Annotated in this window: 57 protein-coding genes, 1 other RNA gene, 2 pseudogenes and 1 riboswitch; of the genes and pseudogenes, 36 read left to right on the top strand and 24 right to left on the bottom strand. The window is 38.2% G+C overall.

The window, feature by feature from the left end:
* The first annotated feature begins 34 nt into the window (after window positions 1-34).
* A complete protein-coding gene (locus J582_RS15230) occupies window positions 35-538 on the top strand; it encodes a hypothetical protein (protein WP_002049607.1) in 504 nt (167 codons plus the stop codon).
* A gap of 54 nt (window positions 539-592) precedes the next feature.
* On the opposite strand, the gene accC is transcribed toward J582_RS15230, so the two are convergent.
* The 4 genes from accC to J582_RS15210 all read right to left on the bottom strand — a co-directional run bounded on the left by accC (window position 593) and on the right by J582_RS15210 (window position 4,436).
* Window positions 593-1,963, bottom strand: a complete 1,371-nt coding sequence (accC, locus tag J582_RS15225) for an acetyl-CoA carboxylase biotin carboxylase subunit (RefSeq protein ID WP_002049609.1) — start codon at window positions 1,961-1,963, stop codon at window positions 593-595.
* Window positions 1,964-1,979: 16 nt separating this feature from the next.
* On the bottom strand, window positions 1,980-2,399 hold the full coding sequence (accB, locus tag J582_RS15220) for an acetyl-CoA carboxylase biotin carboxyl carrier protein (RefSeq protein ID WP_000354611.1): 420 nt from the start codon (window positions 2,397-2,399) through the stop codon (window positions 1,980-1,982).
* Between the two features lie 17 nt (window positions 2,400-2,416).
* Window positions 2,417-2,872, bottom strand: a complete 456-nt coding sequence (aroQ, locus tag J582_RS15215) for a type II 3-dehydroquinate dehydratase (protein WP_000099412.1) — start codon at window positions 2,870-2,872, stop codon at window positions 2,417-2,419.
* A gap of 235 nt (window positions 2,873-3,107) precedes the next feature.
* Window positions 3,108-4,436, bottom strand: coding sequence for a Y-family DNA polymerase (locus J582_RS15210; protein WP_031982847.1), 1,329 nt, complete (start codon window positions 4,434-4,436; stop codon window positions 3,108-3,110).
* 216 nt (window positions 4,437-4,652) lie between these two features.
* Here J582_RS15210 and J582_RS26035 point away from each other — a divergent pair.
* Window positions 4,653-4,753 (top strand): annotated as a pseudogene (locus J582_RS26035) (hypothetical protein).
* A 14-nt stretch (window positions 4,754-4,767) separates the two neighbouring features.
* Here the strand turns inward: J582_RS26035 and J582_RS15205 are convergent.
* On the bottom strand, window positions 4,768-5,778 hold the full coding sequence (locus J582_RS15205) for an ABC transporter substrate-binding protein (protein ID WP_031982846.1): 1,011 nt from the start codon (window positions 5,776-5,778) through the stop codon (window positions 4,768-4,770).
* The gene (locus J582_RS15200; protein ID WP_001125253.1) at window positions 5,779-6,369 is read right to left on the bottom strand and encodes an ANTAR domain-containing response regulator; all 591 of its coding nucleotides are present in this window, start codon (window positions 6,367-6,369) and stop codon (window positions 5,779-5,781) included.
* A 384-nt stretch (window positions 6,370-6,753) separates the two neighbouring features.
* On the opposite strand from J582_RS15200, the gene J582_RS0104760 reads away from it, so the two are divergent.
* The 12 genes from J582_RS0104760 (at window position 6,754) to J582_RS15145 (ending at window position 22,027) form a co-directional block, all read left to right on the top strand.
* Window positions 6,754-7,095, top strand: coding sequence for a hypothetical protein (locus J582_RS0104760; RefSeq protein WP_031982843.1), 342 nt, complete (start codon window positions 6,754-6,756; stop codon window positions 7,093-7,095).
* Between the two features lie 11 nt (window positions 7,096-7,106).
* Window positions 7,107-9,653 carry a nitrite reductase large subunit NirB gene (nirB, locus tag J582_RS15195; RefSeq protein ID WP_032048186.1) on the top strand — a complete coding sequence of 849 codons (2,547 nt, stop codon included), beginning with the start codon at window positions 7,107-7,109 and terminating at the stop codon, window positions 9,651-9,653.
* Between the two features lie 12 nt (window positions 9,654-9,665).
* A complete protein-coding gene (gene nirD, locus J582_RS15190; protein ID WP_031982838.1) occupies window positions 9,666-11,288 on the top strand; it encodes a nitrite reductase small subunit NirD in 1,623 nt (540 codons plus the stop codon).
* Between the two features lie 18 nt (window positions 11,289-11,306).
* Window positions 11,307-14,087, top strand: coding sequence for a nitrate reductase (locus J582_RS15185; RefSeq protein WP_031982837.1), 2,781 nt, complete (start codon window positions 11,307-11,309; stop codon window positions 14,085-14,087).
* Window positions 14,084-14,713 carry a molybdenum cofactor guanylyltransferase gene (gene mobA, locus J582_RS15180; protein WP_001032654.1) on the top strand — a complete coding sequence of 210 codons (630 nt, stop codon included), beginning with the start codon at window positions 14,084-14,086 and terminating at the stop codon, window positions 14,711-14,713. Before J582_RS15185 ends, mobA begins: the two co-directional genes overlap by 4 nt.
* 150 nt (window positions 14,714-14,863) lie before the next feature.
* Window positions 14,864-17,137 carry a molybdopterin-dependent oxidoreductase gene (locus tag J582_RS15175; RefSeq protein WP_031982835.1) on the top strand — a complete coding sequence of 758 codons (2,274 nt, stop codon included), beginning with the start codon at window positions 14,864-14,866 and terminating at the stop codon, window positions 17,135-17,137.
* 229 nt (window positions 17,138-17,366) lie between these two features.
* Window positions 17,367-18,407, top strand: coding sequence for a GTP 3',8-cyclase MoaA (moaA, locus tag J582_RS15170; RefSeq protein ID WP_081405542.1), 1,041 nt, complete (start codon window positions 17,367-17,369; stop codon window positions 18,405-18,407).
* The gene (locus J582_RS15165) at window positions 18,408-18,662 is read left to right on the top strand and encodes a MoaD/ThiS family protein (RefSeq protein WP_002049630.1); all 255 of its coding nucleotides are present in this window, start codon (window positions 18,408-18,410) and stop codon (window positions 18,660-18,662) included. It abuts the gene before it with no gap.
* A 3-nt stretch (window positions 18,663-18,665) separates the two neighbouring features.
* Entirely contained in the window at window positions 18,666-19,154 is a 489-nt protein-coding gene (locus J582_RS15160; protein ID WP_031982831.1) for a molybdenum cofactor biosynthesis protein MoaE, read from the top strand.
* Between the two features lie 23 nt (window positions 19,155-19,177).
* A complete protein-coding gene (moaCB, locus tag J582_RS15155) occupies window positions 19,178-20,101 on the top strand; it encodes a bifunctional molybdenum cofactor biosynthesis protein MoaC/MoaB (RefSeq protein ID WP_004708369.1) in 924 nt (307 codons plus the stop codon).
* The gene (locus J582_RS15150) at window positions 20,101-21,336 is read left to right on the top strand and encodes a molybdopterin molybdotransferase MoeA (protein WP_032048184.1); all 1,236 of its coding nucleotides are present in this window, start codon (window positions 20,101-20,103) and stop codon (window positions 21,334-21,336) included. Before moaCB ends, J582_RS15150 begins: the two co-directional genes overlap by 1 nt.
* Window positions 21,337-21,544: 208 nt before the next feature.
* Complete coding sequence (locus J582_RS15145; RefSeq protein ID WP_002049640.1) at window positions 21,545-22,027, top strand: winged helix-turn-helix transcriptional regulator; 483 nt, start codon at window positions 21,545-21,547, stop codon at window positions 22,025-22,027.
* On the opposite strand, the gene J582_RS15140 is transcribed toward J582_RS15145, so the two are convergent.
* Window positions 22,024-23,427 (bottom strand): PLP-dependent aminotransferase family protein, encoded by a 1,404-nt coding sequence (locus J582_RS15140; RefSeq protein WP_031982828.1) that lies wholly within the window; start codon window positions 23,425-23,427, stop codon window positions 22,024-22,026. The genes J582_RS15145 and J582_RS15140 overlap by 4 nt on opposite strands.
* 121 nt (window positions 23,428-23,548) lie before the next feature.
* On the opposite strand from J582_RS15140, the gene J582_RS15135 reads away from it, so the two are divergent.
* Window positions 23,549-24,412 carry a DMT family transporter gene (locus J582_RS15135; protein WP_031982826.1) on the top strand — a complete coding sequence of 288 codons (864 nt, stop codon included), beginning with the start codon at window positions 23,549-23,551 and terminating at the stop codon, window positions 24,410-24,412.
* A gap of 4 nt (window positions 24,413-24,416) precedes the next feature.
* On the opposite strand, the gene J582_RS15130 is transcribed toward J582_RS15135, so the two are convergent.
* Genes J582_RS15130 through tusD form a run of 4 tightly spaced genes read right to left on the bottom strand, consistent with a single transcriptional unit; the run spans window position 24,417 to window position 25,813 of the window.
* On the bottom strand, window positions 24,417-24,728 hold the full coding sequence (locus J582_RS15130) for a TusE/DsrC/DsvC family sulfur relay protein (RefSeq protein WP_031982823.1): 312 nt from the start codon (window positions 24,726-24,728) through the stop codon (window positions 24,417-24,419).
* Between the two features lie 19 nt (window positions 24,729-24,747).
* The gene (locus tag J582_RS15125; RefSeq protein ID WP_031982821.1) at window positions 24,748-25,032 is read right to left on the bottom strand and encodes a hypothetical protein; all 285 of its coding nucleotides are present in this window, start codon (window positions 25,030-25,032) and stop codon (window positions 24,748-24,750) included.
* Window positions 25,033-25,049: 17 nt separating this feature from the next.
* On the bottom strand, window positions 25,050-25,400 hold the full coding sequence (locus J582_RS15120; RefSeq protein ID WP_032048183.1) for a hypothetical protein: 351 nt from the start codon (window positions 25,398-25,400) through the stop codon (window positions 25,050-25,052).
* 44 nt (window positions 25,401-25,444) lie between these two features.
* A complete protein-coding gene (gene tusD, locus J582_RS15115; protein ID WP_031982817.1) occupies window positions 25,445-25,813 on the bottom strand; it encodes a sulfurtransferase complex subunit TusD in 369 nt (122 codons plus the stop codon).
* A 65-nt stretch (window positions 25,814-25,878) separates the two neighbouring features.
* Here tusD and galE point away from each other — a divergent pair, with 65 nt between their 5' ends.
* Window positions 25,879-26,886: a UDP-glucose 4-epimerase GalE gene (gene galE, locus J582_RS15110; RefSeq protein ID WP_031982816.1), complete on the top strand. Its 1,008-nt coding sequence runs from the start codon at window positions 25,879-25,881 to the stop codon at window positions 26,884-26,886.
* Window positions 26,887-27,000: 114 nt separating this feature from the next.
* On the top strand, window positions 27,001-28,395 hold the full coding sequence (gene fumC / locus J582_RS15105; protein ID WP_032048182.1) for a class II fumarate hydratase: 1,395 nt from the start codon (window positions 27,001-27,003) through the stop codon (window positions 28,393-28,395).
* Between the two features lie 117 nt (window positions 28,396-28,512).
* On the opposite strand, the gene J582_RS15100 is transcribed toward fumC, so the two are convergent.
* Both J582_RS15100 and J582_RS0104755 read right to left on the bottom strand, forming a co-directional pair.
* Window positions 28,513-28,809 carry a hypothetical protein gene (locus J582_RS15100; protein WP_031982811.1) on the bottom strand — a complete coding sequence of 99 codons (297 nt, stop codon included), beginning with the start codon at window positions 28,807-28,809 and terminating at the stop codon, window positions 28,513-28,515.
* Between the two features lie 182 nt (window positions 28,810-28,991).
* Window positions 28,992-29,453: a hypothetical protein gene (locus J582_RS0104755; protein ID WP_031982809.1), complete on the bottom strand. Its 462-nt coding sequence runs from the start codon at window positions 29,451-29,453 to the stop codon at window positions 28,992-28,994.
* 311 nt (window positions 29,454-29,764) lie between these two features.
* Here J582_RS0104755 and J582_RS15095 point away from each other — a divergent pair, with 311 nt between their 5' ends.
* Entirely contained in the window at window positions 29,765-30,256 is a 492-nt protein-coding gene (locus J582_RS15095) for a hypothetical protein (protein ID WP_031982807.1), read from the top strand.
* A 146-nt stretch (window positions 30,257-30,402) separates the two neighbouring features.
* A riboswitch (glycine riboswitch) is annotated at window positions 30,403-30,490 on the top strand.
* A gap of 177 nt (window positions 30,491-30,667) precedes the next feature.
* A complete protein-coding gene (locus J582_RS15090) occupies window positions 30,668-31,912 on the top strand; it encodes a D-amino acid dehydrogenase (protein WP_031982806.1) in 1,245 nt (414 codons plus the stop codon).
* 46 nt (window positions 31,913-31,958) lie between these two features.
* Here the strand turns inward: J582_RS15090 and J582_RS15085 are convergent, their stop codons facing one another.
* Window positions 31,959-32,603 carry a hypothetical protein gene (locus J582_RS15085; RefSeq protein ID WP_031982805.1) on the bottom strand — a complete coding sequence of 215 codons (645 nt, stop codon included), beginning with the start codon at window positions 32,601-32,603 and terminating at the stop codon, window positions 31,959-31,961.
* Between the two features lie 103 nt (window positions 32,604-32,706).
* Between J582_RS15085 and ispF the strand changes: the two genes are divergently transcribed.
* Window positions 32,707-33,189 carry a 2-C-methyl-D-erythritol 2,4-cyclodiphosphate synthase gene (gene ispF, locus J582_RS15080; RefSeq protein WP_002049661.1) on the top strand — a complete coding sequence of 161 codons (483 nt, stop codon included), beginning with the start codon at window positions 32,707-32,709 and terminating at the stop codon, window positions 33,187-33,189.
* On the opposite strand, the gene J582_RS15075 is transcribed toward ispF, so the two are convergent.
* The 5 genes from J582_RS15075 to glnL all read right to left on the bottom strand — a co-directional run bounded on the left by J582_RS15075 (window position 33,186) and on the right by glnL (window position 38,456).
* A complete protein-coding gene (locus J582_RS15075; RefSeq protein ID WP_031982803.1) occupies window positions 33,186-33,710 on the bottom strand; it encodes a protein tyrosine phosphatase family protein in 525 nt (174 codons plus the stop codon). The two genes, ispF and J582_RS15075, sit on opposite strands and share 4 nt — an antisense overlap.
* A 192-nt stretch (window positions 33,711-33,902) precedes the next feature.
* Complete coding sequence (gene argF, locus J582_RS15070) at window positions 33,903-34,823, bottom strand: ornithine carbamoyltransferase (RefSeq protein ID WP_032048181.1); 921 nt, start codon at window positions 34,821-34,823, stop codon at window positions 33,903-33,905.
* A 113-nt stretch (window positions 34,824-34,936) separates the two neighbouring features.
* Window positions 34,937-35,590 (bottom strand): multidrug efflux transcriptional repressor AdeN, encoded by a 654-nt coding sequence (gene adeN, locus J582_RS15065; RefSeq protein WP_022575603.1) that lies wholly within the window; start codon window positions 35,588-35,590, stop codon window positions 34,937-34,939.
* A 276-nt stretch (window positions 35,591-35,866) separates the two neighbouring features.
* Window positions 35,867-37,360, bottom strand: coding sequence for a nitrogen regulation protein NR(I) (glnG, locus tag J582_RS15060; RefSeq protein ID WP_004708399.1), 1,494 nt, complete (start codon window positions 37,358-37,360; stop codon window positions 35,867-35,869).
* Window positions 37,347-38,456 (bottom strand): nitrogen regulation protein NR(II), encoded by a 1,110-nt coding sequence (gene glnL / locus J582_RS15055; RefSeq protein ID WP_002049598.1) that lies wholly within the window; start codon window positions 38,454-38,456, stop codon window positions 37,347-37,349. Before glnL ends, glnG begins: the two co-directional genes overlap by 14 nt.
* A gap of 341 nt (window positions 38,457-38,797) precedes the next feature.
* Here glnL and rimO point away from each other — a divergent pair, with 341 nt between their 5' ends.
* The 12 genes from rimO (at window position 38,798) to lpxA (ending at window position 51,162) form a co-directional block, all read left to right on the top strand.
* Window positions 38,798-40,141, top strand: a complete 1,344-nt coding sequence (gene rimO / locus J582_RS15050) for a 30S ribosomal protein S12 methylthiotransferase RimO (RefSeq protein ID WP_000856678.1) — start codon at window positions 38,798-38,800, stop codon at window positions 40,139-40,141.
* A gap of 51 nt (window positions 40,142-40,192) precedes the next feature.
* Window positions 40,193-40,921 (top strand): UMP kinase, encoded by a 729-nt coding sequence (gene pyrH, locus J582_RS15045; RefSeq protein WP_000852257.1) that lies wholly within the window; start codon window positions 40,193-40,195, stop codon window positions 40,919-40,921.
* 85 nt (window positions 40,922-41,006) lie between these two features.
* A complete protein-coding gene (frr, locus tag J582_RS15040) occupies window positions 41,007-41,561 on the top strand; it encodes a ribosome recycling factor (RefSeq protein ID WP_002049637.1) in 555 nt (184 codons plus the stop codon).
* Window positions 41,562-41,565: 4 nt separating this feature from the next.
* On the top strand, window positions 41,566-42,318 hold the full coding sequence (gene uppS / locus J582_RS15035) for a polyprenyl diphosphate synthase (RefSeq protein WP_004708401.1): 753 nt from the start codon (window positions 41,566-41,568) through the stop codon (window positions 42,316-42,318).
* Window positions 42,318-43,142, top strand: coding sequence for a phosphatidate cytidylyltransferase (locus tag J582_RS15030; RefSeq protein WP_002049666.1), 825 nt, complete (start codon window positions 42,318-42,320; stop codon window positions 43,140-43,142). Before uppS ends, J582_RS15030 begins: the two co-directional genes overlap by 1 nt.
* Entirely contained in the window at window positions 43,143-44,339 is a 1,197-nt protein-coding gene (ispC, locus tag J582_RS15025; protein ID WP_004708403.1) for a 1-deoxy-D-xylulose-5-phosphate reductoisomerase, read from the top strand.
* 1 nt (window position 44,340) lies between these two features.
* Window positions 44,341-45,696, top strand: a complete 1,356-nt coding sequence (rseP, locus tag J582_RS15020) for an RIP metalloprotease RseP (protein ID WP_031982800.1) — start codon at window positions 44,341-44,343, stop codon at window positions 45,694-45,696.
* Window positions 45,697-45,733: 37 nt separating this feature from the next.
* Entirely contained in the window at window positions 45,734-48,265 is a 2,532-nt protein-coding gene (gene bamA, locus J582_RS15015) for an outer membrane protein assembly factor BamA (RefSeq protein WP_004886883.1), read from the top strand.
* Between the two features lie 41 nt (window positions 48,266-48,306).
* Complete coding sequence (locus J582_RS15010; RefSeq protein ID WP_016804937.1) at window positions 48,307-48,810, top strand: OmpH family outer membrane protein; 504 nt, start codon at window positions 48,307-48,309, stop codon at window positions 48,808-48,810.
* A gap of 4 nt (window positions 48,811-48,814) precedes the next feature.
* Window positions 48,815-49,885 carry a UDP-3-O-(3-hydroxymyristoyl)glucosamine N-acyltransferase gene (gene lpxD / locus J582_RS15005; RefSeq protein ID WP_004708409.1) on the top strand — a complete coding sequence of 357 codons (1,071 nt, stop codon included), beginning with the start codon at window positions 48,815-48,817 and terminating at the stop codon, window positions 49,883-49,885.
* A 6-nt stretch (window positions 49,886-49,891) separates the two neighbouring features.
* Window positions 49,892-50,377 (top strand): 3-hydroxyacyl-ACP dehydratase FabZ, encoded by a 486-nt coding sequence (fabZ, locus tag J582_RS15000; RefSeq protein ID WP_002049600.1) that lies wholly within the window; start codon window positions 49,892-49,894, stop codon window positions 50,375-50,377.
* Entirely contained in the window at window positions 50,374-51,162 is a 789-nt protein-coding gene (gene lpxA, locus J582_RS14995; protein ID WP_002049604.1) for an acyl-ACP--UDP-N-acetylglucosamine O-acyltransferase, read from the top strand. The genes fabZ and lpxA overlap by 4 nt, the downstream gene beginning before the upstream one ends.
* A gap of 55 nt (window positions 51,163-51,217) precedes the next feature.
* Here lpxA and J582_RS14990 read toward each other — a convergent pair whose 3' ends face one another.
* Window positions 51,218-52,108 carry a YbgF trimerization domain-containing protein gene (locus tag J582_RS14990; RefSeq protein ID WP_032048180.1) on the bottom strand — a complete coding sequence of 297 codons (891 nt, stop codon included), beginning with the start codon at window positions 52,106-52,108 and terminating at the stop codon, window positions 51,218-51,220.
* A gap of 316 nt (window positions 52,109-52,424) precedes the next feature.
* Here J582_RS14990 and ffs point away from each other — a divergent pair.
* An RNA gene (ffs, locus tag J582_RS25700) (signal recognition particle sRNA small type) lies at window positions 52,425-52,521 on the top strand.
* A 14-nt stretch (window positions 52,522-52,535) separates the two neighbouring features.
* On the opposite strand, the gene J582_RS14985 is transcribed toward ffs, so the two are convergent.
* The 4 genes from J582_RS14985 to J582_RS14970 form a co-directional block, all read right to left on the bottom strand.
* On the bottom strand, window positions 52,536-53,018 hold the full coding sequence (locus J582_RS14985) for a regulatory protein RecX (RefSeq protein ID WP_031982797.1): 483 nt from the start codon (window positions 53,016-53,018) through the stop codon (window positions 52,536-52,538).
* Window positions 53,019-53,072: 54 nt separating this feature from the next.
* Entirely contained in the window at window positions 53,073-54,125 is a 1,053-nt protein-coding gene (recA, locus tag J582_RS14980; RefSeq protein WP_002049645.1) for a recombinase RecA, read from the bottom strand.
* 145 nt (window positions 54,126-54,270) lie between these two features.
* Entirely contained in the window at window positions 54,271-54,711 is a 441-nt protein-coding gene (locus tag J582_RS14975; RefSeq protein WP_002049587.1) for an RNA-binding S4 domain-containing protein, read from the bottom strand.
* A complete protein-coding gene (locus J582_RS14970; protein ID WP_031982796.1) occupies window positions 54,695-55,381 on the bottom strand; it encodes an HAD-IA family hydrolase in 687 nt (228 codons plus the stop codon). The genes J582_RS14975 and J582_RS14970 overlap by 17 nt, the downstream gene beginning before the upstream one ends.
* Window positions 55,382-55,743: 362 nt before the next feature.
* Here J582_RS14970 and J582_RS14965 point away from each other — a divergent pair, with 362 nt between their 5' ends.
* The 3 genes and pseudogenes from J582_RS14965 to J582_RS14955 all read left to right on the top strand — a co-directional run.
* Window positions 55,744-55,980: a hypothetical protein gene (locus J582_RS14965; RefSeq protein ID WP_017394092.1), complete on the top strand. Its 237-nt coding sequence runs from the start codon at window positions 55,744-55,746 to the stop codon at window positions 55,978-55,980.
* 114 nt (window positions 55,981-56,094) lie between these two features.
* Entirely contained in the window at window positions 56,095-56,388 is a 294-nt protein-coding gene (locus tag J582_RS14960) for a hypothetical protein (protein ID WP_004708422.1), read from the top strand.
* Between the two features lie 190 nt (window positions 56,389-56,578).
* Window positions 56,579-57,074 (top strand): annotated as a pseudogene (locus J582_RS14955) (IS256-like element ISAba26 family transposase); the annotation flags it as partial.

The following is a 57,074-nucleotide window of genomic DNA, read 5'->3' as shown; positions in this document are numbered from 1 at the left end:
ATGTTTTTCTAAAAAAATGTGCTAACTTAAACCCATGCGTTTAATGATTAATAAATCTATGAAAAATATTTATATTATGGGATTATTATTGGCTTGTTCTGGTTTTGCTATGGCTGAGACAGTGACTCAACAGCCAACGGAACAGCCCGTACGCACTGCTAGTAATCCTAACGCTATACGTATTGTTACGCGTCCTGAAATTATGGGATTGTGGGGAATGGAGATTCCAAATAATAAAAAATGTGTAGAGTACTATAATTTCCGTAGTAGTAATGATGTGGTGATTAAAAGCGGTGAAGAATGGTCATATGGTATTTATGAATATCAACCATCTGATGACCCTAAAGAGCAGTTATCAGCTCTAGTGATGCAGATTAAGTTTGATAATAATAAAGTTGATTGTTCTGGTCAGCAGCAAGATCAGACTGGTGATGTTTCCCAGTATTTTGTGCAATGGAAAAATGACCATACTATCAATTTCTGCTCAACTGCTAAAGGCGAGCAATGCTTTGCAACACTACGTCGCATGTTGCCATAAATTTGAATTAATAAAAAAAGCCTCTTATGTAAGAGGCTTTTTTTATTATACATATTATGCAGTTTCAGCTTTCTTTTCTTCTTCCACTTTTTTCAACAAGTGTTTTTCAAGGTAATGGATGTCCATTGCTTGTTCGCAGAAGTTTTTATCTTGCAAGATAAGATCTTTATGTAAAGGAATATTGGTTTTAATTCCTGTAAGAATCATTTCGTCTAACGCTTGACGCATACGGGCAAGCGAAGTTTCACGATTTTTACCATGAGAGATCAATTTTGCAATCATTGAATCATAATAAGGTGGAATGCTATATCCAGGATAGATATGAGAATCTAAACGAATACCTGCACCGCCTGGCGCATAAAAACTTTCAATTTTACCTGGTGAAGGTAAGAAAGTGGTTGGATCTTCAGCATTGATACGACATTCAATGGCATGGCCACGAACTTCAATATCTTCTTGTTGAAGCTCTAAGCCTAAACCAGCTGCAATACGTAATTGCTGTTCAATAATGTCAACACCAGTCACCATTTCAGTTACAGGGTGCTCAACCTGAACACGAGTGTTCATTTCAATAAAGAAGAACTCACCGTCTTCGAACAAGAATTCAAATGTACCAGCACCACGATATTGCATTAACTGACATGCATTAACACAAGCTTGTAAAATATCAGCGCGTGCTTGTTCTGGTAGATTTGGAGCAGGAGCTTCTTCTAACACCTTTTGGTGACGACGTTGTAATGAGCAGTCGCGATCATATAAATGAATCGCATGGCCGTTACCATCACCTAAAACTTGAACTTCGACATGGCGAGGTTTTTGTAAGAAGCGTTCCATGTACACTGTATCATCGCCGAACCACATTTCTGCATCACGTTGAGCTGCTTGAACTGACTCAAGTAATGTATCTACGCGTTCAACAATACGCATACCACGACCACCACCACCAGCTGCCGCTTTAACAATAAGCGGGAAACCGATTTCTTTCGCTTCAGCTAAAGCATTGTGGATAGTTACTGCATGGTCACAACCCGGTACTGTCGGTACACCAGCTTTTTTCATTGCAACAATTGCAGAAACCTTGTTACCCATTAAACGAATATGTTCTGGGCGAGGGCCAATGAATGTGAAACCTGAGCTTTCTACAATTTCAGCAAACTCGGCATTTTCTGAAAGAAAGCCATAGCCTGGGTGAATTGCATCAGCACCAGTAATTTCTGCAGCAGTAATAATTGCCGGGATATTTAAATAGCTGTCACTACTTGCACCCGGACCAATACATACTGCTTCATCAACGAAACGTAAATGCATCAAATCTTTATCAGCATCTGAATAGATACCGACAGTTTTGATTCCTAATGTTTTGCAAGCCCGGGTAATTCGTAAAGCGATTTCACCACGGTTTGCAATTAAAACTTTTTGCAACATAGTTGTCCCCGAGGTATTACGCGCGATAACGGAATAAAGGTTGACCGAATTGGATCACTTCACCATTTTTCACTAAAATTTCTTCAATCACGCCGCTTTGAGTTGCTTCAATCGGGTTCATGATTTTCATTGCTTCGATAATACCCAAAGTCTCACCAGCAGATACTGTTTGACCTACTTTAACAAATGGTGCTTCGCCTGGGCTTGGAGCAGCATAGAACACACCAACCATAGGAGAAGTTTCAACTGCTCCACGTGGTGTTTTTGCAACAGGTGCTTCAGCAACAGGAGCTGCCGGAAGTGCTACACCAGCCGCAGCAACGACAGGATTGCGACGAGTTAAAGCGATCGATTGATCACCTTCTTTAACTTCAATCGCTTGCAAGTCAGACTCAATCATTAAATCGATGAGTTTCTTAATTTTGCGGATATCCATGGGCGACTATTCCTGAACTAGTTTGGGTTAGATGGTTGAATTTTTTCAATAGCGTAATCGAGAGCAAAGCTGTAACCTTTTGCGCCTAGACCACAAATCACGCCAATTGCTTTGTCTGATAAATAAGAATGATGTCTGAAAGCTTCACGTGCGTGAACATTTGATAAATGTACTTCTATAAAGGGGATAGCAACGCCCAGTAAGGCATCGCGTAAAGCAACTGAAGTATGAGTGAGGGCAGCAGGGTTAATAATAATCAGTTTTACGCCTTCTGTTTGTGCCTGATGAATACGGTCAACAATGGCACCTTCCCAGTTGCTTTGAAAAGTATCTAGTGTAATAGAGGCTTGTTCAGCTTGAGCAATAAGTTGTTGATTGATATTGTCTAGGGTAAGATGACCATATACTTCTGGTTCGCGTTTTCCCAGCAAATTCAAATTCGGTCCATGAATTACCAAAATGGTCGAACTCATTCAGATTGCTCCAGCTCTAAAGTTGCAAATAATCTTTGCAAGATGTCTGCAAAGTTTGCTTATTATGGCATATGTTTCTACAAGTTTTTTATAATTTCTTTTAATTGTCGCAGAAAGGGTACACCAAATTCGGCTTATATATTGTAAATTTTGCGACGAATTAGCAATGTTAAAAAATGACAAAATTTCAAGTAATTTAACGGAGCTTATTTTAAACCGAATTGACAAAAACAGTTCATGTATTTTGTGTAACGAGGTCGTGAGCATCTTCAATCGTTAACATTTCATTCCAGCGAGTTAGGTAATTTTTTGAGCGATGGCATTGTTTCATTTGCCAAGATGGGTTACGTGAGTGATAGCCGACTTGTAAGTAATGACTACCAAAACGCTTACGGACTGTACCTAAAGTTTCCATCAATTGTTGTCTTTGATGAATAAGTTCTAAAGGCTGCCATAAATCATCAATATGTTGCTGACGTGCATGTAGACCACAAAATAACACGCCAATTTTTATGTAGCTTTTATTTTCTTTATATAAAACATCGATTTGCTGCATTGCAGCTTTTGTTAGTATACATAAATCATCTGTTGCATAGTGAAGACCGATAGCCTGAGAAATGGCTTTTTTATAAGGTGGCTTATCGATTTTTTCATAAAGCATGACCTGAATGCAGGAACAAAGTTGTTCTTGTTTCATTAAACGGCGATGTGCTCGATTAAGATGAAAAATAAGTGCTTGTTTAATAATCTCAATGCTGGATAAAGCTTGAGCAAAACTTCGTGATGCTAAAATCCGTTTAGTCGGAATAGCGGGATCGTCAAGTTGAATACAGGATTGGCCTTTTAGCTCACGAATGGTACGTGCCATGACCACAGAAAATGCTTTTGCCATATGGTGTTCATTGGCAAAAGTTAAGTCTAGGCAGGAGTACACTTCATAACTTTGTAGTTGTTTGACCAATTGATAGCCAATTCCCCACACTTCTTTGACTGATGTGTGCTGCATGAGATCTTCTATAATTAATGGATCTAAGGTGATAAAATTACAAATTCCCCTAAAACTTTTAATTTTCTTAGCATAGTGATTGGCAAGTTTTGCTTGTGTCTTTGAATATCCAATACCAATACAACAAGGTAAGCCTAACCATTTTAGGAGAGTGTTTCTCACCTCACTGCAGTAATCTGATATATCAATAGACTGAAGGTAAGGGGTGAGATGAATAAAGCATTCATCTATAGAGTAAGCTTCTAAGTCATCTGGAGAGAAAAAGTCACCGAGGACAGCAAAAAAGCGACGAGACATCTCGGCATATAAAGTGTAGTTGCTTGAATAAACTTGAACACCAGCTTTTAAAGCATCTTTTTCAATTTGAAACCAAGGTACTCCCATCTTGATACCTAAGAGTTTTGCTTCTTCGCTACGTGAAACAACACAGCCATCGTTGTTAGATAAAACAACTACAGGTTTATCATTGAGTTTAGGGTTGAAAAGTCGCTCACAGCTGACATAACAATTGTTAATATCAACCAGTGCATAAACTTCGCGGTGTGAGATTTCTCTCATCATTTCTTTGCCCCCCAATTTATTAATCCCAAATACATATTTTGAATTTGTAACATAATCAAGTTAACAAAATTACAGACTAATATCTAGGGGAGTTCAGGTTGTTCGTCGAAATTATAAAAAGGATGCAAGACTGCTGAATTGTCAGTTATTGATATGGAAATGAAAATGATAAGTTTTAGTTGGTTATGATCGGAAGCATAAGAACTATATTTAATGGATGAGTTGAGTCCTTTAAATATAGTAATGCGTATAACGCATTTGTCTTATGGGTCTTTCAAGCTGTCTTTGTTAATAAAGACAGCTTTTTTTTATAATGAGCTTAAGTTTTTTAGAGTTTGGCTTGATTGTAGCAATCGAGATGAATGCATTGCGCACTCAGTTCTATGATTTGATCAGGGGCTAATTGAAGCTTTTCCCATTTTTGCATTTGTTCAAATAACCAATAAAAGTCTTCAGGTTGCGGGGCAGCATTTTCTTTAACCAAGTGCTTTACAATATTTTGAATCATATGGTATTTATCAACATGCACTTCTTCAGAACAGTGAAATCGGACAATCCCGAACTCGACCAATAACTTTAAGACAGGTGTAAAATCTTTTAAATTACTCAATTCTTTTTGAGCTTTCATAATTGCCGCCGTAAGTGCAACTAAGGTTTGAGGGTGTTGTTCGGCCCATTCTTGTGTTACTGCGAGAACTTTATCTGCCACATTGGGAATAATGTCCTGACTTGAGCAAACCATTTTACTTAAGCCTAAAAGTTCTCCTTGTGTATTCCACGGCTCTCCCACACAAAAACCATCAATCACATGGTTATCTAAAGCTTCGACCATATACGGTGGGGGAAGTGCTTTGAGTTTGAGCGTTTGAGCTATTTTAGAATCTGCCAACGCAAGCCATTCTCTTAAACAATAATGATGGATTGAATGTTTAAATACATGGGCTAAGGATAGAGCATTATCTTCTTTAATGTAGCTCGTCACTTTTTGGGCGGTAGTTTGTGCATTATCGTTTTCTTGAATAGCCAGTTGATGGGTTAATTTTTGGCTTAAGCTAATAAAGGCACGGTTTTTACTTAAAATAAGAGGGGTTTGCAGTGCAATACCAATTTGGTCTGCACCCACAGCTGCAGCGGGTAGCATAGCAGATAAACAATGTGCAGCATCTAATAAACCAAAAGCTAAACGGTCGCGTAGACTTGCCCATGATGCTTCTTTGACTAGGGTAACATCTAAATCGACTTCTTCGAAGAAACCTTGCTGCTTTGCCCACAGTAAAGCGATGCAATCAAGTAAAGGAATATAGCCGAGTTGCAATTGAGTCTTTTCTAATTTGCTCATTTATTCATCCTTTAGTTGATCATTTAGTAATTTTTGAGCGTCAAGTAAACGCCGTGCCATTTCTCCAATCGTTATACGGTGACTCATGGCATTTTTTCTGAGTAATTGAAAAGCCGTATCTTCAGGTAAGCCATGCAGTTGCATGAGTAGCACTTTGGCCTTTTCAACATCTTTACGATCTGCCAGTTTGGTTTGAGCTTCTTTTAAGTCACCTTCGAGCTTTTTATGTTTTTTATATTGCTCAATTGAAATCTCTAAAATGGTATGTAAGCGGGCAGGGTCTATGCCGTCTACAATATAAGCCGTTACACCTGCATCTATCGCTTGTTTGATGGTGTCTTTATCTGAATTTTTAGTGAATAGAACAGTTGGTAGGTCATAGCTACTCACACAACTTTCAATAATGTCACGATGAGGATGATCCATGTCGAGCAAGATGACATCGGCTTGTAAATCTTCAAGACGAAAAATATTTAAGTGGTCCAAAGTAAGGCAGGCCACCACTTCAAAGTCATTTTCAAGCAGACTGTTTTTTATATAGTCGGCCCGTGCATGATCATCATCGATAAGAGCTATTTTGAGTTTTGGCATAAGTTCAGAAAATCAGGCTAAGAAAATGCGCCAATTCGACGCGTTTTTTGTTATTAAGTTTTAAGCAAGATTAGTGCCATCCAAATTTAAACAAAAAATCAGGCATGAGTGGTCCTTTACTATGTTAAAGCATTGTTTTGATCGATATTGGTGCAAAAATACGATTCATTTTGTGGCAAAACTTATTTTTGTTTAAACCATATAGAGGAGCAGCAATAGTGCAGGAAAAATTAAATCTTCTTTATGGATGAAAAGGTATTTTAGTTTAAATAATTGAAAATAATAATAAAAAATTATTAATATTAATCTTAAAAAGAATTGGCATGCAAAATGCTTAGTTAATTACAGGTCGAAGACGACCATAAGTTTTAAAGACGGCCAACGATGTCCGTTCTGATCGAATTTGTGAGTGCAACTGCACACATAAAGAATTTACGTTCAGTCGGAGTGAAGGTTATGTCTTTATTTTTATTGCATAAAAAAGTTACATCTGAATTAACTAATTTTTCAGTTCCAGCGATGCGAGCCTTCTCTATGAGGGGGCTCGCTTTTTTTATTTGTTTTTATAACTTTGCTATGCATTGGGTGTCGTCAACGAGTGGAAAAAATGGATTCCAAGCAGCTATACGCTTTGTGATGTTGATACGTTTCTCGGTAGAGCACAAGGCAAAACAACAATGTCTATTTGAGAACGTAAGAACGCAGCTTAAAAGCAACGTGATTTGAGGAGAAACACTATGAAATTGGTAATGATTGGTCATGGTATGGTGGGCCACAAATTCATCGAAGCCATTTTAGAAAAAGCAGATGATGAACTGGAAATCACAATTCTCGCAGAAGAGCCTCGTATCGCATATGACCGCGTACATTTGACTGAATACTTCTCAGGGAAATCGGCAAAAGATTTATCTTTAGCACGTTTTGATTTTGCCGATGCGTATGGCATCGACCTACGTTTAAATACTAAAGCAGTAGCGATTGATACAGCTGCACAAACCGTAACAACCAATCATGGTGATGTTATTAGTTATGACAAGTTGGTGCTGGCGACTGGTTCATATGCATTCGTTCCACCAATTCCGGGTAATGACCGTGAAAACTGTTTTGTTTACCGTACTATTGAAGACTTAGATGCGATTCGTACAGCGAGTCTCAATGCAAAAACAGGTGTAGTAATTGGGGGTGGTTTACTTGGACTTGAGGCAGCCAAAGCTTTACGTGATTTAGATTTAGAAACGCACGTTGTTGAGTTTGCACCACGTTTGATGGCAGTTCAAATTGATGACTTAGGGGGTAAGGTTTTACGCCGTAAAATTGAAGATTTAGGTGTAAAAGTTCATACACAAAAAGCGACTCAGTCTATTGAGTCTGGTGTAAATACCACTCATGTGATGAAGTTTGCCGATGGTAGTGAACTCGAAACTGATGTGATTTTATTCTCTGCGGGGATCCGCCCACGTGATGAATTAGCGCGAAATAGCGGGCTTGCGATTGGTGAGCGTGGCGGTATTGTAATTAATGATTATTGCCAAACATCTGATCAAAACATTTATGCCATTGGTGAATGTGCGCTTTGGCAAAATAAAATTTATGGCTTGGTTGCACCGGGCTATGACATGGCGCGTATTGCAGCAAAACATATTTTAGATGAAGAGTGTCATTGCTTCGCTGGCGCAGACATGAGCACCAAGTTGAAGTTGATGGGCGTTGATGTTGCTTCGGTCGGTGATGCTCATGCCATGACTCCGGGTGCATTAAGCTATTTCTATGCAGATGAGCATGCACTGATTTATAAAAAGATTGTTGTAAATGCCGACAAAACCAAATTGCTGGGCGCGGTTTTAGTGGGCGATGCGAAAGAGTACAACGACCTTTTACAAATGATGTTAAACGGTCTGGCTTTACCTGAAGTTCCTGAAAGCTTAATCATGCCTGGCTTTGAACAATCAGCAGGAAAATCTGGTGGTAGCGGAGTCGATTTGCTGCCAGACGGCGCGACCATTTGTTCATGTAACAACGTATCAAAAGCAGACATCTGCCAAGCAATTAGCGATGGTTCGACCTCTTTAGGTGCATTAAAGAAATGCACCAAAGCAGCAACAGCATGTGGTGGTTGTGCACCATTAGTGACTCAAGTATTGAAGTCAGAGTTACAGCGTCAAGGCGTGACTGTTAACAATCACATTTGCGAACACTTCCCGTACTCGCGTCAAGAGTTGTATCACTTGGTCCGTGTCAATGAAATCAAGACATTTGATGATTTGATTCATCAACATGGGCACGGTTTAGGTTGTGATATTTGTAAACCAGCCGTAGCAAATATTTTGGCATCTTGCTGGAATGATTTCGTACTTAAGCCAAGTCATGCAGGTCTGCAAGACAGTAACGACTACTACCTAGGTAACATTCAAAAAGATGGCTCTTACTCCATTGTACCGCGTATGGCAGGTGGGGAAGTCACTCCGGATGGCTTAATTGCGATTGGTCAAATTGCAAAGAAATATAACTTGTACACCAAAATTACTGGTGGTCAACGTGTTGATATGTTTGGTGCGCAAGTTCATGAGCTTCCATTCATTTGGGAAGAGTTAAATGCTGCGGGCTTCGAGTCTGGTCATGCCTATGGTAAGTCGTTACGTACAGTGAAATCTTGTGTGGGTAGCACTTGGTGCCGTTACGGGGTAGATAACTCGGTTGGTTTAGCGATTGAACTTGAAAACCGCTACAAAGGTTTGCGTTCACCGCATAAATTGAAAATGGCAGTGTCTGGCTGTACACGTGAGTGTGCAGAAGCGCAAGGTAAAGATGTAGGCGTGATTGCCACTGAAAAGGGTTGGAACCTTTATGTATGTGGTAACGGTGGTATGAAACCGCGTCATGCAGAATTACTTGCATCTGACCTCGATAAAGGAACACTTATTCGTTATATCGACCGTTTCTTTATGTTCTACATTCAAACGGCAGACCGTTTACAACGTACCAGTGTATGGCGTGACAACATGGAAGGCGGTCTAGACTACCTTAAATCTGTGATCGTTGATGACTCTCTTGGTTTAGCTGCCGAGCTTGAGCGCCGTATGGAACACATTATTGGTACATATCAAGACGAATGGCGTACAGCTGTCGAGAACCCAGAAGTTCGTAAACGCTTCCAAACCTATATCAATGCAGGAGCGAATGAACAAGCTGATCCGCACATTCAATTTACAACTGAACGTGGTCAAATCCGCCCATTAACCGAAGCTGAACGTTCAGAAGACCGTATTCCAATGGTTGAAGCATAAAGGGGAACTTATATGAATATTGTACAAGACAAAAATATGCTTCCTGATGATCAGTGGATTGACGTTTGTGCACTCGATGATTTAACTCCAAACACTGGTGCAGGAGCGCTAGTGAGCGGTCAAGCGGTTGCAATCTTCCGTGTGGGGCATGAAAAACGCGTTTATGTACTGAGCAATAAAGATCCGTTTAGCCAAGCGAATGTGATGAGCCGCGGGATTATTGGTGATTTACAAGGCGAACGCGTGGTTGCATCACCAATTTATAAACAACATTTCAGTTTAGCTACGGGCCGTTGTTTAGAAGATAAAGACCAAAAATTGGCGGTTTACCCGAGCAAAATTGTTGATGGCCGTGTTTGGATCAATGCGGTGCCGCAAAAAACTTATATTACCAATACAGGGGTATCACAAGACAAACTTAGACTGGTGCTGATCGGGAATGGTTTGGCAGGGATGCGTTGTCTGGAAGATTTACTTGATATGGCACCAGACCGTTATGAAGTTACGGTGATTGGTGAAGAGCCATGGGGTAACTATAACCGTATTATGCTATCTCCGGTTTTATCGGGTGAAAAAACCATTGAAGACATTATGTTGCATCCACCGAAGTGGTATGACGATAAAGGCATTAAATTTATTGCTGGTGATAAAGCCGTAAAAATTGATCGTCCGCGTAAAGTGGTTTACACCGAAAAAGGCCAGACAGTTGATTATGACCGTTTAATTCTGGCAACTGGCTCGGCACCATTTATTCCATCAGTTCAGGGTATTGACCTAAAAGGTGTTTTAACTTTCCGCGATATTTATGACGTTAACACCATGATTGAATACTGTGGTTCAAAAACTAATGCAGTGGTGATTGGTGGTGGTTTACTCGGTTTAGAAGCTGCCTATGGGTTAAAACAACGCGGTATGAATGTCACAGTCCTGCATTTGATGGACCGTATTATGGAACGCCAACTTGATGGTCGTGCGAGCCAGTTATTACGTCATAGCATTGAACAAAAAGGTATTCAAATCATTACCGAAGCCAATACAGAAGCGTTAATTGGTGATGAAAACGGTCATGTCAAACAAATCCGTTTGAAAGATGGCACAGTGTTAGATGCTGACCTTGTGGTGTTTGCTGTAGGTATCCGCCCGAATATTACTTTGGCACAAAGTGCTGGTTTACGTTGCAATCGCGGTGTATTGGTGAATGACACCATGCAAACATTTGACCCAAGTATTTACGCAGTGGGTGAGTGTATTGAACACCGTGGACAGACCTTTGGTTTAGTTGAGCCACTATGGGGCCAAGCTTTTATTTGCTCGACGCATTTGGCTGAACACGGCAGCTTAACTTTTAAGGCACCAACCGTACCAACTCAGTTAAAAGTCAGTGGTGTCGATGTATTCTCGGCGGGCAATTTTGAACCGAAAGATGATTATGAAGACATTATCCTGAACGATGAAAAACGCCAGATTTATAAACGTATCATCATTCAAAGCGATCGGGTAATCGGTGCAGTATTGTTTGGAGATACTGAAGATGGCATGTGGTATGCAGAGTTAATTGCAGATCAAACTCCTGTTTCTTCATTTAGAAATAAGCTGCTATTTGGTCGAGATTTTGCATTAAAAAATGCAGGCTAAATAGGGAAAGGAGCAGTTATGAATAGTATTCCAAGCGTTGAAATCGATAGCTCCGACCATGTTGCAAAAACAACTAAAACAACATGTCCATATTGCGGTGTAGGTTGTGGTGTTAGTGTAAACGTTCAAGAAAAACCTCAAGGACCTGTGGTGCAAGTTGAGGGGGATGCTGAGCATCCTTCCAACTTTGGGCGCTTATGTATTAAAGGTAGCCAACTTGCGGATACTTTGGGATTAGAAACACGTTTACTTCAACCGATGTTTGGTCGTAAGTCGCATCGGACTGTAACGACATGGGATGCAGCAATCAATAAAATTGCCAATAAATTCCAGTCTTGTATCGACAAATATGGACGTGACAGCATTGCATTTTATGTTTCAGGTCAGCTTTTGACTGAAGACTATTATGTGGTGAACAAGTTTGTAAAAGGCTATTTGGGCACTGCAAATATCGATACCAACTCACGGCTTTGTATGTCATCTGCGGTAGCAGCTCATAAACGTAGTTTTGGTGAAGACCTTGTCCCTGCAAGTTATGAAGATTTTGAACATGCAGACATGGTAGTTTTGGTTGGTTCCAATACCGCATGGTGCCATCCTGTACTGTATCAACGGATTATGCAGGCTAAAAGTCACAATCCCGATATGTTTGTTGTGGTGATTGACCCACGTTTTACCAGTACTTGTGAACAAGCGGATTTACATTTACCGATTTTACCGGGTCAAGATGTCGCATTGTTTAACGGTCTATTCCAATATTTATATCAAAATGGTCATGCCGATCAGGCTTTTGTAGATGCTTATACCGAAGGTTTGCAAGAGGTTTTGGCAAGCAGCGAGCCAGAAGCTAATGTGGAATATGTGGCAAAGCGTACAGGAATTGCACTCGATAAGATGCAACAGTTCTTTGAGAAATTTGCGCAGACTGAAAAGGTAATCACGCTATTTTCAATGGGTGTGAATCAATCAAGTCAGGGCGTGAATAAAGCCAACAGCATTATTAACTGTCACTTACTAACAGGCAAAATTGGAAAGCTCGGCGCTGCGCCATTTTCAATGACAGGCCAGCCCAATGCTATGGGTGGCCGAGAAGTGGGTGGTTTAGCTAATATGCTGGCTGCCCATATGGACTTAGATAGCCCTTTACATCAAAAAGTAGTGCAAACCTTTTGGGACAGTCCATTTATTGCAACTCAAGCTGGCTTAAAAGCAGTTGATTTGTTCCGTGCTGTTGAAGCTGGAAAAATTAAAGCCATCTGGATTATGGCAACCAATCCGGTGGTAAGTTTACCAGATGCCGATCAGGTGAAACGTGCTTTAGAAAAATGCGAATTGGTCGTTGTGTCAGATATTTGTGCCGATACGGATACTACGGCTTACGCCGATATTTTGCTTCCAGCTTTAGGTTGGGGTGAAAAAGATGGAACCGTTACTAACTCTGAGCGTCGTATTTCACGTCAACGTGCTTTTTTACCTGCGCCGGGTGAAGCAAAAGCAGATTGGTGGTCAGTGAGTCAAGTTGCGAAAAAATTAGGCTTTAAAGGTTTTGACTTTACGAGTGCTGTTGATATTTTCAATGAACATGCAGCTTTGTCAGCACAAGATAATGGGGACATTGAAACACGTGAGCAAACTGATACGTTCCGTTATTTCAACTTAAAAGGTTTAATGAGCCTAAGTGCTGCTGAGTACGATGCTCTGCAACCAGTGCAATGGCCAGTATGGGATAAAAAACAAGACGCTAAAGCTGTTCAACAACTGTTTGGTAAGGGCCAGTTTAGTCACAAAAACACCAAGGCAAAACTAATTCCGACTGTTGCAATTAATCCGGTACATGCAATTTCAGAAGATTATCCGCTCATTTTGAACACGGGGCGTATTCGTGACCAATGGCACACCATGACCCGTACTGGTTTGTCGCCAAATTTAACCAGTCACCGTGCTGAACCATTCTGTGAGATTCATCCAAGTGATGCATTGAAGTTTGGTGTACGTGATCAGGGCTTGGTAGAAGTTCGTTCGAAATGGGGTAGTTGTATACTACGCGCGACCTTCTCATCTGGTGTCCGTCGTGGGCAAATTTTTGCACCGATTCACTGGACTGAACAGGTCGCATCCGACGCCCGTATTGGTAAAGTCGTTAATCCAGAAGTTGATGCAATTTCAGGTGAACCTGAGTTCAAACATACGCCTGTAACTATTCAACCGTTCTATACCACTTGGCAAGGTGTGCTCTATATTCGTGAAGGATACGATTCGCATATTCAAGAATCGCTGCATCACTGTGCATGGTGGACTAAAGTCAAAATGGTGAAAACCAATCGCTATGAACTTGCAGACCGCCAAACTTTTCATGATACTCAAAAGAATCTGAAAAGCTTTTTGCCATTTGCTGATGAAACCTTTGAATGGTTAAGCATAGAAGATATTTCTTCACAGCTGAGCCATAGCGTTATTTTGAAAGATGGCATTGTAATTGCAAGTCTATATATTGCACCGCCAGATTTATTGCCAGACCGTGACTGGGTAGCAAGTCTGTTTAAACGAGAACGTTTGAGCGCCTTGCACCGTAAAGCTTTACTAGCAGGTATGCCAATGTCGGCTACCAATAATGATGGGCCTTTGGTGTGTAGTTGTTTTAAAGTAGGTAAGAATAAAATTATCGAAGCAATAAAAACACAAAACATTACCCATGAAAAACAGGTCACTGCTTGTTTAAAAGCTGGTGGCAATTGTGGATCATGTTTACCTGAAATCCGTGGCTTAATTAAAGCTTGCCAGCAAGAGGTAGAAGTGTGAATAAGGGATATCCCATAACTGATCTGGTCATTCTGGCGGGTGGACAAGCCCGCCGTATGAATGGTTTAAATAAGCTGTTGCAGCAATTCGATGGCGATACGCAACTTCTTAAGATTCACCAAAAGCTAAAATCTTCAGTATCTGAAATTTGGGTGAATAGTCATCGAGACTATTCAATCTATCAAAGTATTGTGCCCGATATTAAATGTTTTCAAGATGATGCTTCAGGTTTTTTCGGTCCACTTATGGGGATGAAAAGTGCATGGTCTCATGTACGAGCAGATTATGTTTTGTTTATTCCTTGTGATGTGACCTACATACCTACGCAAGTCGTTGCGAAATTACACAGTGCACTTCGCAAAAATAAACAGGCTCAGGCAGCTTACGTTTCAATTAATGGAGATGCCTTATACCCATTTTGTTTGTTAAAACGTGAAAGTCTAGAGGTTTTAGAGCAGCAAATTGATAAGCAACAATTGAGTTTAAAAAATTGCTTTAAACTTTTACATGCACAAGTAGCCATTTTTCAAAAGCAGAACTTATTTTTCCATAGCATTAATTCTTTAGATGAACTTCAACAATACAAACAAATTAAAGCATTTAAAGAGATTTTTTCGACAAATTAGAACTTCAATCATATCGATTTAAAATTTACATTGATAATCTGAAATCATTTTTTAAATTTTGAGTTATTGACTGTTTAGAATTTAAGTTCTATTTTGGAACTTGTTATTTTCGTTCTAGCCAGATGTATAAAAATAAACGGAGCCAGAAAAATGATGGATGCAGCTCAGCAAAGTAAAACAGATGTGACCGCATGTATTTTATGTTCAAGAAACTGCGGTTTGAGCGTAGAAATTCAAGATAACCAATTTGTCAAAATTAAAGGTAATCCTGAGCACCCATTTTCTCAAGGTTACATTTGCCAAAAAGCGGCAAGATTACAGCATTACCAGAAACATGCAGACCGTTTAACCACACCTTTAAAACGCCAACCAGATGGCTCATTTCAAGAAATTAGTTGGGATGTGGCGATACAAGAAATTGCTGATCAATTGGTTCAGATTAGAGATAAATTTGGCGGTACTGCTTTTGCTTCAGTTGGGGGCGGTGGTCAGGGTAACCACCTCGGCGCAGCTTATGGCCGACAACTTTTATTGGCTATGAAAAGTTATTATGCATATAACTCACTTGCTCAAGAAAAAACAGGTGATTTCTGGCTCAATGGACGCCTGTTCGGTAGTCAGGCTTGCCATACGACAGAAGATGTTGAACATGCAGATTACGTACTTTTTATTGGAACAAATCCGTTTCAAGCACACGGTATTCCTAACGCACGAGACACGCTAAAACATATTAAGAAAGATCCGAACCGAACCATGGTGGTGTTCGACCCGCGTGTTACCGAAACAGCAAAACAAGCAGACATTCACGTACAGCTAAAACCGGGAACAGATGCTTTTTTAATGTCGGCCATGATTGCGATCATTATTAAAGAAAAGCTTTATGATGCAGCGTTTATTGAGCAGCACACACATGGGTTTGAAGACGTAAAAGCTGCATTTAACCATGTCCCGATTGAAGACTATATTGCTAAAGCTGCTGTACCTATCGATTTGATTTATCAAGTGGTTCGAGAGTTTGCCAAAGCAAAAAGAGGCTGTGTACGTATCGATTTAGGTATTCAACATACTTTGAATACAACATTAAATGGTTATTTAGAAAAGCTTTTATACTTGCTGACAGGGAACTTTGGAAAACAAGGTACCAATAATTTGCATACCATGTTTATTCCAATTTTGACCGATACGGATGAAAGAAAACCAAAATATCGACGTAGCGTTTACCATAAAATGTTCCCGATTTCCGGGTTTTTTCCACCTAATATTTTACCCGATGAAATCCTAAAAGCAGGGGAAAAGAGAATTCGTGCTGTGTTTGTAGATAGTTGTAATCCACTATTAACTTACCCTGATACACCTGCCTATGAAAAAGCCTTTAAAGCATTAGATTTGTTGGTTGTAGTCGATGTTGCGATGACAGAAACCGCGAGACTCGCCGACTATATTTTGCCTGCTCATACTCAGTTTGAAAAATGGGAATTTACCGGTTTTAACTTGGAATTTCCTAAAAATGGTTTTCATCTGCGTCATCCCGTTTTGGCTGCTCAAGCAAATACTTTACCGGAAGCCGAAATTTATACTCGATTACTGGAAGCTATGAATGCTATTCCGAAGAGTTTCCCAGTTTTAGAAAAAATAGCTGCGGTCGACTCGAAAAAAACTGCCTACTTACCATACTTGTCGGCGTTAGGCCTTACCTTGGCACGACATAAAAAATATATCCCTTTTGCTGCCTCTATTATTTATCGAACTCTTGGCAAACGACTTGGCAATTCTGCAGATTCAGTTGCTTTTTTATTGCCGCTATCTATTCAATATGCTGTTTTACATACCAAAGCAGTACGCCGTGCAGGTTATAAAGGTAATCCGTTAACACAAGGTGTCAAACTATTTGAGCAGATATTAAAGCAACGTTCAGGTATGGTTTTATCACAACATGAATATGACGAAGTCTGGAAACTGGTGGCTTATAAAGATAAGAAAATACGTCTTGCAATTCCCGAGATGTTAAGTGAACTCGCAAGCTTGAAAAGCCATAACGTTAATGTTGAAGAGTTTCCTTTCATCCTTTTGTCAGGTGAACGACGTAGCTACAACGCCAACCAAATTTACCGTGACCCTGCTTGGCGAAAAGTAGATGCAGAAGGTGCACTGCGTATTCATCCCGAAGACGCAAGGCACTTAAATGTAGATACAGGAGGGCAGCTTAAATGTATCTCACAGCATGGAGAAATTCAGGTAGCTATTGAGTTAGATGATGGGATGAGAAGAGGTGTTGTGTCACTGCCACATGGCTACGGTATGCGCTTTCAAAATGGAGCACCGATTGGGCCACAATTAAACTTACTTATTTCTGCTGAACATTGTGATCCATTGTCGAAAACGCCGTACCATAAATATGTACCCATCCGTCTAGAAAAGTGTTAGAAATAGAATCAAGTAAAACATAGATTTTACCGCGCTAACTCGAGATTTATTTTTTAATTGTTCTTAAGGTAGTGCGGTGAAAAGTCTATAAAAAATTTAAATATTATGGAAAATAAGTAGAGCTGGAACAAATTTTGCTATTAAAGAACAAAGCACTATTAAGATACAATTTTTTGTATTTGATTGTTCATAATCGGTGCTCGCAAGATTTGAAATGTTCTCGATATGAGTGCAAATGATGAAACAATATCACTCTGAAAATGCGCCAAGCCTTCTGCAAGATCAATATGGGCGTATCAAGCGTAAGTTACGAATTTCTGTAACTGATCGCTGTAATTTTAAGTGTGTATATTGCATGCCTGAGCATCCAGAATGGTTAAATAAACAGGACTTGCTTAGTTTTGAAGCGCTCTTTCAATTTTGTCATTTTATGGTGCAGCAAGGTATCGAGAGTATTCGCATTACGGGTGGTGAACCATTAATGCGTCAAGGCATTGTTCATTTTGTTCGTGATTTGCAGGCCTTAAAAGCATTAGGTTTAAAACGTATATCGATGACTACCAATGGTCATTATCTTGCTAAACATGCCAAACAGCTAAAAGACGCTGGATTAGATGATTTAAACATTAGTTTAGATAGTCTTGATTCAATTCAATTTAAAGAGCTCACTAAGAAAAAGTTAGAACCGGTTCTTGAGGGTATTCAAGCTGCTAAAGATGCAGGACTGCCTTTTAAAATTAACTGCGTATTAATGAAAGATAAAAATGATGATCAAATCTTACCTATGGTGAAGTGGTCAATTGCTCATCATATTCCTTTACGTTTTATCGAGTTTATGCCGCTTGATGGTGATGCACTTTGGTCAAATAAAGATGTGGTAAGCGAGGCTGAAATTTTACAGGTATTGCAACCGTATTATTCGGTACAAGTGATCGAGCAGCAACATGAGCCAGCGCGTCAATATCTAATTAACGATAGCTACCATTTAGGAATTATTTCCACAATTACGCATTCATTTTGTCATCAATGTGACCGTATACGACTTACCGCAAAAGGCGAACTATATAACTGTTTATTTGCGCCGCAAGGTTTAAATATTAAGCCTCAGCTTCAAGTACTGGTAAGCAAACAACATAGCCCAGAATACGGTATATATATCCAAAATTTAAAGAATTTGGTTCATCCTTATATCTGGCATAAAGCAAAAGGTTTCCATGCCTTACAACATCAACAAACCCGTAAAATCAGCATGCATATGCTTGGGGGATAAATGCAACAATCTATCCAAATTAAAGTCGAAGCATTTGGTGCAATTGAAAAATTGCTTCCTGAAAATCTTTTGTTAGTTTGTCCTAATCATAGTTTGGTTAAAGATGTATTGGATGAAATTATTTTATTGCATCCGGAATCTACAAAAGCCATGGAAAAATGTGCATGTGCAATTGGTGACAATGTCATAACTAGACAAACTGTCTTAAGTGAGCCATGCACTTTGGTTTTATTATCACCCGTTGCTGGAGGGTGAATCATGAAAGAGTTCGCAAGAATACAAGAGCAGGCTTTAAGTCTAGATACTTTTGATCCGATTCAATCTTTTCCTGAATGTGGCGGTATTGATATTTTTATGGGTACGGTTCGTAATCACCACGAAGGTAAAGCGGTAAAGGCGCTGAAATATACATCTTATAAACCGCTTGCAGAAAAAATGATACGTGAAATTGAACTGGAAATTGAGAAAAAGTATCAGGTATCTTATGTGCGAGTGGTTCATCGAATTGGATATCTGGATGTTGGTGAAACTGCCATTATTGCGATTGCGTATGCAGCCCATCGTCGTGAAGCTTTTCAAGCATGTGAGGAAGCAGTCGAATGGGTAAAACATGAAGTGCCTGTCTTTAAAGAAGAGTTCTTTACAGATGGCACAAGTCATTATGTAGAGGGCTGTTGTATTCGTAAGGATGCACCGCACGAACACAAACATCACCATCATCATGCCGGCCATGAGCACTCACACTGAAATATGTAACACTAGGATAAATAATGAAAAACGTAGGAATGAAGCCGGAAAGTTATCGTGTTGCCGAAGCACAAGCGATTTTATATGCACCACCGCACTGTATTGAACTATTAAGACAAGGAAACACGGAAAAAGGTGATGCCCTAAAAACAGCACGTGTTGCAGGAATTTTGGCAGCCAAACGAACTGATGAGCTGATTCCACTATGTCATCCGCTACCGATTTATAGGGCAGATGTTGAATATGAATTGGAAAATGACTTTGTAAAAATTATTGCTGTTGTTGAAACTATTGGTCCAACTGGCGTAGAAATGGAAGCTTTAACGGCGGCAAGCCTTGCAGGCTTAACTATCTATGACATGTTAAAGCCTCATTGTGAACCAGAAGAACTCTGGATGGATCAATGTAAACTACTGAAGAAAAAAGGCGGAAAATCCCATTTTAAACGGGTATTGCGTCAGCCTGTTTCGGCTGCGGTTATTGTCTTGTCAGACACCGTAGCAGCGGGTAGAAAGCCGGATACTGCTGGAAAATCTGTGGTTGAAACTTTAACTGAAGCTGGCTTTGATCCGATCCATTACCAAATTTTGCCCGATGAAGCAGATGATCTGAAAGAATTGGTTTTAGAACTCACCAAATCGTATGCTTGTATTATGACCGTGGGTGGGACAGGAATTGGTAAGCGTGACATTACAGTTGATACGCTAGAGCCTCTTTTAGAACGTAAATTAGATGGCTTAATGGAAGCCGCTCGCTCATTTGGACAAAAACGCACGCCATATGCTGCTATGTCACGCGGAGTAGCAGGGTTTATTGACCGTTCGTTAGTAGTGACATTACCGGGAAGCCGTGGTGGAGCAAGTGAGTCAATGGCTGCTATTTTACCCGCATTAGTCCATATTTTTGATGTTTGCCGTGATTTACCACATCCGGGAGGCTATGAATAATGTCAGGTTGTGGCGCTGAGCGTGGATTAATCAGTATAGATGAAGCGCTAGATTTAGTTATTAATAAGCCTAAAAACTTAAGCTCTATTCAAAAGACTCTAACAAATAGCCTAAGTAGCTATCTTGCGAAAGAGATTTACTCTGAAATTAATCTACCTAGCTTTTCTCAAAGTGCAGTAGATGGTTATGCACTTTGTAGCCATGCAGAAGATTTGAATAATCAAAAGTTCCAAGTCACAGGTGAGATTCGTGCCGGAAGTGAGAGTCACGACATACTCGGTGAAGGTCAGGCAATTCGTATATTTACGGGCGGCAAAATTCCTGAAGGGACAACGCATGTAGCTCGACAAGAAATCGTATCGGTTATTTCGGCCCAAGAAATTTGTTTAACGGAACATATACGTCCTCAAGCCGATATCCGCTTTACTGGAGAGGAAATCCAGCAAGGGCAGTTGCTTGCTCAAGTAGGACAACTTTTGAATATTGGAAGTTTGGCTGCTTTAAGTATGGCGGGTGTGCAAACCGTTGAAGTCTATCGTGCACCGAAAGTCGCTGTTTTGATCACGGGTGATGAAGTTGCCGAAACAGTAGAAGATCTAGCTGAAGGTAAAGTCTTTGATGCAAATGGCCCATTACTAAAAGCTTGGTTTGAAGATTATGGTTTAGATATCGAACTCATTCACGTAGCAGATGAAGCAGAGCAGGTCACCCATTACTTTAATCAACTAAAAGACAGCCATGATGTTGTTATAACGACTGGCGGAGTGTCGGTAGGAGACTACGACTTTGTACGGCCCTGTGCTTTCGAAGTTGGGTTTGAACAAATCTTTTGGAAAGTTAAACAAAAACCGGGTAAACCTTTATTCTTTGCCGAATACCATAATTCACAAACCCAACATTCTTGCTATTTGTTAGGCTTACCGGGCAATCCAGCTGCGGTATATGTCGCAATGCAAATTTACGGAAAATCTTTGCTTGATGCATTGCAGGGCAATAGACGCGGACCAGAATGGTTTACCGCAATTTTAGAGCATGATTTAAAAGAAGATACACGTGAGCGTTTTTTACGAATGTATGCTTATTTTGATGCAGGACAACTTAGGGTAAAAGGTTTGGCCAAGCAGCAGTCCCATATGCTGAGTAATCTTATGCAAGCCAATTGTCTAGTCCGTATTCCTGCGAGTACAAAACTAGCATCAGGAACTGTGCTAAAGGGAATCTTTATTTCAAATTAACTTATAAATAAGCTGAATATAATTAATCCATACGGATGGATTAATTATATTTTATATCTATTTTTAGTGACTGTTATTTTAAAAAATAAGCTTTATAAATATACTGAAAACTTATTTCTAAGCTCTATATTGCATATAACATATTAAGTGGTTTAGGGTATAAATAATATGGCAAATAGGCCAGTTTTATATTGAGGAAAGCATAAAGATGAAATGGGATGACATCGGTGATCAGCCTTGTTCAGTTGCCCGCATGCTATCAGTGATTGGTGATCGATGGACGATGCTAATATTACGTAATGCTTTTATGGGAATTCGCCGTTTTGATGATTTTCAAAAATCATTAGGTGTCACTCGTCATGTCCTTTCTGATCGCTTAAAAAGGTTGGTTGAATACGAAATTTTAGTCAAAGCTCCTTATTTTGACCGTCAGGAGCGTTTTGAATATCGTCTCACTGATAAAGGCTTTGAGCTTTATCCAATTATCTTATCTATGGCGAACTGGGCAGATAAATGGATGGATCAAGGTTTAGGCAAACCTTTGGAATATCGCCACAAAACATGTGGACATAAGTTTGAACCTGTTATGGTCTGTTCAGTATGCCGTGAGCCATTACATGCAAAGCAAGTTCAGGTTTCGGCTGGGCCGGGTTATTTTGCTTATATGGAACAAAAGCAAAAACAGGCTTAAACTCGGTTCTCTAACGACTCTTGTAGAAGTGCTTCTGCAAGGGTCTTATAAATATAATCATGATTTGATTGAGTAATATTAAAACGGATAAATTGACCTGCCGATTGGGCCTGGCTAAAGGCATTACCCGGGGCGAGAATCACTTGCCGATTCAGACAAAACTGAGCAATCTTCGCTGCATCTACACCTTCTGGTAGATGACACCACACAAAAATTCCAGCCTTGGGTTCAATCCACGGTTCTATCCCAATCGATTTAAGTTTCGCGATAGTTTCTTGCATGGCTTGAGCTAAACGAACTTTTAATAAATCTAAATGCTTACGGTATGAACCATCGGTTAAAGCTGTGTGTAAAATCTTGGCTGAGAGTCCATTGTGAGAAAAACTGGTAGCAATTTTTAAATCGGTAATCTGATCAATCCATTCTGGTTTCGCAATAATGTAGCCGCAGCGAATAGAGGCAGAGAGCGTTTTAGAGAAACTTCCAATAAAAATCACGCGTGAAAGGTTGTCTAGGGCTGCAAGTCGTGGAGCTGGAGTATATTCAAAATCCGAGAATATATCGTCTTCAATCACAATTAAATTAGATTGATCAATCAACTTCAGTAATTGATGAGCTGTCGAGAGTGAAAGCGTTGCGCCAGTGGGGTTATGTATTCCTGAATTTGTAATATAAAGCCGAGGATTATAGATCTCAATCGCTTCTTTAAATGCCTCTAAGTCTGGGCCATTTGGAGTGTATGGAATACCAATAACTTTAACTTGATGAACTTTAAGTAGAGCATGAAAATTAAAGTAACATGGGTCATCAATTAGAACTACATCATCTGGTTTAAGTAAAAAACGACAAACCAGATCAATAGCTTGAGTGCCTGAATCGGTTAGAACAACTTGATTGAGATTTGCCTCTATACCTTTATTTTGTGCTCGCCTAGCCAGTAAATCTCTTAATACGGGCAGCCCTAAAGGTGACGAATAGCCCATTAAGTTATCATCTTCGTTACGTGTAGCAGATCTTAAAGCTTTGCGAATACTCTCAAGTGGCATCCAGTCATTTGGTAACCAGCCACAACCGGGTTTAAACGCATCAGGTTTTGCTTCTAAGGACTGACGTGAAATCCATAATGGATCGATAGAGCGATCTAATTTAGGGCCTAATTCACTCAAAGCTAAAGGGGCAAGCGGTCCCACTACATAAAAGCCGGAACCACTACGTGATTCAATTTTACCTAGGGCAATTAATCGCTCGTAAGCTTCGACAACCGTAGAAATAGAAAAACCTAAATCTTTGGCCAACTTGCGCACAGAGGGGAGTCGAGTTCCCGGAGTTAAAGAGCGATTCTTAATTTGTTGTTCAATCTGTGAAATAACAAGTTCGATTTTTGTTTTTGTCTGGTTCACGTTAATTATCTCGACTGTACTGCTCATTTATACATAACAGTTTTTTAAAATTGTACTGCTTTGTATCTGGTTTTGACACCATATCACAGCTTAAATTCTTCGTATAGTTGTGGAGAATAATATGCAAAAGTTTATGAACGGTTGGGTAAATGGTTTTATTGGGGTTGCAATTTTTGCAGGTTCATTACCGGCTACCCGTGTTGCGGTAACAGGTTTTGAGCCTGGTTTTCTAACAGCAGCAAGAGCTGTCATTGCAGGAGTTTTGGGTTTAATTCTTATCTTTTTGCTTAAGGAAAAAAGACCTGCGAAGCAAGATTGGTGGCCACTGGCTATTGTAGCTTTAGGCGTTGTAGTTGGGTTTCCCTTATTTACTGCGCTTGCTCTACAGTATATGAACGCAGCCCACTCGATTGTCTTTGTTAGCCTTCTACCGCTCGCTACTGCCATATTTGCAGTAGTGAGAGGTGGAGAAAAACCAAATTTATTTTTTTGGATATTTGCAATTTTAGGCAGTCTGGTTGTTTTTATCTATATGTTCTTTTTGTCGGGTGAAGCATCTTTTGGCATCGGCGATTTATATATGCTTGTTGCAATTATTTTGTGCGGATTTGGCTATGCAGAAGGAGGAGTACTTTCGAAAAAAATAGGTGGATGGCAAGTGATTTGTTGGGCGCTTATTTTAGCTTTACCAATTATGCTGCTTGCTACTCTTTTTTATATGCCCGTTTCCTTTCAAGATGTATCTACATCGGCGGTAGCAGGGCTGATTTATGTATCTTTATTTAGTATGCTCATCGGGTTCTTTTTCTGGTACAAAGGACTTGCACAAGGCGGTATTGCTGCAATTAGCCAGCTACAGCTTTTACAACCATTAATGGGACTCGCGATTGCTGCACTTTTATTACATGAACATGTAAGTTGGTCGATGTTAATGGTAACGGCAGTAACAATTTTATGTGTCGCTGCCGCTAAAAAATTCGCATAAAAATTTATAAACAATTTGCCGGTTTAGGAATACCTGCCAAACGACTGAGATGGCGAGCAACTAAACCGGTATTAAATTTTTGCTGTAAAACAGCATTATTAATATCTGGACTGACGGTTTTCATTAAAAACTTAATCAGAGGGCGGGTTGCAGGAGAATGCCCAAATTGCTGATAAAATTGGCGAACCGCAGCTAAAATTTCAAAATGCCAATCTGTTAATTCAAGATCGAGAGATTTGGCGAGTTCCTGTGCGACTTCTGGATTCCAAATCGTATAGTCGACTAAATGACCATCTTGATCTAATTCTAAATTCATAAAAATGAGCCTAACTATATTATTTCAAAGAAATGCATCGATTAAATTGTAAAACCAGATCCGCAAACTGGTCATAGTTCAATACCTTAACGTGAGCTAAGGTTTCTGCATCAATTAAATCTTTTTCATGAGATAAACAAGAAACTGAGCCAAACTGCTGACAAATGTCTACGGAAAGCTGTGCGGTTGAATCGCCCATAAAAACAATCTGATCGTCTTGATGAAAAAGCTTTTCAAGTTCTTCAATAATACGAGGGGTATGGTGATAAGAAGCTTGCACCAGATAAAGTGTTGATTGCGTCATTAAATTTACACCTTTATCTACCAATATAAGACATGATCGAAAGATTGAATGAGTTCAGTATCTAACTGAACAAACTCTAGCTCCTGCTCACTGTTTTGAACAAAAGGATGCTGTTTATTTTTGATCTCAACAAGAATTGGACTTAAATCATAAAACTCAAAGCTATCCACCATGTTTGAAGCAATTTTAAAAGCATGCTGCAACTGGTCAAAGTTATGTTCATTTTGTAAGAGGCTAAGAGCTGCATCTTTCAATAATACTTTGACTGGTGAGCCAAAGGTTGCTAAAACCATAGTAGCGGCGAGGCTTTCATTGACTTGTAGGCTGGTTAGATTGGCTTGGGTCAAAATAACGAGTACAGTTTTCACACAATATACCTTTTAAAAGCAACAATCTAAGTTAACAAAGTAACTTAGAATTGAAGAAGACGAGAGGCTGACTGTACTGCATCAGCAAGTTCACCTAGTCCAACCAACTCAAAGTTGCTCGCTAGGTTGTGATGACTAAGTTGATGGCGACTCGCATTTTCTGCATCGGTAATCCCGCGTGCAAGAGCAGCGCTAACGCAAACAGGAAGTCGGATCGCGAGCTTTTGCCATTCATGCGTTAAATTACGCTGGTCGTCAGGAACCCACTGAAAATCATTCGCAACTTGAACGCCATCTTGGTAAAAGAATACACGAAAGTCTTCATTTTTACTTTTGAGTGCCTGAGCAAGGCCAAGTGCATGCCAAGCATGGATTGAAGTAGGAGCAGAGGTTATTAGTAGTAATGTACTCATTGAGAATTCACTATGGTCATACGTCTAAATGGGCGTAGATACATTAAGAGAAAGGTAAGTATACAATGATTTTAGTGACAGGTGGTTTAGGCTTTATCGGTTCACATATTGCATTGAGTCTGTTGGCTCAAGGCCAAGAAGTGGTTATTGTCGATAATTTGGCTAACTCGACCTTGCAAACGCTTGAGCGGTTAGAATACATCTCTGGTATGTACGTTCCGTTTGTTAAACTTGATGTACGTAATACACCTGCATTGAATAAGGTATTTGAACAATACTCAATTGATGCAGTCATTCACACCGCTGGTTTTAAATCCATTGAAGAATCTAACTTAAAACCGCTCGAATATTATAACGATAATGTCAGTTGCATCATGAGTCTATTACGTGCGATGCAACGTACAGGAGTCCGTCATTTTATCCATTTATCTAGCTTGGCAGTCTATGGAAAATCTGATTTAGAACTGAGTGAAACACAAGATTTCAACTACGCTTATCCAAATCCATATATCAAATCTCAACAGATGATTGAAGAAATCATCCGTGATACCTATAAAATTGATCATGAATGGAAAATTGCGATCTTACGCCTATCAAATATTGTAGGTGCTTTTGAGCATGGTGTATTAGGTGAGTATGTTGCGCAGCTTCCTAAAAATATTGTACCGCTTGCATTGCAAGTAGCAGCCATGCAGCGTGATTTAATTGAATTACAAGACCAAGTGTCTACCGAAGACCATACTGTAGAGCGTAGTTTTCTACATGTCTTAGATGTATGCGAAGCTGTAAGTGCAACTCTACTATGGCTACGTGATCAAACCCATTGCTGTGAAGCATTTAATATTGCACATAACCAAGTACATTCAATTCGTCAGTTATTAGATGAAATTTCACAAGTGACCCAAGCTGAAATTCCGACACAATCGGCAATTTATAAGCATGAAGAATTGGCTCAACTTGGTGCAAATGTAGGAAAAGCAAAAACTTTATTACAATGGAATCCGAAACGAACTTTAAAGCAAATGATTGAAGATGAATGGAGATTCTATCAAAACACATTAAATGGAAGATAAGATAATGATTCTTATTTACAATAATGGAATGCTTGAGTACGATATTAAAATTAACTAGCCAAAGCAAAAATTGCTTCAGCCCGTGAGTTCTTTAACCAGATAACCGAGGTTTCTATGCAAACACGAATTGAACATGACACTATGGGTGAGATTGAAGTTCCAAATGAAGCGCTATGGGGAGCACAAACCCAACGTAGCTTACAGAACTTCAAAATCGGGCAGGAGCGTTTACCCCGTGCCATGATTCGAGCGATGGGATTGGTAAAAAAAGCAGCAGCAATAACCAATGCAGAGTTAGGACAGTTACCACAAGATTTAAGTCAATATATTGTGGGCGCTGCCGAAGAAGTGATTGCAGGAAAATGGGACTCACAGTTCCCACTCGTAGTTTGGCAAACAGGTTCTGGTACACAAAGCAACATGAACTGTAATGAAGTGATTGCCAATATTGCCAACCAAAAATTAGGTGAAGTGCTGGGCGCACAAAAACCAGTACATCCAAATGATCATGTCAATCGTGCGCAATCTACCAATGACTCATTTCCAACAGCTATTCACGTAGCCGCAAGTTTGCAAATTAATGAATTGCTGATTCCAGCTGTAGAGCAGCTTAAAGCGACTTTGCAGAAGAAGTCCGATGAGTTTCACGATATTGTTAAAATTGGCCGTACTCATTTGCAAGATGCTACACCATTAACCTTAGGCCAAGAATTTAGTGGTTATGTTTCTCAGCTTGAGCATGGTTTAGTACGCTTACAACAAGCCTTAACTGGTTTGTATGAGTTGCCATTGGGTGGTACAGCAGTAGGAACTGGTTTAAATGCTCATCCTGACTATGCTGTTAAAGCCGCAGCTCAGCTTGCAGCTTTAAAGGGTTTGCCATTTGTTACTGCTCCTAATAAATTTGAAGCACTTGCAGGACGTGATGCAGCTGTTTTTGCATCAGGTGCATTAAAAACTTTAGCAGTAAGTTTAAATAAAATTGCTAACGATATTCGTTGGTTAGCAAGCGGACCACGTTGTGGTTTTGGTGAAATTCGCATTCCTGAAAATGAGCCAGGCTCAAGCATTATGCCGGGTAAAGTGAACCCGACCCAGAGTGAAGCAATGACTATGGTGGTTGCACAAGTGCTTGGTAATGATACGACTATTAATGTCGCTGGTGCTTCGGGTAACTTCGAGCTTAATGTATTTATGCCAGTAATCGCTTATAACTTACTGCAATCTATTCAATTGCTTGGTGATGCATGTAATAGCTTTAATGACCACTGTGCAGTAGGAATTGAGCCTAATCGTGACAAAATTGATCACTTCTTGCATAACTCTCTCATGCTGGTTACCGCATTGAATCCGGTTATTGGTTATGAAAACTCTGCAAAAGTAGCGAAAACTGCTTATAAAGAGAATAAAACTTTAAAACAAGTGGCTGTTGAGCTTGGTTTAGTTACAGCAGAACAATTTGATGAGGTCGTTAAACCTGAAAAAATGGTTTCGCCAAATAGTAAATAAGCGATCTATATAGCCATCAGCCGTATAATTATGTACAGAATGTACGGTTAAACTACTGATGGCTATTATGTTTACACCTTAAATCTAGAACTTTAACTTAGAGATTGAAAATAAAAGCTACATCAGAAGATCTTCTATATATTCCCAGCCATTTACTTTCATTTCTCCAAACTTTCTTTTTAGTTCTTCTTTTGTATATTCATGTGAGTCTTTAGCTAAAAGAATATGATAAGAATTAGAGGCTGGGTCTATAGTGACCTCACTAATTTCTACAGGTTCAATCACACCATTTTCGGTTAAACCAAGATCAGTAAAGCACATTCCTTTTACTGGTATAACGCTACATTCATATTCTTTCGAAATAAAGTAATGGTTTGAATAAGTTGAATAGGTACGTGAAGCGCGAATCTTCATTGATCTCTCCTTTATTTGTAGAGAAGATTTGTATAGTCTGGCGTCTTTTAGCAGTTAAAACTGTTTAATTTTTATTGCTTATTTACTATGGATCTTTGTTATTTAAAGTTTTTTTAACAATCTATATCAAAACTATTATAGAAGCCTTCCATCAAAAAGAAGGCTTCAGAAAATATAAAAGCTTATTTTAAAATTTTATAAACTTTCTCTTTGTATTCATCATTGGAAATGACTCCTTTATCGTATTGCTGTTTTAATGATCTATATTGTTGAATACGAATATCCCTTTTAAGGCTTATATCATCATGATTTCTAATATAGTAGAGACTTCGATCATGATCGCTCATGTTCACTGTGGGGTCAGGAAAATGCGAGTAGGTATTTTGTGGTTTCTCATCTTGATATTGTTTGGCAATTTCAAAAAAATCTACTCTTTGCTTATTAGAATCGGAGTGAAAAGAATTGTGTTGTGATTCACTAAACTTATGATTTGAAGTGTTACTTACCTCAAGCATACTTCTATGGCAATTAGATTCTTGGTCATAAAATTCTTGTTTAATTGGAGAAGTAATCGTTTCAGAAAACACCGAAGAAGAAAAAGTACTAATACTTAAAAATAATAAAATTAATTTTGATCTATTCATTTCTTTGGAAGCCCAGATGAAATTGAGTAAATCAATGTATTATAACATTAAATTTAACAGTAGATTAAAAAATAATATATTTAAAAGATAGCATTTTTAAATTTTTGAAGTTGTACGAGATTTATTTGCAAGTTTCTAGATTGTAATTATTTCTTAATTAAGCTTTATCAAACCAACTTAGAGTTGAATAAGCTGCCATAATTGTTAAAATGCCCACCTTATCCTGTTTTTCTATTGTTTTTAATTTTTATTTATTTTGCGATATGGAAATTAAACACATAATAAACAGTTGTTTAGCTAAGGATTTTTGAATGCTCTCGATTTATTTAACAGATACCAGACAACATGTGCAGTTTAATGATTACCCGAGTGATCAGCCTGTTAAATTTCTGTTAAATCTTAAAAAGATTTTTCCAAGTACTGGTGATTTGCTGTTACCTGTTTTGCCTGAAGATAATAATCTGGAAAATGTCACTTGGGAATCAACGACAAAAGACTTTGAAATTTTCAAAAAATTGTTAGCCGGTTGGGGTGTTATTGAGCTTCGTTTAAATGCAATCACCACATATAAAGATAAAAATTTTGCAAATGAGTTAATTAAACAAGCTCAAGTGAAGCGAAAAAAAGTAGCGCAAAAAAATCATCAACTCTCTTTAGTTGCCTTAGATTACATTTTTATGCACGAAATTCATGCACTCATTGATGCTGAGTTGGTCACAATTGGCGAGAAGTTTTATTTACCGACCTTGAGAGAGCAGTGGAAAGGTCATGTTTCAGACCAAGTGCTTGAAGGAAAGCTTTAATAAATGGCAAAAGGTGAATTTAAAGAATTCACCTTTTTTTGTAATTAAATCAAATACTTTTATATTTAATTGAATTGCTGTACAAAAGTTTACAAGAAAAGAATGCGTTTTTTTAAAAGTGGCAGATACATTGCTTATATAAATACAAAATTATTGCGGGAGAGAGGTTCTTAAGAACCCGCCGAAGGAGCAACAGGCCCGGAAACTCTCAGGCAAAAGGACTGTAATAATTAAAAAATCTGGAGAGCAGCTTAAGATTTATAAGCATGAAGAATAAAAACTTATAAGTCATAAACTCACCGAAGGGGAAGATCGAAATGCTAAAAGGTAGTATTTAGGTCGAAACTCTCAGGTACAAATGACAGATGGGCTGTACTGATGAAATGTTTTTGCATTTCAGAGGAGTCTGTTATGCCACATGTTATTGTGATTGGTGCAGGAATCACAGGGGTTACTTCAGCCTATGAATTATCTCAATTAGGTTACCAAGTCACAGTGATTGATCGCCATCTTTATCCAGCTATGGAAACATCATTTGCAAATGGAGGGCAATTATCTGCTTGTAATGCAGAAGTCTGGAACCAGAAAGCGACCGTTATAAAAGGTTTTAAATGGATGAGGCAAAAAGATGCTCCTCTATTACTTAATCCTTCTTTTAGTTTGCACAAATATAGCTGGTTAGTTGAGTTTTTATCTCATATTAAAAATTATGAGGCTAATACGATAGAAACTGTTCGTCTAGCATTGCTTGCTCGTAAGCGCTTATTTGAAGTCGCTGAAAAAGAGCAGCTTCAATTTGATTTGGAGAAACGCGGTATTCTTCATATGTACCATACTAAGGATGACTATGATATTGCCAAGCGAGTTAATGATGTCTTGAATAAAGGGACTTTGGAGCGCTACTCAGTTTCACCTGAGGAAATGAAGTCAATCGAACCTTCTTTAACGGGTGAGTACTTTGGTGGTTATTACACACCAAGCGATGCAACTGGAGATATTCATAAATATTCAACCACTTTAGCTGAAAAGACTAAACAATATGGGGTGCAGTATAAGTTTGGCTTAGAAGTTACTGATATTAAGTGTCATACAGATAAAGTCATACTGAATTGTCAGCCAAGTGCTGAGCATCCGCATCTTTCTCAATCAGATAGCTTTCAATTAGAAGGTGATGTTCTGGTGGTTTGTGGTGGTGTTGGAAGTTATCAATTGGCTGACATGATTGGTGAGCGTGTAAATGTTTATCCTGTGAAAGGCTATTCGATTACTGTCCAATTGAAAGATGAGAAAAGTATTAAAAATGCGCCGTGGGTAAGTTTACTTGATGAGAGTGCCAAAATTGTAACCTCTCGTTTAGGACAAGACCGTTTACGTATAGCAGGTACAGCTGAGTTTAATGGTTACAATCGAGACATTCGTGCAGATCGTATTCAGCCTTTAGTTAATTGGGTGAACCGCAATTTTGACATTTCAACTGAGCATGTTGTGCCCTGGGCTGGTTTAAGACCAATGATGCCTAATATGTTGCCTGTAGTGAAACAGTCTAAGCAATCACGGGTTTTTTATAATACCGGGCATGGCCATTTAGGTTGGACTTTGTCAGCAGCAACAGCTGTTTTGGTGAGTCAGGATATCCTACAAAAATATCCAGCTTAAAAAGAAAAGCCAGTGTAGATGCACTGGCTTTTTTATTTTATATCGATTAATCATATAGTCGATAAACACCAGTAAATCGCTCACAGCCTTTTTGTTGAGTCTTTACAACAAGTAAGGCCTTTTGAAAATCAAATTTGTATTTGCAGTTATGCTCGTTATCTAAAATTTCACTTTTCTGTTCAGGAGAGCTATAAGCCATTAATGAAATAGTTTGGGCTTCTTTTCGGTTATTCGGATTACGGTAAGCTAACCCTTCGATCTTGATTTTATCTTTAGCAAGTTGATGGATTTGTAAATGAACAGGTTGGGGTGCAATGTGCCCATTTTCAAATTTAAGATAATGCTGCGTTAGGGTTTGCTTAAGTGAAGCATAAAAATTTAAATCATCACCACGTACGTCAAACTGTTGTTGAATACATGAATTGGTTTTACATTGTTGCGTATGTTTAAACCACAATGTTTGAGTATCTTGTAGAAGCTGTAATGGGGCATCTGTAACTAAGTATGCAGAAAGATATTTGTTGTTGAGTTGCTTTCGTGCTTCGCTAAAGTTTTTTGAACAGATTTTGAGCTCTGATTTTGAGTTGGAGCAGTCAATGGATTCTGCAAAAACAAGCGATGAGCATAAACAACTCAATGTCACGACAAAACTTAATCTTTTCAATTGATTCATATCAGTATTCGACGGCATGATCGCTTATACTTTCAGTCTACTTTGCTAAGTGTACTATAGCGAAACACAACGGTTGAATACAAGATTTCTTAAGCTTTTATAATAGAAGGAAAGAGTTTATATGGTTGCTCAAATTCGTATTGGTCAAGGAATGGATGTGCATGCCTTTGAAGAGGGTAACTTCGTAACTTTAGCTGGCATTCAGATTCCGCATACGCATGGCCTGAAAGCACATTCTGATGGTGATGTCGTGTTACATGCACTATGTGACGCTTTATTAGGTGCACTAGCGCTTGGAGATATTGGTCAGCATTTTCCAGATACCGATCCAGAGTTTAAGGGTGCAGATAGTCGTGTACTACTAAAACACGTTTATCAACTAATCTTAGACCGTGGTTATCGTTTGAATAATGCTGATATTACTGTAGCCTGCGAACGTCCTAAATTAGCGAAACATAATTTAGAGATGCGACAAAGCATTGCGGATGTTTTGAATGTGGATTTAAATCAAATTAGCATCAAAGCGACCACTACCGAAAAACTCGGGTTTACTGGTCGCCAAGAAGGAATTTTAGCAACAGCGACGGTATTAATCTCTAATTAGACTAAATCATCAGCTTGTTGCAAAGACTGCTGGAGTTCTAAAGTAGCCTTACGGCCTTGTAGCTGTAAGGTAATACTATGGATAAGACCTGTCCAAGTTTCATTTGGTTCCCAAATTTCGTGCAGTAAATCTTGGGAAGTAGGCATGTCCATATTCATATAAAATTGTCTGTAGACATACATAAGACAGCTTACGCGTTTATTTTTGGCACAATGTAACCAAACAATTTCATTTTGAACCAAATGATCAATTAAATCTAAAACCAGTAAGCATTGGTCAGAAGATGGTGTTTCCCAGTCAATTGGAATATGAATGTAATTTAAACCATACTCAAGACAAACCAGATCTTCGTTTTCAATACAATCTGGTGAGTTTGTCAAAGCTAAATTGATAACTGTACTACAACCATACTCTTTAATAAGTTTAAGCTGTTCAATAGAAGGTTGTGCTGAACTAAACAAATGTTCATGAATAATTGAAAATGCAGGGATTTGAGATAGTGATTCTTCAAGGGTTGTCATAATCGCACTCTACAAGAGTTGGCTTGGCTTATTGTGTAGAATGTTATACACGATTCTAGAGTGTAGTTGAAATATAGACTGTTTATATATTCAGCAACATCATGAAAAATTTTAAAAAAATAAACTAGAAAAATAAGTATTTTATAGAAGTAAAAAAAACAGCACCTTAAAGGTGCTGCTTTTATATCAAGATTAAGCTTTTTTTAAATTTTCATTCAATAAAAATTCCATTAAAGCTTTTTGTGCATGTAGACGATTTTCAGCTTCATCCCATACAACAGAGTTTTTATGATCAAGCATTGTTTCTGAAATTTCTTCACCGCGATGAGCTGGTAAACAATGCATAAATAAACAATCTGGGTGTGCAATACTCATCAGTTTTTCATTTACCTGAAAAGCTGCAAATGCGTTCTTACGTAATTTTTGTTCTTCTTCTTGCCCCATGCTTGCCCAAACATCTGTAACGATAAGGTCAGCATTTACAGCCGCATCTTCAGCATTATCAAAAAGCTCAACGCAATGACCAAATTCTGCTAAAAATTCAGGTTTAGGTTCAAAACCTTTGGGTGAAGCAATTTTTAATTTAAAACCCATTAAATGTGCAGCTTCAATATATGAGTTACACATATTATTGCCATCACCAATCCACGCTACGGTTTTACCTTCGATACTACCGCGATGTTCAATGTAAGTTTGTAAATCTGCGAGTAGCTGACAAGGGTGGTGGTCATCAGTTAGACCATTAATCACAGGAACTTTTGAATAAGATGCAAAACGTTCAACAATGTCATGACCAAACGTACGAATCATCACAATATCAAGCATACTTGAAATAACGCGTGCTGAATCTTCGATAGGTTCACCGCGACCTAGCTGTGTATCGCGAGGTGATAAAAAGATAGCGCTACCACCAAATTGATTAATACCGGCTTCAAAAGAAATACGCGTACGTGTACTCGATTTTTCAAAAATCATTCCCAATACTTTACCAACAAAAGGTTGATACACCTTATTGCTTTGTTGCATTTTTTTTAGTTCGCTTGCGCGCTGTAAAACGCGATTGAGTTCTAATGTAGATAGATCACGTAAAGTCAGGAAATGTCTTAAAGCCATGTAGCTACTCCATAATAATTGTCTTTGAAATACAACAATTATCTGTTGTTGGCTGGGTGGATGTGGGAAAAAAGAAGTCTACTATACTATAAGCATTTCAAAATGCAAAAGAATTAGACTTTATGATGGCCTTTTAAGAAAATTTCTACACAATAATGAATATAATCAAATACTTCATATTCATTGGTTGGCAGTGGCATGCCCATAATCATACGCCACTCAATATCACGTAAAATCCCAAAATACATGAGAGATGAGTGATCTGGAGAGGTACAAGTAATTTCACCTGCCTGATGAGAAATAAGTAGTGCTTGAGCAATGGTATTTTGTACGTCTTGAGCGCATTTTTCGTATAAATATTGGCTCAAAGTTGCATTACACTGGGTTTGTTCAATAACCAAACGTAAAAAAGCAATATGCTCAGGTTGAATAATGTGGTTATAAAAACGGATGAGAGTTTGAATTAAGTATTCTTTTAAAGAAGCCTGATCTGGTTGAAATGCAATACAAATATCTTTAAAGAACATCTCACGGCGGTAATCGCAAATTGCAGTAAATAAGCCCTCTTTATTACCAAAGTATTTATAAATAGAAGCTTTTGAACCACCAGCATGATTGACGATGTCATCTAAAGAGACAGCATCATATCCTTTTTCCAAAAACAGTTCGGTTGCGCTTAGCAATAGTGCTAAACGACGTTCTACACCGCGACGTGTTTGAGGTTTGTCACATATAGGATGATATGACTCAAGGACTGGATCATGCATAAAATTTAATAACGACAATTAATACTGCTTAACTAGTATAACAAAACTATCTTTAAGGATGGTCATCGCTATATTTTTAGGTTGCTTGATAAACAGTAATATAAAATTTAATTTGAATAAATATTTTAAAATACAAATATTTATGAAATATTTTGAAGGTTTTTAATGATGTAACTGTATGTTCACATTTTAGTTTAACCATGTCTTTTCAATGTAAATCAAGATAAAGAAAAAGCGACTAATGGATTTAGTCGCTTTTTCTTTTACGAATGATTATTAAGCTTCAGACAAAGTTACTTTGTGTTCATCCTCATCATCGTCATCAGCAGAATCCATACCTAGTTCTTTTAACTTTCGGGTTAGAGTGTTACGCCCCCAACCTAATAGCTCGGCTGCATGACGTTTGCGCCCACGAGTTTGTTGTAGTGCAGCATTAATTAAAGTGCGCTCAAACATTGGTGTAGCAATATCCAAAATCTTCATTTCGCCATTTTTGAGTTTTTGAATTGCCCATTGACTTAGTAGCTCATCCCAATGATGTAAAGAAATACGCTCAAAAGATGGAGCAGGTTGGCTAGCTTCACTATTTTTTTGGAGTGGAACTTGTTTAAGTTCTGAAGGTAAATCTTCTGGGTAAACCTCACGGCCAGTAATCATGACGGTTAACCAGCGGCAGGTATTTTCAAGCTGACGAACATTACCGGGCCATGGTAATTGCTGCATATAGTCGGTTGTCTCGGTACGTAAAATCTTTGGACTTACGCCTAACTCTTTACCAGCACGAGCCAAGAAATGTTGAGCTAACATCGGAATATCTTCACTTCGATGTGCAAGCTTAGGAATATGAATACGAATTACATTTAGACGGTGGTATAAGTCTTCACGGAAGCGACCTTCATTTACCAATTTTTCTAAATCTTGATGTGTTGCCGCTACGATCCGAACATCAACTTTAACAGGAATATGCCCGCCAACGCGGTAAAACTCACCATCTGCGAGTACACGTAGTAATCGCGTCTGTGTTTCAAATGGCATGTCACCAATTTCATCAAGGAAGAGAGTGCCGCCATTGGCTTGTTCAAAGCGACCTTGATGTTGAGTATTAGCGCCAGTAAAAGCACCTTTTTCATGGCCAAATAATTCCGTTTCGATTAAGTCTTTCGGAATTGCTGCCATGTTTAGAGCAATAAATGGTTTGGCTCGGCGTGGTGAATGTTTATGTAAAGCATGTGCAACTAATTCTTTACCTGTTCCTGACTCACCATTAATTAAAACGGTAATATGCGACTGAGATAAGCGACCAATTGCTCGGAAAACCTCTTGCATAGCCGGAGATTCACCAATAATTTCTGTCGATTGTAGCGGAGAAGCAGTTTTTGTAGCCTCTTGCTGCTGCAATTTATTGATATGTAAAATTGCTCGATTGACTAAAGCTAAAGCTTCATCAATATCAAACGGTTTTGGTAAATACTCAAAAGCACCAGTTTGATAGCTAGATACAGCAGACTCTAAGTCCGAATGCGCTGTCATAATGATCACTGGCAAATCGGGATGAGAATTTTTTACTTTAGATAAGAAAGTTAACCCATCAATGCCTGGCATACGGATGTCAGTTAAGATGACATCCGGCGCATCATGATGTAAACGTTCGAGTGCTGTTTGAGCTTCTTCAAAATTGGTGACGTCAAATCCTTCTTCTTTAAAGGTCTTTTCAAGTACCCATCGCATGGCGCGATCGTCATCAATAACCCATATTTTATTTCGCGACACGGTCTGACTCCCAAGGTAAATATAAGCTAAACATTGTTTTTCCAGGAACTGATTGGCATTCAATCATTCCGTTATGTTGATGCATGATGTTCTGTGCAATACTCAGGCCAAGGCCTGTGCCTTTTGCTCGTCCTGTAACCAAAGGATAAAACACAGACTCTAAAATGCTTTCGGGAATACCCGGTCCATTGTCCTCAATATCGACTCGTACCGCAGAGCGATTGAGTACACCATTAATAGTGACTAGACGTTGAATTCGGGTACGTAAAATTAATTCAGGCTCTTGATCTATAAAAAAAGATTTATTTTCTGTGATAGCTTGAATTGCATTAACGCTAATATTGAGCATGACTTGGATAAGTTGATCTCGATCGGCTTTTACATCCGGTAAAGATAAATCATAGTCACGCGTAATTTTGATTTTTTTCTTGGTTTGATTTGCGATTAAAGAGCGTACACGTTCCAAAGGTTCATGCACATTTACATTTTCATAACTCGGCAGTTGTCTTGAACCTAGCATAGTGTCTGCTAAATTGGTGAGACGGTCTACCTCATTAATAATGACATCTGTAAATTCAGCATAACTCTCGTCATTTAAACTACGAGCAAGTAACTGAGTTGCACCCCTGATACCAGCCAGAGGATTTTTAATCTCATGAGCCACACCTCTAACCAGTTGTCTAGCCACCTGATGTTGTTGAATTAGGTTTTCTTCTTTAGAAATTTTCAACATCCGATCAATTGGATTTAGCTCAATAAGTAAGAGCGGGTGGTAGCTTTTGCCTGCATTTAACTGTGAAACCGTATAATCAACATGTAAGTCTTTAAAGTTAACATTAATTACAGCTTCACGACGTGTATAAGGCTGTCCTGTTTTTAGAGTATTGAGTAACGCTTCATGCGTATTAAAAGTATCATCAGGGGCATGAAGTAAATTTAAAACCGGTTGTCCAGAAGCGCGAAGCAAACTAATGTCAAAAAGTGCTTCACAAGCAGAATTTAAATAAAAAATATTAAAGTTACTATCGATTAGTAAAATCGCAGTAGTTAAGTTGTCTACCAAAAGGCGATAGTCGATAGGTGTGTGTTGATCCATTAGCGAATCGTTCCTGTCTTAAAATGGCGCAATGGCATCTTCATTAGTTATCGGTTTTCACCGTTATAGAACATGCATGATGCAAAATGTACGCCAACTTTGTTTATGGATTATTTTCAGGTTCCAAGCGTAGTTAAAGCGCTCTAAAATCGTTCTTAATATCTTTTGGTCAAAAATATGGATGTATATACCAATAATATCATGATCCAACTTGGTGCAATATTGAGTTTTGGTGCAAATATTGGTTGTATTTTGGTGCATTACACAAAGAGTGGGGTTTCCACCTATGCTTGAGGCGAGAAAAGACATACAATACGCGCATTCAAGTGGAGCGCAGATTCATGAAGACCCCCAAAGTCGGTTTTGTTTCTTTAGGTTGTCCTAAGGCATTGGTAGATTCTGAACGAATTTTAACTCAGTTAAAGACTGAAGGTTATCAAGTTGCATCAGATTATGATGGTGCTGATTTAGTTGTTGTTAATACCTGTGGTTTTATTGAATCTGCAGTACAAGAATCGTTAGATGCAATTGGCGAAGCCATGAGTGAAAATGGCCGAGTTATTGTTACAGGTTGTTTGGGTAAAGACGAAGATAAAATTCGTCAAATGCACCCTAATGTTTTAAAAGTCACTGGTGCAGCAGCTTACCAGGACGTTATGGAAGCTGTACATGAATATGTGCCAGCACCGCCTAAACATAATCCGTTTATTGATCTTGTTCCTGAGCAAGGTATCCGTTTAACACCTAAACATTATGCTTATTTGAAAATATCTGAAGGCTGTAACCATCGTTGTACCTTCTGTATCATCCCAAGCATGCGCGGTGATTTAGTATCACGTCCGGTTGGTAGCGTATTAGAAGAAGCTGCCGCATTAAAACGCGCAGGTGTGAAAGAAATTTTGGTTATTTCACAAGATACTTCAGCTTATGGTGTAGATACTAAATATAAGCTGGACTTCTGGAATGGACAACCTGTAAAAACCAAATTCTTTGACATGTGTGAAGCACTTGGTCAGCTTGGAATCTGGGTTCGTCTACATTATGTATATCCATATCCACATGTTGATGCAGTAATCGATTTGATGGCTCAAGGTAAAATCTTGCCATACCTCGATATTCCTTTCCAACATGCAAGCCCACGTGTTCTTAAATTAATGAAACGTCCGGCGCATAGTGAAAATACTTTAGAAAAAATTAAATTATGGCGTGAAAAATGCCCTGATCTTGTAATCCGTTCTACTTTTGTGGTTGGTTTTCCAGGCGAAACTGAAGAAGACTTCCAGATTTTGCTCGATTGGTTGGTTGAAGCTCAACTTGATCGTGTAGGGTGCTTTACCTATTCACCAGTAGAAGGCGCTACGGCAAATGATTTACCAGATCATGTGCCAGAAGAAATTAAGCAAGAGCGTTACGAGCGCTTTATGCAAGTGCAGCAGCAAATATCTGCTGCCAAATTACAAAAACGTATTGGTCAAACAATGACTGTATTAGTCGATAGTTTGGAAGATGAATATCCTGTTGCTGTTGCACGTTCTTATGCCGATGCTCCGGAAATTGACGGTAATGTCTTTGTAGAAGATATCGATAAGAGCACGATTCAACCAGGCGATATGTTGGAAGTCGAAATTACCGATGCGGATGAATACGACTTATTTGCAAAGTTAATTAAAATTAAATCGGTCTAATCGAATCGCGATTCAAAAAGCATTCAGTTTAAGAGGTCTTGGAGCAAAATCATGGCGGAAACAATCAGCCCCCGTTATTCACGAATTTTATTAAAATTATCTGGTGAAGCTTTATCAGGTAATAAAGATATGGGTATTGATGCTCAAGTTTTAGATCAGATGTCACTTTCTATTGCGCATTTGGTAGGCTTGGGTGTGCAAGTAGGTATCGTTGTTGGTGGTGGTAACTTATATCGTGGTAGCCAGTTACAAAAAGATGGCTTGGTTGGCCGTGTAACAGGTGACCAGATGGGTATGCTTGCAACTGTCATGAATGGTTTGGCAATGCGTGATGCATTAGTGCGTCGAAACATTAGAACTCGTCTTATGTCTGCATTACCAATTGGTACTGTTGTAGAGTCATATTCAAGTCGTGATGCAATCCGTCATTTAAGCCAGGGCGAAGTTTGTGTTTTCGTTGCGGGAACAGGTAATCCATTCTTTACAACTGATACAGCAGCTTGTCTACGTGGTATTGAAATTGAAGCAAATTTAATTTTGAAAGCAACCAAAGTAGACGGTGTTTATAATAAAGACCCTAGCAAATACGAAGATGCAGTGAAATACGATCATTTAACCTTTGATCAGGTGTTAGATGAGAAGTTAGGTGTTATGGATTTAACAGCAATTTGCTTATGTCGTGACCACAATGTGCCATTGCAAGTATTTGATATGAATAAATCTGGTGCGCTTTTATCAGTTGTAATGGGTGAAAAAGAGGGTACACGCGTTACTAAATAATGTACGTGTGCTGCAAAGCTCTTTATACTAGCGCTAAATTAAATTTGTTATATACATCCTTGAATAAATAAGTAAGGAAGATCATATGATTAACGATCTGAAAAAAGACAGCGAACAGCGTATGATGAAAACTCTTGAGTCTTTGGAACAAGGGTTTGCTAAAGTTCGTACCGGCCGTGCACACCCATCAATTTTAAATGGGGTAATGGTTCCTTACTATGGTTCTGATGTGCCTTTAAACCAAGTAGCGAACGTTGGTGTTGAAGATTCTCGTACGCTTATCGTTCAACCGTTTGAACGTACAATGGTATCTGCTATTGATAAAGCAATTCGTGAAAGTGATTTAGGTTTGAATCCAATTACTGCTGATTCAATCCGTGTACCTTTACCAGCTTTAACTGAAGAAACACGCCGTGATATGCAGAAAGTTGCACGCAGTGAAGCTGAAAATGCAAAAGTTGCTATTCGTAACATTCGTCGTGATGTTTTAGGTGATATCAAAGCATTATTGAAAGAGAAAGAAATCTCTGAAGATGATGAGCGTCGTGCAGGTGATGATATCCAAAAAATCACTGATAAATATGTTGCAGAAGTAGATAAGCGTCTTGCAGCGAAAGAAGCAGAATTGATGAAGGTCTAATTTTATGACCGAATCAGAAGAGTATCATCTTCCTAAGCATGTTGCCATCATTATGGATGGCAACAACCGCTTTGCAAAGAAAAATCAAATGCAAAAAGGTGATGGGCATCGAGAAGGTAAAAATATTCTTGATCCTATTGTTGAACATTGTATAAAAACTAGTGTCCGTGCTTTAACTGTTTTTGCATTTTCGAGTGAAAATTGGAATCGACCACAATATGAAGTCGATCTGCTTATGAAGCTTCTTGAAGAAACCATTCATGAGCAAATACCTCGCATGAAGAAATTCAATATTGCTTTGCGTTTTATAGGGGATCGTTCTAGATTACCTTCACATTTAGTTGCCTTAATGGAAGATGCAGAGCAACAAACAGTACATCATGACACCATGACATTAACCATTGCGATTAGCTATGGTGGTATGTGGGATATTGCAAATGCAGCTAAACAAGTTGCCCAAGCAGTTTCACGTGGTGAAATTGACGCTGATCAAATAAATGTTGATTTGTTCGAAAAATATGTCAGTCTAAACGATCTGCCAGCTGTGGACTTGTTGATCCGTACAGGTGGAGATTTCCGTATATCTAACTTCTTGTTATGGCAAGCAGCTTATGCGGAACTGTATTTTACGGATACTTTGTGGCCGGAATTTACAGTCGAGGAATTCGATCATGCACTGAATGTTTTTTCAGGGCGTGAACGTCGTTTCGGTAAAACATCTGAACAAATTCAGCAAGAGAAAATCGAGAAATTATAATGTTAGAGCGGATTGTTACCGCATTGGTACTTGTTGCAGTTGTTTTAAGCTGTATGTTTGCTACGCAATCACATTATCCAATGTTGGTACTTATGATTGTAGCAGCAGCGGTTGCGGGGTATGAATGGTATAAGTTGATGCCTCATGAAGCTGGCGCCGTAGTAAAACCTAAAGCATGGGGTTATGGTCTACTTGTTGCTTTTGTTTCGGGCGTTGCCTTGTTCTTTCACGACATTGCATTACTGCTATGGTCTGCTTCAATTTTAACTTGGCTCGTTAGTGTATATTGGGTTAAGTCCTTTCCTGAATTTGATGGGTGGTATAACGCGACCCTTTATGTCATTGGTTTAATTCTTATCTGTGCAGCAGTGACTGCAATTTTTGTAGTATGGCAAAGCTCACCATGGTGGTTGATGTATTTGTTCTTGCTTGTATGGGGTGCAGATAGTGGAGCTTACTTCGTAGGTCGTAAATTCGGTAAGAGAAAATTAGCACCTACGGTAAGCCCTAATAAATCAGTAGAAGGTTTATATGGTGGTATTCTCACTACAATTATTGTAATGCTTGTAGTGCAATATCAATATTTAAACTTAACTTGGGTTCAACAACTTTTATTCCTGATCTTATCTTTAGTCACAGTATTCGGTTCAGTATTAGGTGATCTATTTGAGTCGATGATTAAACGCCGTGCTGGTATTAAAGATTCTGGCCGTGTTTTGCCAGGTCATGGTGGTGTGTTGGATCGTATTGATTCTTTACTCGCGGCAGCCCCGATTTTTGCAACGGGAATGTATATATTAAAGCTTATTGGTGTAGATTTATAGATGACACAATCTGTTTGCATATTGGGTGTAACTGGTTCTATTGGGCAAAGTACATTAAAAATTTTAAGCCAACATCCAGATAAGTATTCAGTCTTTGCAGTTTCGGCACATAGTCGAATTTCTGAACTTGTTGAAATCTGCAAACAGTTCCGCCCTAAAGTGGTCGTTGTTCCTGAACAGAAAATAGTTGAACTAACCACCTTATTTGCTCAACAAAATATACAAGGTATTGATATTTTAATTGGGCAAGATGGTCTAGTTGAGATCGCATCACATACAGATGTTGATATTGTTATGGCAGCAATTGTCGGGGCAGCGGGACTGTTGCCTACTTTGGCAGCTGTTAAAGCTGGTAAACGAGTATTGCTTGCAAATAAAGAAGCATTGGTTATGTCTGGTGAAATCATGATGCAAGCTGCTCGTGATCATCAGGCATTATTATTACCAGTGGATTCAGAGCATAATGCCATTTTTCAGTCATTACCTCATAACTATTTGCAAGTTGAGAGAACTGGACAACCACAACTAGGCGTATCTCAAATATTGCTAACAGCATCTGGTGGCCCATTCTTAAATCATTCCTTGGAACAGTTGGAACATGTAACACCCCAACAAGCATGTAAACATCCAAATTGGTCAATGGGGCAAAAAATTTCAGTTGACTCGGCTACTCTCATGAATAAAGGGTTGGAGTTAATTGAAGCGTGTCATTTATTTTCAATATCTGAACATTTTGTTACAGTTGTTGTTCATCCACAAAGTATTATTCACTCTATGGTGCAGTATGTTGATGGTTCAACATTAGCACAAATGGGTAATCCTGATATGTGTACGCCAATTGCACATGCATTAGCATGGCCTGAGCGTTTACAAACAAGTGTTCCTGCTTTAGATTTATTTGAGTATTCTCAACTTAATTTTCAGGCGCCCGATACCCAAAAATTTCCTGCATTAAATTTAGCAAGACAAGCAATGCGTGCAGGAGGTTTGGCACCTACCATTTTGAATGCGGCAAATGAAATTGCTGTTGAAGCATTCTTAAAGGAAAGGATTGGATTTACACATATTCCACAAGTGGTAGAGCATACTTTGCAAGAGTTAGAGAATGCCGCAGCTGAAAGCATTGAGTGCATTTTAGATAAAGATAAAGTGGCTCGATCTATAGCTCAGAAATATATATCAAGTATTGGAGGCTGAAATGAATGCGCTTTTTATGATTGCAGCAGCAGCTCTTTTACTTGGTCCTTTAATTGCAATTCATGAGTTTGGCCATTACTGGGTTGCACGCAAACTTGGGGTTAAAGTTTTAGTTTACTCAATTGGTTTTGGTCCAACTTTATTGAAATGGACCTCTAAAAAATCGGGTATCAAGTATCAGCTTTCTGCTTTACCTTTAGGTGGCTACGTCAAAATGTTGGACGAGCGTGAAGGTAATGTCGCAGAACAAGATCTACCGTATGCTTTTAATAGACAAAAACCATGGAAACGTATAGCTATTGTTGCTGCAGGGCCACTAATTAACTTAATTTTTGCTGTACTTCTCTTTTGGGTTTTGTTTTTACCAGCACAACAACAATTAAATACCAAAATTGGTAAAATTATTCCAAATTCTCCAGCTGCAGAGGCTCAATTGCATGTGGGGGACAAAATTATTGCTGTTGATGGAAAAGAGACTGCAACTTGGGAAAAACTAAACTTTGCTTTAATTGATCGGGTAGGCGAGACAGGTACTATAAATATCGATGTTGATCGTGCAGGTACAGAGAAAAATTTTGTCTTACCTGTTAAAGATTTTTTAAAAAACCAGAATGAATCTGCATTGGATATATTAGGCTTCTTGCCTTATCGTCCTGTAATTCCTGCTGTGGTAACAGATTTAACAGAAGATGGTGCGGCTATTCGTCAAGGAATGAAAGTAGGTGATCGTATTGTTGCGATTGATGGCCAGCCTATGAAAGATTGGTTTGATGTTGTTGAAGTCGTACAGCGTTCTCCAGAAAAATTGCTTAATATTGATGTTTTACGCCATGCGCAATTAGTGCATTTACAAGTTATGCCGCAAGGAAAGCGGGATAATATGGGACAGGTCAATGGTGTACTTGGTGTAAAAAGTGATGCTGGAAAAATTACAATTCCTGACGAATATAAGCAAACAATTCAATATACTCCAATACAAGCTTTTGAAATGGCACTTGATAAAACTGGCCAAATCTCTAGCATGATTTTGAATTCAATAGTGAAAATGGTTAAAGGATTAATTGGATTAGAAAATCTTTCTGGCCCAATTACCATTGCAAAAGTTGCTGGACAAAGTGCAGAAATGGGATGGGAAACTTTTATCTCTTTTATGGCTTTAATGAGTGTAAGTCTTGGAATTTTAAACTTATTACCAATTCCAATGTTAGATGGTGGTCATCTAGTGTATTACATTATTGAAGCTATTCGAGGGAAACCTGTTTCTGAACAAATACAAATGTTTGGTCTAAAAATTGGTATGGTACTGCTCGGTAGTATGATGCTTTTAGCTTTATTTAATGACTTTATGCGTTTGTAAACGTATATGGATTTATAACTTACTGGAAAAAACTGGCATGCGGCACACACATTTTTTAATGCCTTTGGCACTTGTTAGCGCTATGGCAGCGGTACAACAAGCATATGCAGCTGATGATTTCGTTGTTAGAGATATTCGTGTAAACGGCTTAGTCCGTCTTACTCCTGCAAATGTTTATACCATGTTGCCAATCAACAGTGGCGATCGCGTTAATGAACCGATGATCGCCGAAGCAATTCGAACATTGTATGCCACGGGTCTTTTTGATGATATTAAAGCATCAAAAGATAACGATACTTTGGTCTTTAATGTTATTGAACGCCCTATTATTTCAAAACTTGAATTTAAGGGTAATAAACTTATTCCTAAAGAGGCATTAGAACAAGGCCTTAAAAAAATGGGTGTTGCAGAAGGTGAGGTTTTCAAGAAATCTGCTTTGCAAACCATTCAAACAGAACTAGAGCAGCAATACACCCAACAAGGTCGTTATGATGCTAGTGTTACTGTTGATACCGTTGCGCGACCAAATAACCGCGTTGAATTAAAACTTAATTTTAACGAAGGAACGCCAGCAAAAGTTTTTGATATCAATGTAATTGGTAATACTGTTTTTAAAGACAGTGAAATCAAACAGGCATTTGCTGTTAAAGAAAGTGGTTGGGCTTCAATCGTTACACGTAATGACCGTTATGCGCGTGAGAAAATGGCTGCAAGCCTTGAAGCATTACGTGCTATGTACCTTAACAAGGGTTATATTAATTTTAATATTAATAATTCCCAGCTTAATATTAGTGAAGATAAAAAACATATCTTTATTGAAGTTGCTGTTGAGGAAGGTAACCAATTTAAATTTGGTCAAACTAAATTCTTAGGTGATGCGCTTTATAAGCCTGAAGAGTTACAAGCACTAAAAATTTATAAAGATGGCGATACCTATTCACAAGAAAAGGTAAATGCAGTTAAGCAATTACTTCTACGAAAGTATGGTAACGCAGGTTATTACTTTGCTGATGTGAATATTGTTCCGCAAATTAATAATGAAACTGGTGTTGTTGACCTAAATTATTATGTAAACCCAGGTCAGCAAGTGACAGTGCGTCGTATTAACTTTACTGGTAATAGTAAAACTTCCGATGAAGTATTACGTCGTGAAATGCGCCAAATGGAAGGTGCATTAGCAAGTAATGAAAAAATTGACTTGTCTAAAGTTCGTTTAGAACGTACAGGTTTCTTTAAAACAGTTGATATTAAGCCAGCTCGTATTCCAAACTCTCCTGACCAAGTCGATTTGAACGTAAATGTTGAAGAACAACATTCAGGTACTACCACATTAGCTGTAGGTTATTCACAAAATGGTGGTATTACGTTCCAAGCTGGACTTAGCCAAACTAACTTTATGGGTACTGGTAACCGAGTTGCAATTGATTTGTCTCGTTCAGAAACTCAAGACTATTACAATCTAAGTGTTACTGACCCATACTTTACTATCGATGGGGTAAGTCGTGGTTATAACGTTTATTATCGTAAAACTAAGTTAAATGATAACTATAACGTTAACAACTACGTAACGGATAGTTTTGGTGGTAGTTTAAGCTTTGGTTATCCAATTGATGAAAACCAAAGCTTAAGTGCATCTCTAGGTATTGATAATACTAAAGTAACGACTGGCCCTTATGTTTCTACCTATGTGCGTGACTATTTATTGGCAAATGGTGGTAAGGCAACTGGTAAGTCGAATTGGTGTCCAACTGGTAAGACCGAGACTGACCCTGAAACAAATCAACCAATACCTGATACATGTGAAGGTGGTTTTAAAGAATATGATAGTGCTTTTGATGGCGAGTTCTTTACTTATAATTTAAACTTGGGTTGGTCATATAACACTTTAAATAGACCGATTTTCCCAACATCAGGTATGTCTCACCGAGTAGGTCTTGAAATTGGCTTGCCAGGTAGTGATGTTGACTATCAAAAATTAACTTATGATACACAAGCATTCTTACCGATTGGTAAATCAGGCTTTGTGCTTCGTGGTTATGGTAAGCTGGGTTATGGTAACGATTTACCATTCTATAAAAACTTCTATGCCGGCGGTTATGGTTCTGTTCGAGGCTATGACAATAGTACTTTAGGGCCTAAATATGCCAGTGTAAATTTACAAGAAACAAAACAGAATGATCCTTCACCTGAAAATGTGGGTGGTAATGCTCTAGTTCAATTTGGTACTGAATTAGCATTACCTATGCCATTTAAAGGTGATTGGACTCGTCAAGTACGTCCTGTACTATTTGCAGAAGGTGGTCAGGTCTTCGATACCAAATGTAATATTAATAACTCTGTATACGGTGATAAAGGCATGATGATTAATGGCCAAACTATTACAGATGTTAAGAAATATTGTGAAGATAACTATGGCTTTGATTTAGGTAACTTACGTTATAGCGTGGGTGTGGGTGTAACCTGGATTACTATGATTGGACCATTATCACTTAGCTATGCATTCCCGCTAAATGATAAACCGGGTGATGAAACTAAAGAAATCCAGTTTGAAATTGGTCGTACTTTCTAAGTACGATCTTATTGAACAACGAAATAAGGAAAGAAATTTACATGAAAAAATTAAATACATTAATGTTAGGGTTAGGCTTGACGGTGGCTTCGGTAGCAGCTAATGCAGCGGGTTATGGGGTGATTGATCTTGCTAAAGTTGTTGAGAGCAGTACTTATTTGAAACAACAAAACGCAAGCTTAAATCAGTCAGTTAAACCAACAACCACTAAACTTGAGCAATTGGGTAAAGAGTTAGAAGGGCTTCAACGTCAAGCGCAGACGCAAGGTCAAAAAATGAAAGATGATGAGATTAAAAAATTACAATCTCAGTATCAATCAAAATTAAATGAATTTAATTCAACACAACAGGGCTTACAGTCAAGAGTTCAAACTAGCTTGCAAAGTATGAACACAACTTTTGAGTCTAGAGTTAAGCAAGCTGCTGAGCAATTACGAAAAGAAAATAATCTTGACTTTATTTTGAATAAAAATTCAACTGTTGCCTATGACGCTAAGTATGATTTAACTGATAAAATGATACAAAAGGTTAATTCAATGAAATAAATTAATGAAAGTGCAACAATTTCGTTTAGATGAATTAGCTCACCTTGTTAAAGGTGAGTTAATTGGTGAAGGTAGTCTTCAATTTTCGAACCTAGCAAGTTTAGAAAATGCAGAGGTTAATCATCTTACTTTCGTAAATGGTGATAAATATCTCGAACAAGCTAAAGCAAGTCGTGCAGGGGCTTTCATTGTTACTGCTGCTTTAAAAGAACATCTTCCTGAAAAAGATAATTTTATTATTGTTGATAATCCTTATCTTGCTTTTGCAATCCTTACTCATGTATTTGATAAAAAGCTTACTTCAAAAGGTATAGAAAGTACTGCTCAAATCCATCCTTCTGCTGTTATTTCAGAAGCTGCTTATATTGGTCACTATGTAGTCATTGGTGAGAATTGTGTAGTAGGTGATAACACAATCATTCAATCACATACCAAACTTGATGATGATGTAGAAGTTGGGAAAGACTGTTTTATTGACTCTCATGTCACCATTACCGGTAGTTCTAAATTGGGTGATCGGGTGCGTGTTCATTCAAATACTGTAATTGGTAGCGAAGGTTTTGGTTTTGCTCCCTATCAAGGTAAATGGCACCGTATTGCTCAGTTAGGATCAGTTCTAATTGGAAATGACGTTCGAATTGGATCAAATTGTAGTATTGATCGGGGTGCTCTTGATAATACAATTTTAGAAGATGGTGTAATTATTGATAACCTTGTGCAAATTGCACATAACGTTCATATTGGTTCAAATACTGCTATTGCAGCTACCTGTGGCATTGCGGGTAGTACAAAAATTGGCAAAAACTGTATTCTTGCAGGCGCATGTGGGGTAGCAGGTCACCTTTCAATTGCTGATAATGTGACTTTAACTGGAATGTCAATGGTCACAAAAAATATTTCTGAGGCTGGAACTTATTCTTCAGGAATTGGATTGTTCGAAAATAGTCAGTGGAAAAAGACGATTGTGCGCTTGAGACAATTAGCAGATGTGCCATTGACCCAAATCACTAAACGACTTGATCATATACAAGCTCAAATAGAGTCTCTTGAATCAACTTTTAATTTGCGTAAATAGAATATTATGACCGAGTCAACTACACCTAAATTTGCCATCCCTGAATTACCAATGCAGATTCAAACGATTCGTCAATATTTGCCGCATCGTTACCCATTCTTATTGGTTGATCGTGTGATTGAAGTTACTGACAATAGTATTGTTGGTTATAAAAATGTTTCTATCAATGAAGAGTTTCTACAAGGACATTTCCCAGAATATCCAATTATGCCTGGTGTTCTAATTGTTGAAGCACTAGCTCAAGTTTCAGGCGTTCTAGGTTTTATTATGAACAATGAAACGCCAAAACCAGGTTCTTTGTTCCTGTTTGCTGGTGCAGAAAGAGTTAGATTTAAAAAACAAGTAGTTGCAGGCGACCAACTTGTATTAAAATCCGAGTTGGTAATGCAGAAGCGCGGTATTTACAAATACAATTGTACAGCTAGCGTTGATGGCATTGTAGCAGCAACCGCTGAGATTATGATTTCACACCAAAAAACAGAGCAGGCATGAGCAATCACGATTTAATCCATTCTACCGCCATTATTGATCCATCTGCAGTGATTGCTTCAGATGTTCAAATCGGACCTTATTGTGTTATTGGTCCTCAAGTGACTATTGGTGCTGGTACTAAATTACATTCTCATGTGGTAGTAGGTGGTTTTACCAGAATTGGTCAAAATAATGAGATCTTTCAATTTGCAAGTGTTGGCGAAGTTTGTCAAGACCTCAAATATAAAGGTGAAGAAACTTGGCTGGAAATTGGTAACAATAATTTAATTCGCGAACATTGCAGCTTACATAGAGGCACTGTGCAAGATAATTCATTGACTAAGATAGGTAGTCATAACCTATTGATGGTAAATACTCATATTGCACATGACTGTATTGTAGGTGATCACAATATCTTTGCTAATAATGTTGGTGTTGCTGGACACGTACATATTGGTGATCATGTTATTGTCGGTGGTAATTCTGGAATTCATCAATTCTGTAAGATTGACTCTTATAGTATGATTGGTGGGGCCTCACTGATTCTTAAAGATGTACCAGCCTATGTTATGGCTTCTGGTAATCCTGCGCATGCCTTTGGTATAAATATTGAAGGTATGCGAAGAAAAGGTTGGTCTAAAAATACAATTCAGGGCTTAAGAGAAGCTTATAAATTGATATTTAAATCTGGTCTAACCTCTGTTCAAGCTGTTGAGCAAATTAAAAGTGAAATTTTGCCTTCTGTTCCAGAAGCTCAATTATTAATTGACTCTCTTGAGCAATCCGAGCGTGGAATTGTACGCTAATCAATAAGGCATAAAAAAAGACACTGTTAAAACAGTGTCTTTTTTTATGCCTAAATTATTTTTTAAAGAATTTAGCTTCTTCAGATTTAGGATATTGAGTAAGTAACTTATTTTTGTATTGATTAGCTGATACAGTATTCTTATCGACATCTTTGGCAATACTATATAGTTGATAGAGTGCTCGAGGTGCCTTGCTAGAGTTTGGATATTGGCTAGCGACAATATTGTAGTTTTTCTTTGCTTCATTGTAGTTCACTGGGTCTGTAGCTAAATGAAACTCGGCTAACCAGAAATAAGCATTGCCTGTATAAATACTGTTAGGATGGTTTTTAATAAAGTTTTGCATCGGAGCAATTGCTTTTTTTGCTCCACCTTGTTTGTAAGCATCTAAAGCTACTGTATAAGCGGCTTTTTCTAACTCAAGTGGATTTGATTGATTTTGGGCCGCGGTGACTGGTTGAGCGTTTGTTACGGGTGCACTAGGTTGTTGTTCAGAGGTGGTTGGAGTAGGTGGAGCTGCAACTACTTTATTGCCATCTGCAGGCTGAGATTGGGATACTGATGGACTAGCAGGTGTGGCGCTATTAGTATTGGTATTTGTACCGTCTTCTTGTGTAGCACTATCAGGGTCAACTTTTTGATGTAATAATTCTAAACGTTGATCTAAATCGGTATATCTATTCGCAAGGTCTTTTTTTAATTGATCAATATCATTCGCTTGTTCTTCTAATTGACCTCTTAAAGTGCGGATATCATTTTCTAGTTGTTGATTTTTTTGCATAAGTTCCCAGTTTAAGTTTGTAGGAACTGAAATATTGCTTGAAGAAGTATTAGATGCACTGCCATCATTTTGACTTAAACCACGAGATTCAATAGGAATGTTCGCGTATAGAGAAGTGGTACTCATTAAGGCAATAAATAATAAAGAATGCTTCTTCATTTGCATGTGTATAAATCCATAATTTTATATAAAAGCCACCTTGACACAGGAATATAAAAAACAATTCTCTAAATATCTAAGGTTTTTCATTGATCAATGCAATTAAAGCAGTTAACAGTTTAAATGCAAGGATAGTTTACAATCTTCAAGCATATTTTATGCAAAATAAGAAAAGAGCATAAGTTCAGAAAACTACATTTTTGGGGTTTTAAGCAATTTTTGCTGATGAATTAATCAATCGAAACAAAAACTTGCTGAAAAAGCCAGAGAAGGGTTGCAACTCTTTTAAAAATCTCTATACTTTGTTTTGCAATGGTAGCCCCGCTGGTGGCTTCGCAATTGTACTCTGTGAACCCCGCCAGGACCGGAAGGTAGCAACGGTAGCAGATCTATGATGTGCCGAAGTTTTGCTAGTGGGGTTGCCACCATTCCTTTAATCCAATTTTCTTTGGATCGCTTTTAAAATTACATCTAAATCAAATCCTCTATATTGTAGAAATCTAATCTGCTTTGCTTTAAGTTTTGGGTCTTTCTCTATCTCTTCTCCAAACTTCTTAACTTTAAGTTGATAAGCTTGTTCTACCCAATCAATTTCGTGAATTTCGTCGGCAATTAAATCATTTTCGATCTGTTTAGTTTTTAAAGCTTGTTGAATGCGTTTCGGTCCTTTACCTTTACGAATCTGACTTGCAAGCATTTGCTCAGCAACACGCTGATCACTTTGGTAATTTTGTTCAGATAACTCTTCAACGAGTTGGTTCACTTCTTCTATATTTTGTGCATAACGGGCTAATTTATCAATGAGTTCTGCTTTAGAGTAGTCTCGTCGAGTAAGTAAAGCAAAAGCATATGAGCGTAAACGCTGGCCAGTGAGTGGTGGACGCTGTTGAGATTGTTCATTGTTTCTTTTGAACATATATATTTCCTTGTAAAAAACGCCCCGAAGGGCGTTTTTATGACTTAGGTGTAATTAAGATTCTAATAAAAGATCTGGTTCTTCTTCATCATCTTCAATTTGCACTGCGCCATTTGTACCTGTAGTCAACAATTGCTCACGGATATTACGTTCAATCTCTTCAGCAATATGTTTGTTTTCTTCAAAATAGCGGATCACATTATTCTTACCTTGGCCAATTTTATTGCCTTGATATGAATACCATGCACCAGCTTTCTGAACGATATCTTGCTGTACTGCCAAATCTACAAGTTCACCTAATTGGTTAGTACCTTTACCGTATAGAATTTGGAAAATAGCTTCTCTAAAAGGAGGAGCCATTTTATTCTTAACGACTTTAACTTTAGTTTCTGAACCAACAATTTCATCGCCTTCTTTTACCTGACCAATACGACGAATATCTAGACGAACTGAAGCATAGAACTTAAGAGCGTTACCACCAGTCGTGGTTTCTGGGCTACCAAACATAACACCAATCTTCATACGGATTTGGTTAATAAAGATAACCATACAGTTTGAACGTTTAGCGTTACCAGTAATTTTACGAAGTGCTTGGCTCATAAGGCGTGCTTGTAGACCCATATGAGAGTCACCCATTTCGCCTTCAATCTCTGCTTTAGGTGTAAGGGCAGCTACTGAGTCCACAACGATTAAATCAATTGCACCTGAGCGAACAAGCATATCAGCGATTTCAAGCGCTTGCTCACCATTATCAGGTTGTGAAACGAGTAGGTTATCAATATCTACACCAAGCTTACGTGCATATTGAGGATCTAGGGCATGCTCTGCATCGATGAAGGCACATGTACCACCAGACTTTTGACATTGAGCAATTGCTTGTAATGTCATTGTGGTTTTACCAGAAGATTCAGGACCATAAATTTCAATAATACGGCCTTTTGGTAAACCACCAATCCCCAATGCGATGTCTAAAGTTAAAGAACCTGTAGATACGGCTTCAACTGCTTGAACAGTGTTGTCACCGAGACGCATAACCGTATTTTTACCAAATTGTTTCTCAATTTGGCTCAAAGCGGCTTGTAATGCTTTGCTTTTATTCTCATCCATCTCAAAAACCTCAATACTCTATGTTCATCACGTTTAACCCAAGTGGATGCATTGAATCTCAACTTGTTTCACAGGGCTAATAGTGACAGATTTTTTCTCTAGCTTCTATATATTGTATATGTGAGTGCGACACAACTCGACGTTTTTATTCATCATTATATGACCAGTGGTCTTCATAATGTTGATCGTTATCCTGTTTAAACCGATTGATTTGTCGCCGATCTTTCTTGCTTGGTCTATGGTCAGGTCGAGCTAGATTATGCAATTTTCGTTGCGAAGCAATCAACTCCCGTCTTGCAATACTTACTTCGGTTTCTTCATAAAGCTGTTGTGCAATAGGAGCCGGTCCTCTGGTATTGGAAAGTGCTTTAACAACAACTGTCTTTTTATCAAAACCTTGTTGAACAACAAGTTCCATTCCAACACGAATTTCTTTAGAAACTTTTACACGTTCATTATTGTGATGCACTTTTCCCCCTTCAATTGCAGCTTTAGCAATAGAACGGGTTTTAAAAAAACGTGCTGCCCATAACCATTTGTCGACACGCATGGTTTCTACAGCATCGTTTTCACGCAATTTTGACATCATTATCCTTTCTATCAGTTTGATTCAAAATAGACAGTAGCTCTGTAAGCTGATCTAGTGCTTTATACTCTAAATCTTGTAGCTGTCTTTTACTCTTAAGAGTTGAGGGCTGTAAGATAGTAAACAAGTGTCTTATACCAAATTTTTCTGCAGTTTTTAAAACTTGAATAGTATCGTCTAAAAAAATAGTGTTTTGGGGTTCAAAATAATGCAAGCCTTGTAATTCTTGCCAAAACTTAAGGTCTTCCTTCGCATAACCAATTTGTTCACTAGATACAATTACATCAAAAAAATCTTGAATAGGGATGTTATCAAGTTTTAACTGTAAGCTTGCACAGTCTGCGTTGGTCACTAACCAGCATTGATAGCCTTGTTCTTTTAGAGTATTAAGTAGCTCCATACATCCTGATCGTATTTTAATTTTGTGTTGAAATTCTTTTTGAAGATTTAAAACATCTACTCCTGTCGTTTTTGTCCAATACTGTGAAGAATACCAGGAAAGAGTATGTTTATTGCTACGATAAAACTGGTTTAATATTTCATGGCTTTGTGTTAAAGAGATTTGATGCGTCTGAGAATGTCGTTCAGGTAAGCATTCGTTCCAGATAAAATCATCAAAAGCCAAATCTAATAAAGTTCCGTCCATATCGAAAAGCACTATTTTATGCATGTTTTGAGAGCTCCAATTGAAACAGACACGGAAGAAAAGTAATTTAAGATTATAATCATTAAAGACGATAAAAACGGACTGATTTATGGTTATTTCATCATTTTATAATTTAAATAGTCTGTACTAGATAAACAGAGAGATAACAAGAGAGTTCTTAGACTTAGACTACTCAATAAGATCGCTGAAACAAATTTTTTTGAAAAATATTCATATAAAAGGAATAGGGTGGAGGATTAATAAAAATATATTAAAAAATATAGAGTTGTATTTATTAGGGGGTGATTTTTTGATAAGTATTTTTGCTTTTCTATGAACTCTATGGAATTATCATTATTTAAATATTATTAAAAGTTGGAATAAAAGTGGGCTTATATACAATTAGATATGGCTATCGTAATAATAGTTTTTTTATAGCTTCAAATGCTGCTGGACAATTCATTGTGATTGATGCATTAGGAGCAGATTTCCAAATAGGTCATCAAATTTCTTATGAAGGTACCAAAATAATAAATGAAACTTTAAATGATGAGACAGAAGCAAGAGTTCATCTGGAGAGTAATGAAAAAGAGGCTTATGAATATTTACGTGCCATGAAATAATGAATTCGTTATTTTGATTTACATAGGATACGTATTGGCAAACATTTTATAAATTGAACCGTACTTGTTTAAAGTTATATTAAAAATTATCCGAATAACAATTTAGAGCAGGCAATGAAAATTGGATTTATTGGCGGAGCCAATGATGGCATAGTGATCAATGCTGCTAATGGTATTGATACTTATAAACTTGAATGGCATTACAAGGCTGAGAAGCATTGTGAAGAACAGCCATCATTGGGGCTAAATGGCCCCGAATATGACTATTACAATTTATTAATTTTGAGAAAAAACAAAGAGGCAAAACTTTTCTATGTTTTAACTACAATGGATAAGGAAGCTATTGCAGATAAAATTAATGAATATTGGGAGCATTCCACTTCAGTAGGTTATGACTTCGATGAATAACCTTTATTTTATATTCATTGAAACGGTTGAAATATATCCATATTTTATACCTTTATAACTCAAAATTAGAGTTATTTATTTCATAAAGAACATGTTCTTGAAGGGCGTGTCCATCGGGACTGTTCTAAATTTTGTGTAAGTACTTAATTTTCATTTATCCTTCAGAGGATAATTACAAAAGGTACTTCACATGGATGAAGCAACAATCAAAAGTATGGCTGCCGAATTGGCTAAAGGTCTAAAAACACCAGAAGACTTAAACCAAATGACAGCAGTCTTTAAAAAATTCATGATTGAAACTGCACTCAATACTGAACTTTCAGACCATCTCGGTTATGAAAAGCATCAGCCCAAGAAAGGCTCAAATAGCCGTAATGGGTTTAGTTCTAAAACCATTACAACTCAAGATGGACAACTGGCTTTAGATATTCCCCGTGATCGAGAAGGTTCATTTGAGCCACAAATTATCAAAAAGCACCAAACACGCATCACCAGTATGGATGACCAAATCCTCTCACTGTATGCAAAAGGAATGACTAATAGGGAAATTGTAGCCTTCTTCAAAGAAATGTACGATGCCGATGTGTCAGCATCTCTCATCAGCAAAGTTACCGATGCTGTGATTGAGCAAGTGACTGAGTGGCAAAATAGAGCCTTAGATAGCCTTTATCCTGTTGTCTATCTTG

This window comes from Acinetobacter sp. 1566109 (assembly GCF_000582255.1).
Lineage (GTDB): Bacteria > Pseudomonadota > Gammaproteobacteria > Pseudomonadales > Moraxellaceae > Acinetobacter > Acinetobacter nosocomialis.
This window is presented reverse-complemented; position numbering and strand designations above follow the sequence as displayed.

Excerpts from the sequence above, each read along its gene's own strand:
- J582_RS15230 (WP_002049607.1), top strand. The coding sequence starts at position 35 with ATGCGTTTAATGATTAATAAATCTATGAAAAATATTTATATTATGGGA.
- accC (WP_002049609.1), bottom strand. The coding sequence starts at position 1,963 with ATGTTGCAAAAAGTTTTAATTGCAAACCGTGGTGAAATCGCTTTACGA.
- accB (WP_000354611.1), bottom strand. The coding sequence starts at position 2,399 with ATGGATATCCGCAAAATTAAGAAACTCATCGATTTAATGATTGAGTCT.
- aroQ (WP_000099412.1), bottom strand. The coding sequence starts at position 2,872 with ATGAGTTCGACCATTTTGGTAATTCATGGACCGAATTTGAATTTGCTG.
- J582_RS15210 (WP_031982847.1), bottom strand. The coding sequence starts at position 4,436 with ATGAGAGAAATCTCACACCGCGAAGTTTATGCACTGGTTGATATTAAC.
- J582_RS15205 (WP_031982846.1), bottom strand. The coding sequence starts at position 5,778 with ATGAGCAAATTAGAAAAGACTCAATTGCAACTCGGCTATATTCCTTTA.
- J582_RS15200 (WP_001125253.1), bottom strand. The coding sequence starts at position 6,369 with ATGCCAAAACTCAAAATAGCTCTTATCGATGATGATCATGCACGGGCC.
- J582_RS0104760 (WP_031982843.1), top strand. The coding sequence starts at position 6,754 with ATGTCCGTTCTGATCGAATTTGTGAGTGCAACTGCACACATAAAGAAT.
- nirB (WP_032048186.1), top strand. The coding sequence starts at position 7,107 with ATGAAATTGGTAATGATTGGTCATGGTATGGTGGGCCACAAATTCATC.
- nirD (WP_031982838.1), top strand. The coding sequence starts at position 9,666 with ATGAATATTGTACAAGACAAAAATATGCTTCCTGATGATCAGTGGATT.
- J582_RS15185 (WP_031982837.1), top strand. The coding sequence starts at position 11,307 with ATGAATAGTATTCCAAGCGTTGAAATCGATAGCTCCGACCATGTTGCA.
- J582_RS15175 (WP_031982835.1), top strand. The coding sequence starts at position 14,864 with ATGATGGATGCAGCTCAGCAAAGTAAAACAGATGTGACCGCATGTATT.
- J582_RS15165 (WP_002049630.1), top strand. The coding sequence starts at position 18,408 with ATGCAACAATCTATCCAAATTAAAGTCGAAGCATTTGGTGCAATTGAA.
- J582_RS15160 (WP_031982831.1), top strand. The coding sequence starts at position 18,666 with ATGAAAGAGTTCGCAAGAATACAAGAGCAGGCTTTAAGTCTAGATACT.
- moaCB (WP_004708369.1), top strand. The coding sequence starts at position 19,178 with ATGAAAAACGTAGGAATGAAGCCGGAAAGTTATCGTGTTGCCGAAGCA.
- J582_RS15150 (WP_032048184.1), top strand. The coding sequence starts at position 20,101 with ATGTCAGGTTGTGGCGCTGAGCGTGGATTAATCAGTATAGATGAAGCG.
- J582_RS15145 (WP_002049640.1), top strand. The coding sequence starts at position 21,545 with ATGAAATGGGATGACATCGGTGATCAGCCTTGTTCAGTTGCCCGCATG.
- J582_RS15135 (WP_031982826.1), top strand. The coding sequence starts at position 23,549 with ATGCAAAAGTTTATGAACGGTTGGGTAAATGGTTTTATTGGGGTTGCA.
- J582_RS15130 (WP_031982823.1), bottom strand. The coding sequence starts at position 24,728 with ATGAATTTAGAATTAGATCAAGATGGTCATTTAGTCGACTATACGATT.
- J582_RS15125 (WP_031982821.1), bottom strand. The coding sequence starts at position 25,032 with ATGACGCAATCAACACTTTATCTGGTGCAAGCTTCTTATCACCATACC.
- tusD (WP_031982817.1), bottom strand. The coding sequence starts at position 25,813 with ATGAGTACATTACTACTAATAACCTCTGCTCCTACTTCAATCCATGCT.
- galE (WP_031982816.1), top strand. The coding sequence starts at position 25,879 with ATGATTTTAGTGACAGGTGGTTTAGGCTTTATCGGTTCACATATTGCA.
- fumC (WP_032048182.1), top strand. The coding sequence starts at position 27,001 with ATGCAAACACGAATTGAACATGACACTATGGGTGAGATTGAAGTTCCA.
- J582_RS15100 (WP_031982811.1), bottom strand. The coding sequence starts at position 28,809 with ATGAAGATTCGCGCTTCACGTACCTATTCAACTTATTCAAACCATTAC.
- J582_RS0104755 (WP_031982809.1), bottom strand. The coding sequence starts at position 29,453 with ATGAATAGATCAAAATTAATTTTATTATTTTTAAGTATTAGTACTTTT.
- J582_RS15095 (WP_031982807.1), top strand. The coding sequence starts at position 29,765 with ATGCTCTCGATTTATTTAACAGATACCAGACAACATGTGCAGTTTAAT.
- J582_RS15090 (WP_031982806.1), top strand. The coding sequence starts at position 30,668 with ATGCCACATGTTATTGTGATTGGTGCAGGAATCACAGGGGTTACTTCA.
- J582_RS15085 (WP_031982805.1), bottom strand. The coding sequence starts at position 32,603 with ATGCCGTCGAATACTGATATGAATCAATTGAAAAGATTAAGTTTTGTC.
- ispF (WP_002049661.1), top strand. The coding sequence starts at position 32,707 with ATGGTTGCTCAAATTCGTATTGGTCAAGGAATGGATGTGCATGCCTTT.
- J582_RS15075 (WP_031982803.1), bottom strand. The coding sequence starts at position 33,710 with ATGACAACCCTTGAAGAATCACTATCTCAAATCCCTGCATTTTCAATT.
- argF (WP_032048181.1), bottom strand. The coding sequence starts at position 34,823 with ATGGCTTTAAGACATTTCCTGACTTTACGTGATCTATCTACATTAGAA.
- adeN (WP_022575603.1), bottom strand. The coding sequence starts at position 35,590 with ATGCATGATCCAGTCCTTGAGTCATATCATCCTATATGTGACAAACCT.
- glnL (WP_002049598.1), bottom strand. The coding sequence starts at position 38,456 with ATGGATCAACACACACCTATCGACTATCGCCTTTTGGTAGACAACTTA.
- rimO (WP_000856678.1), top strand. The coding sequence starts at position 38,798 with ATGAAGACCCCCAAAGTCGGTTTTGTTTCTTTAGGTTGTCCTAAGGCA.
- pyrH (WP_000852257.1), top strand. The coding sequence starts at position 40,193 with ATGGCGGAAACAATCAGCCCCCGTTATTCACGAATTTTATTAAAATTA.
- frr (WP_002049637.1), top strand. The coding sequence starts at position 41,007 with ATGATTAACGATCTGAAAAAAGACAGCGAACAGCGTATGATGAAAACT.
- uppS (WP_004708401.1), top strand. The coding sequence starts at position 41,566 with ATGACCGAATCAGAAGAGTATCATCTTCCTAAGCATGTTGCCATCATT.
- J582_RS15030 (WP_002049666.1), top strand. The coding sequence starts at position 42,318 with ATGTTAGAGCGGATTGTTACCGCATTGGTACTTGTTGCAGTTGTTTTA.
- ispC (WP_004708403.1), top strand. The coding sequence starts at position 43,143 with ATGACACAATCTGTTTGCATATTGGGTGTAACTGGTTCTATTGGGCAA.
- rseP (WP_031982800.1), top strand. The coding sequence starts at position 44,341 with ATGAATGCGCTTTTTATGATTGCAGCAGCAGCTCTTTTACTTGGTCCT.
- bamA (WP_004886883.1), top strand. The coding sequence starts at position 45,734 with ATGCGGCACACACATTTTTTAATGCCTTTGGCACTTGTTAGCGCTATG.
- J582_RS15010 (WP_016804937.1), top strand. The coding sequence starts at position 48,307 with ATGAAAAAATTAAATACATTAATGTTAGGGTTAGGCTTGACGGTGGCT.
- lpxD (WP_004708409.1), top strand. The coding sequence starts at position 48,815 with ATGAAAGTGCAACAATTTCGTTTAGATGAATTAGCTCACCTTGTTAAA.
- fabZ (WP_002049600.1), top strand. The coding sequence starts at position 49,892 with ATGACCGAGTCAACTACACCTAAATTTGCCATCCCTGAATTACCAATG.
- lpxA (WP_002049604.1), top strand. The coding sequence starts at position 50,374 with ATGAGCAATCACGATTTAATCCATTCTACCGCCATTATTGATCCATCT.
- J582_RS14990 (WP_032048180.1), bottom strand. The coding sequence starts at position 52,108 with ATGCAAATGAAGAAGCATTCTTTATTATTTATTGCCTTAATGAGTACC.
- J582_RS14985 (WP_031982797.1), bottom strand. The coding sequence starts at position 53,018 with ATGTTCAAAAGAAACAATGAACAATCTCAACAGCGTCCACCACTCACT.
- recA (WP_002049645.1), bottom strand. The coding sequence starts at position 54,125 with ATGGATGAGAATAAAAGCAAAGCATTACAAGCCGCTTTGAGCCAAATT.
- J582_RS14975 (WP_002049587.1), bottom strand. The coding sequence starts at position 54,711 with ATGTCAAAATTGCGTGAAAACGATGCTGTAGAAACCATGCGTGTCGAC.
- J582_RS14970 (WP_031982796.1), bottom strand. The coding sequence starts at position 55,381 with ATGCATAAAATAGTGCTTTTCGATATGGACGGAACTTTATTAGATTTG.
- J582_RS14960 (WP_004708422.1), top strand. The coding sequence starts at position 56,095 with ATGAAAATTGGATTTATTGGCGGAGCCAATGATGGCATAGTGATCAAT.